This is a genomic window from Borborobacter arsenicus (assembly GCF_003934165.1).
Taxonomy (GTDB): Bacteria; Pseudomonadota; Alphaproteobacteria; order Rhizobiales; family Rhizobiaceae; genus Pseudaminobacter; species Pseudaminobacter arsenicus.
The window spans coordinates 1-55,664 of record NZ_RKST01000015.1 but is presented as its reverse complement, the minus strand read 5'-3'; the positions used below and the strand labels follow the sequence as shown (position 1 = coordinate 55,664).

The following is a 55,664-nucleotide window of genomic DNA, read 5'->3' as shown; positions in this document are numbered from 1 at the left end:
CCGCCCGTGTCTATGTCGACGACGACTATGCCGGTTCGCTCGAGCCGTGGACACCGGAATGGTATCGCTATTGCGAGAACCGCTACCGCTCCTTCGACCCGCGCAGCGGCACCTTCACCGGCTATGACGGTGTGCAGTATTTCTGCGCTGCCAACTGAGGTTGAGCTTGTTCGGCTGACACATCGGACCGCGAGGCGGGAACCCGCTTTCGGATAAATCCGATGCCCCTAACGAAGGGGGACCCGCTCAGTCATCCGCCTGGCTGTGCGGGTCGGCCAGCGCCGCATCAGGCCGGCTGACGGGAACTGCCGTCCGTGACGTCTTCTTGGCCAGAGCCTTCGCGCCACCGCTCTTGAGCATGGCGCGGAAGCTCGGATGCATGCCGCCATCCGAATAGGCGTGGGTGGTAAAGGCCGAACCGGATGCAATGGCCGCCTGCATGGCCCGGCTATCGGCCTCGCGCTTGGCGACCAGCGCCGGGGATGCCTGCGCAACCAGCGGCGGACAGGCAGCAAGCGGGTCGGCCGGCTCGCCGCCCTCGAACTCCGCATCGAACACATAACGACCGCCACAGGCGGAAATCTTCGGCTGGCGGCGCGTGACTTCGAATATGTCGTAGCCTTCCTTGAGGTTCTTCCAGAATTCGATGTTGGGATCGCTGCTATATCTGGCCATGTTCTGCGGCGTCATCCGGAAGGGCAAGGCCTGGACCTGGAATGACGTCTGCCCGCCTCTCAGCGCTTCGCGGACCACTGCATAGATTTCGGCGACGCCCTGGTCGGTCATGGCATAGCAGCCGGACGACGAGCAGGCACCATGCACCATCAGCGATTCGCCTGAATAGCCCAGCGCCTTCTCCAGCCTGTTCGGATAGCCGAGATCGAAGGACAGGTAATATTGCGATCTGGGGTTAAGCATCGACACCGAGACCTGGTAGAAGCCCTCCGGCGCCTGCCGGTCACCGGATTGCTTTTTCGGCCCGAGCTTTCCCGACCAGCGGCACATCGGATAGGTCTTGAGCAAGGCATAACGCCCGGAGGCGTTGCGCTTCCAGATCTCCAGCTCGCTTTCCTGCTTGAAAATCCTGACAAGGATGGGGGACGCCGGCGACATATGCTTGGCGCTCATCTCGCCGATCAGCTTGGCGGGAATGGGCTGCATCGCCTTTTGGTCGACGTCGAGCACGCTCGACACGCAGGCCGAGAGCAGCACCGAACATGCGGTTGCCAGCAGCGGAATCGCAAATCTACGCAGAAGATGACTCAACCAACCCGTCCCCGAAAATGGCGTGTGGCCTCGCAAATGCCATCGCTGTGTGGCTGAACTGCGGGCAATACACATATCAGCCCTGCCATTCTTCGTCAGCACGGTTAACGAAGAATTGATCCGAAGGCTGGAATCTCACCCGCCTTGATTGCATCAGGCATAGGCCATATCTCCAGAGACTGGAGCATTTGGAGCATAGAAATGCTGAGCATTGGCGATTTGTCGCGCAGGACCGGGGTGAAAATCCCGACGATCCGCTATTATGAGCAGATGGGGCTGATCGAGCCGCCCGAACGTTCTGAGGGCAATCAGCGCCGCTACAGCAGGCGGGAACTGGAGCGGCTGTCCTTCATCCGCCATGCGCGCGACCTCGGGCTGAATATCGAAGCAATTCGTGAGCTGATCGAGCTCAGCGCCCATCCCGAGCAGCCCTGCGCCCATGCGGACCGCATTGCAGCCGAGCAGCTACAGGCCGTGCGTGAGAAGATAGCGAAGCTGCAGCGGCTGGAAACCGAACTCGAACGTATCGCCACCCACTGCCATGGCGACCAGATCAAGGACTGCTATGTGATCCGCGCGCTTGCCAATCATGAGCTTTGCGACGGCGAGCACTGAGCGCTAGCCGCCGCAGGCGTTTCAGCGTCGATACAGGATCTCGCCTGTTCCGAACACCGCATTGTCGCCGCCGAACTTTCCGGGCGCTTGCCCCAGCAGCGGGCGCTTCAGGATGCCTTCGCTGACGAGGTAGCGGTCGATGACCGCCGCGAACGCGCTGTCGGGCGCGCCGCATTCGACAAAGCTCGGCGACAGGCCCTGCGGCTGGCGATCAAGCAGGATCGAGCCACGCCGCATAAGGTAGCCGGCAAATCGGCCGGTGCCGCCAACCACCGCCAGCGTGCCAGCGATCATGCGAGCACCCGCGTAGTCGCCGCACCCCTTGAGCACCACAGCCACGCCGCGCCGCATGCGGTCGCAGGCAAAAGCCCCTGCCCGCCCACGCACGATCACCATGCCGCCATTCATGCCTGCCAGTTCACCGGCAAGCGGACCGCCGAGATGATCACCGGCATTTCCGGCAATCTCCAGCCGTCCGCCGCGCATGCAGGAACCGGCATGAGGACCGACATTGCCCTCGATAGCAATGACACCGCCGCGCATTTTCCGGCCCGCCTGCGCACCGGCATCGCCGACGACCCGCACCGAACCGGCAGAAAGGCCTGCCCCAACGCAATCGAGGCGATTGCTGCCGCCTTCGAAGACAATAGTGTTTACATTCTCGCCTGAGACGCGAAAGGCGTCCCCGACCTTGAGGCCGCGCTTCGAGGTCCCGAGGCGAATGGCTTCGATGTCGCGGCGGGTCATGCCGGCCAGCCCTTCGGGGGTCAACGGTGACAGGTCGAGCCGTTCCGACGGCTCCGCCAGGAGAGTGAAGGCCAGCGCTTTCACGGCAGCAAATCCTTCAGATGATAGTGGAACTTGCCAAGCTTGCCGCCATAATTGCCGGCGCTGATTCGTGCCGCGCCCTTTTCCGGACCCAATTCGGTGACGGCGGCAATCCCCGCCTTCATGGCGGCGGCAACGGCGTCGCTGGTTTCGCCATCGATGACGATCTCCAGCACCGCATTGATGTCCGGGCCAAGCTCGCTCTTGACGACCCCGCGCAATGTCGGCGCGAAGGCATCATTGGTCGAGGCCATCATGCCCTTGTATTTGCCACCGACCTTGGAGCCCGAACGCACAACGCCGCCGGGAAACGGCATGATGGCGCCCGGCACCTTTTCGATTGCCCCAACCGCAGCCTCCGCAGCGACAAGCGCCTTGGCACTGGTCTGCGCCAGCAGAAGCAGGTTGCCGCCGCCAACCGCCGCCTTGGTCATTCCGGTCGTCGCCTCACACAGGAATTCGCCGTCCATCACCGGAACGCGCCAGTAATGCCGGCCACCGAACTTCTTGGAAACCTGCCAGCCATCGCCGAAATAGCGCAGCGCCGCGCCCATTTTCAGCTCGGTCTCGCCCTTGAGATCGGCAAAGCAGGCGCTGCCCGGCGAGGTCAGCACGCATTGGCCGAGCCGGTTCTGCAATTGCTTCTGCAACTCGTCGGTGCTCACGGCAAAGATCATGACGCGGCAGCCCGGCCGCCCGTCCGGCGTCTGGGAGGGCGACAATTCCACGTCGATTGCCGCCTCGCAGCCGCAGCCGATCACCGAAGTGGCGAAACCGGTCATGGTCACGACCGCCTGCCGCGCCCATTTGCGATTCGGCCCCGTGATGATGATGGCGGTCGCGCGCATGCCGAAGGCCTCGGCGAAGGTATCATCGATCGTCACGCCGTTAACGGTCAGGTGTTGCATGACACCTCTCCGAACGGCTGCTCGCGCTGGATTGCGGAATCGGGGAAATCGAACCAATCGAGCGACAGGCCATAGCGTTCCTGGTGATAGGCGTCGAGCCGCCGCACCATTGCCTTGTCCGGCGGCGGATTGAGCCGCAGCGCCTTGCCCCAGCGATAGTTCTCGATCTCGCCGTTCCGCACCACCAGATCGCCATTCTTGAACACAAAGGCGGCCGAACGGAACATCTGCGCGATATCCTCGCCTTTGCGATAGACGGCGACATCGGCAAGCGCGCCGGCGCCCAGATGGCCGCGATCCTTCAGCCCGAGCAATTTCGCCGGGGCAGCGCGCGTCATGATGGCGATTTCCTCGAATGTATATTCGCGCTCGATGGAGCCGAGCGTGGAGAAGGACAGGGCCTTTTGCGAAACGCCTGCGGCCGCCTCCTTGCGGGCGTCGCGGCTCATCAGCAGCGCGAAAAGGTCCGGATAGGCCGTGAACGGCGCGCCATTGGGATGGTCGGTGGTGAAGAAGACGCGCCAGGGATCGTTGATAAGCAGGAACAGCTCAAGCCCGATCGCCCATTGCAGCGAGCCATAGAAATCCTTGCCGTAGCGGTAAGGCACGACGCCGCCGCCATTGCCGTCGCCGTCGAAGATCACCGTCTTTTTCGGGTTGGCCGAGCCGCGCGCGGAAAACTGCCGCAACACATCGGACGAGATGGTGACGGTCTGGCCGAACATGACCTGGCCGATGTCTATGGTGATTTCAGGCGTCGAATTGACCAGCTCGGCAAGCCTTGCAGCTTCCGACGAGAACTTGCGCTTTCCTTCGGTGCCGTAGCTGTAGAACTGCAGATGCGCCAGATGCATCGGCACGCCTTCGGCCGCCGCAATGGTTTCGGCAGCGGTTTCCGCGGCCCCCGATGCGCCGAGATTGTTGCAATGGACGTGAAGCGGATGCGGCACGCCAAGCGAGGTGACGGCAGCTTGCAATGTCTTGACGATGCGGCGTGAACTGACGCCGTAAAAGGGCACGACATCGTCGAAGGAGAAAGTGCGGACATTTTCCTTGAAGGCGGCCGCGGCCCCGGCATTGATGACCTTGACGCCCAGAGCCCGGCTCGATCCGACCGTCCAGGCGACATAATCCTCGATCATCTGCGGCGAAGCATTGTCGCGGATCATCGACAACAGGAAATCGTCATTGCCGAGGATAGCCAGCGTCGCCTTGTCGATGATCGGGATGTCGGCGAGTTCCAGATGCGTGTGCAAGGCGCTGCCGGGTGACATAGCCGGCTCGACCACGGTCGTGAAGCCCATTTTGGCATAGAGGCAACCGGTTTCGAAAGTCGACCAGCCGGCATTGGAGAGCGGCGTATTGGCCGGGCGCGGCGCGTGGGCGGCGTGATGTTCAGGCAAGAGCAGCCTTGCAGTGTTCACGTTGCCGCCGCCGATATGGGAATGGATGTCTATGGCGCCGGCCATGACCACGCAGCCGGATGCGTCGATGGTTCTGTCGGCGCGGCCATCGACCGGGGCCGCGACGATCGTCTCATCCTCGATCCACAGATCGCCCTGTCCGATCCGCCCGTTGACCGGATCGACGATTTCACCCCCGGTTATTCTGGTCAGCATGGCAATGCCTTTCCGCCGGGCAATTGCCGTGCAATCGAGCGCAGCAGCGAGGCTGCATCGGGTAGATCATCGGCCCGTCTTTCCGCAGTCTTCGACACCAGAGTGCCGACGCGGCTGGAATAGACGACCGCATCATGGCTGACACCGGGTTGGCCGGCGGCGAGCGTTACGGCTGCACCGGCAATCGGCCTGTCCGTTGGCGTAATCGCGACAAGGGGCAGGTTCTTGCGCGACGAAGCGATCTGGTCCCCCGATGCAGCGATACAAAGATGCAGGTCCGCCTCGCCTTCCTCGATCATGCGCGAAACATCGTAGCGCCAGGGATCGAATTCCGGCTGGCCGCGACCGAATCCGGTGCGCAGTGGAAAGCCGGTCATCCAGGTCGAAGCCAGGCTGCTGCCCCAGCCGGCCTCGCTTGCCGGCAAATGAAGTGCCGAGGCGCGGGATTTGCGGTTGAGATCGCCAATCAGCCCCTGCAGCATTTCCAGCCCCGGCGCATCCAGCATCTCGCCGCAAAACAGGAAGACGGCAAAGCGGGCTTCAGCCATGGCCTGCGCGAAGCGGGCAAAATCCGACACCGGCTTGGTGACGGCTCGCCCAGCGCATTGCGCCCGCAATGCCGCCAGCGTGCCATTGAGGTCTGCCCCCGCGCAGGCAAGTCGCATTGTTTTGGCCTTGCGCAGATAGGCGGCCTGCGTTTCGGCACCGACGAGAAACACCTGCCGTGGCTTGGGTGCTTCACCGGCAAGGTCGGGTGGTGTGGCAGCAATTTCCGTGACGAGCGCATGGTGCGCGGCCGGCAGTTGGCCGGCGATGACGATGACATCGGCCCTTCGGCGCGCCTCGCCGGGTGCGACAAAAAATCCGCCTCTGTCGGTCAGCAACGCTGTTTCGCGCGCAACACCGTCGCCGCCAAGGCGGTCATAGGCTGCGCCGACCCGCTCGGCCAGCGCAATTGCCGCCCGCGTGCCATGCACATCCGTATCGAGGCTGAAAACGGGGCAGAGACTGGACACCAGAAGCTCGGCGATACGCTCGATCGCCTGCGTAATGGGTACGTCTCGGTCGCCGATCCATGCAACCGTCATTCCTACTCAAACTTTCTGGTGCCAACCCGACTCTAGACAAAAAAATATCCGGCGAAAACCCGTCGGCGCGGGATTTACCCGGATAATCCGTTCCGTCAATCGTATTTGATATAGGCGAAACGCTGGTCTGTCTGCGGCGTGCCCTCCAGCGAACCGCCCTCCTTGCCGGGCTGCCACTGGATCACGTCCTCGATCTTGCGGGCCAGTTCGAAATCCTTGTCGGTCACTCCCTTGGCCGCATGATTGACGAGCTTGACCTCGACGAAGGCGTAGGATGCGGCAATATCGGGATGATGCCACGCCGCTTCCGCCAGATGGCCGACGGTGTTGATGACCATCAGCGTCGATTTCCAACCATGCGTCTTGTATTTTCGCCTGATCCAGCCGTTTTCGTAACGCCAGCCCGGCAGGTCCCTGGCCAGTCTTTCAGTGATTTCTTCCTCCGAATAGACCCGCTCTTTCGGCCGTTTCTTGTCGTCATCGGTCATCGTCATCTCCATCCTTCGCGCAGAAGCGGCCCGAACTGCGGCCAAAGCGCCATTGAAATATTTTCGCCCGCTTGCCCCTTCCCCGAAACCGATTATCATGAGAATGGGCACCTAAACTTCTGTGATGCATATACGATGCACCTACATGGGGGCAGATGTCTAACTCTGTCACGATCAAAGTTCCAGCGCGGCTGCATCTGGGTTTTCTCAATCTCAGCGGCGGTGGCGTTCGACGCTTCGGCAGTCTGGGATTGCCGTTGAGCGAACCGGAAATGGTGGCGACGATCTCGCGCTCCAGGGAAACGCTCGTGGAAGGCGACGGCAATGCCCGTGCCGGCGAGCACTTAGCCACGCTGTCACGCCACCTCGGCATCACGTCCCGCCATCGGCTGGTGATCGAGCAGTCGATCCCTCGTCATGCCGGGCTCGGCTCGGGCACGCAGATCGCCATAGCCGTCTCTTCTGCGCTACGCACGCTGCACGGCCTGCCGCTCGATATCGGCAATGACGCCATTTTGCTGGGGCGCGGCGAGCGTTCGGGCATCGGCATCGCCAGCTTCAGCGAAGGCGGCCTGATCATCGATGCTGGCAAGGACGACAGCGGCAAGCAACCTCCCGTCATCGCAAGGCTGCCATTTCCGGAAGACTGGCGTGTGCTGCTGATTCTCGATTCGGCGCAGGGCGGTCTTCACGGTGCCGATGAGATCGAGGCGTTCCGCGCCCTGCCCCCCTTCCCGGTCGCAAGTTCCGGCGAGATTTGCCGCCAGGTCCTCATGGGCGTGATGCCTGCCCTGGTGGAACGGGACCTGCCGGCCTTCGGCGCCGCCATTTCTCACATACAGGCGCTTATCGGCGCCTATTTCGCTCCCGCGCAGGGCGGTATATTCACCAGCAAGCGTGTCGAAGCGGCGGCCGAACGCCTGGCGGCGGCCGGCGCAGTCGGCATCGGCCAAAGCTCCTGGGGGCCGACAGGCTTTGCCTTTGCCCCATCGGCGGAGGCAGCACGCAAGATGGTTCGTGCTGCCGCGACCGGCGACGACGGACTGGAGATCAGGATCGTGCGCGGGAGAAACACCGGCGCCGAGATAAGCTCCTCCGAGCTCGACCTCGTCGGAAGCTGAGCGCCTGGCACCTGCCGGGCGCATCGATGAACCATCGCACCAACTCCCCCCAAAGCCGGCACCAGCTTTGGATCACACTTCAAGACAAAGCCGGAAAGACAAGACCATGGCCCGCAAGAACATCCTTCACATGCTGACCCCCCTGCCGCAGATGAGTCCCTTCGACGTCAATATGGCGCTCGATGCCGGCTATGATGCCGTCGTGCCCTATGTCGGCGTCGGGCTCGCCGAAGTGACCGGACTGGTGCAGGACGCCATATTCTCGCGCCCGCCGGATGCGGGCGTGAATACCGGTATCTTCATTGCCGGCAAGGACGTGTCGCTCTCGCTCGACATGTTCGACGCGGCCCGGAAGGCTATGGTACCTCCCTTTGAAATTTCGGTCTTCGCCGATCCGGCGGGCTCCTTCACCACTGCGGCGGCCATGGTGGCCAAGGTGGAAAAGGCGCTCGACAAGAAGTTCAACTGTGCGCTCAAGGACACGCGCATTGCGATTTTCGGAGCGACCGGCGTCGTCGGCTTCTGCACCGCCGTCATCGCCGCTAAAGAAGGAGCCAAGGTCACCATTGCCGGCCATGACGGCACCGAGCGCGTCAAGAAGATCGCCGCCGAGATTGCCCGTCGCTTCAAGGTCGAGGTCGATGTCGCCGACGGCTCCTCGGATGCGAAGAAGGCTGCTCTGGTGGAAGCGACGGAAGTCGTCCTTTCCGCCGCCAAGGCCGGAGTGCAGGTGATCTCCTCGGCACAATTGAAGAAGGCGGATGCGCTGCTGATCGCGGCCGACGTCAATGCCGTGCCGCCTGCCGGCATTGAGGGGCTGACGGTGAACGCCGACAGCGTTGCCATCGAGGGAACCAAAATCCTCGGCATCGGTCCTCTTGCCATCGGCAATGTCAAATACAAGACCGAATTCGGCTTGTTCCAGCAGATGATCGGGGCGAAAAAAGCCGTCACGTTCGACTTCCAGGACGCATTCTCCCTTGCCCGCCAGATCGCGAAGTAACTCGAAAACCGTATTGATTGCGGCGATCTCCGGCCGTGCCCTTGCGGCATCGGCACGGCGCGCGGGCTACCGCGCGCTGGTGGCCGACATGTTTTGCGACACCGACACGGTGGCGTTGGCGCAGCGTACGGCAAAACTTCCCGGCGACCTCCATCGCGGCATCGACGGCGACCGCCTGATGCAGACGCTTGAAGATCTGGCGGAAGGCGAAGAACCGCTCGCGGTGGTCTGCGGCTCCGGTTTCGAGCGCAGGCCCGGGATCGTTGATGGCATCGCGCGGCGCTTCCATCTGGCCGGTAATGGCGCGGAGGCGATCCGGAGGGTCAAATCGCCGGAGCGTTTTGCCGCCGATTGCGCAGCCCTCGCCATACCGCATCCGGAAATAACACGGCTGCCGCCGCCCGATCCGGAAAACTGGCTGGCCAAGACGGAGGGTGCTGCCGGCGGCACGCATATCCACTGCGCAAACGGCATGGAAGCCGACCCGCACCGCTATTTCCAGCGGCTCGTCCGAGGCGACAATGTGTCGGCCCTGTTCATCGGCGACGGAAAGACCGCGCAAATCATCGGCTTCAGCCGGCAATTCGCTGCACCCAGACCCGACGCGCCCTATCGCTATGGCGGTGCGCTGCGGCTGCAACGCTTCGACCGCCGGCATGCGGCGATGATCGGCGGCTGGCTGGCCGGGCTCACGCGCCGTATCGGCCTCGTCGGCCTTTGCAGCGCCGATCTCATTCGCCAGAACGGCAGCTATCAGCTTCTCGAGATCAATCCGCGGCCTGGCGCAACACTCGACATTTTCGACAGCGACGAAGCGCCTCTCATGGAAGCGCATTTGCAAGCCTCGCGCGGCAAGCCTTTTGTGCTGCCCCGCTTCACCGACAATATGGCCTCGATGATCGCCTACACAAACCGGCCGGTAGATAGTTTCCCCTCCATCGCCTGGCCTGACTGGACCGCCGACCGCCAGTCAGCCGGGACAAGGCTCGACGCCGGAGACCCGGTCTGCACCGTCTTTGCCCGTGGCCCGAACGCCACCGCAACAAGGCGAAACCTGGACATTCAGCTTCGCAACCTGCAACGCCATTGGCAAGGAGTCCGGCCATGAAGAATGGCTCCGCTTTCCTCAACGACAACGCACAAAATATCGCCGAAACCATGGTGCGTGACGCCGAGCGTCTGCGCATCGGCGTCTCCACCGGCCCGCTCGGCGAACGCCTGATCGACGCCGGGGCCAAGGCGCAGGGCAGTGTGGAGGCAGGTTTGCGCATGGCCGAGGTCGCCACCGGTGGCCTTGCCAGCATTTCCACTGCGGTGGACCGCGGTTCGGGCAAATGGCCCTTCAATGTCGAAGTGCGGTCATCCCAGCCGGTTCTTGCCTGCCTGGCGAGCCAATATGCCGGCTGGAACCTGTCGAGCGGTGACTATTTCGCCATGGGCTCCGGCCCGGTGCGCGCTCTGGCACAGGTGGAGCCGCTGTTTTCGACACTGTCATATAAGGAAAAAGCCGAGGCTTCGGTCGTCATCCTGGAAACTTCCAAGGCCCCACCGCCTGCGATCGTGGAAAAGGTCGCCAAGGCAACCGGCCTCAAGCCTGAAAACCTCACCTTCATCTATGCGCCGACGCAAAGCATGGCCGCCACCGTCCAGATCGTCGGCCGCGTGCTCGAGGTTGCGCTGCACAAGGCGAATGATCTGAAATTCCCGCTCGACAACATCGTCGAGGGCATTGCCGCAGCCCCCATACCGGCACCGCATCCGGATTTTCTAACCGCCATGGGCCGCACCAATGACGCAATCATCTATGGCGGCATCGTGCAGCTTCTCGTCAGCGGACCGGCAAAGGAAGCCAGGGAACTGGCTGAAAAGCTGCCAAGCAGCACGTCACGCGACTATGGCCGGCCCTTCGCGGAAATCTTCAAGCATTTCAAGGGTGACTTCTATGCCATCGACCCACTGCTGTTCAGCCCGGCGGAAGTCATCGTGACAGCGCTGGAGACCGGCGAAACATTCCGGCATGGTGGCCGTGACGTGGCAATGCTGGAAAAGAGCCTGGGTTGAGGTCTGCCTCGTGAAGCCAAGGATATTCGTCGTCAACGACGCGTCTGGTACGCAATCCAGAAGCATTTCCGTAGCGCTTGAACGGCACGGTGCCAAAACCGTCACTGACTGCCTGGCCAATATCGCTTTCGACACGGAAAGTCCGACCGGCCTCAGGGTGTCGGGCTTCGCGCCCGGGGAACTGCCCGATGCCGTCCTGGTGCGCTCGATCTCCGCCGGCTCCTTCGAAGCGATCACCCGCCGCCTCGGCATATTGCATGCGCTGGGCAAACTCGGCGTGCCGGTGTGGAATTCGGCGCAGGCGATCGAACGTTGCGTCGACAAGTCGATGACGACATTCCTGATCCAGCAGGCGGGGCTGCCGACACCGCCCACCCATGTCGTGGAAGGGCGGGAGGCGGCCGAAGCTCTCGTGCGACAACACGGGTCCGGCCTGCTGGTGCTGAAACCTTTGTTCGGCGCGCAGGGGCGAGGCATAAGGATGATCAGAGCGATCGAAGACCTGCCGCCAGCCGAAGACGTGGACGACGTTTATTATCTCCAGCACTATGTCGCGCGTGCAGGCCCGCCCTTTCACGACTACCGTGTCTTCGTCTGTGCCGGCAGGGTGCTGGCGATGATGGCGCGGCGTGGCAACGGCTGGATCACCAATATCAACCGGGGAGCGGCCGCCGAGATCGTTTCAGACCGGATTCAAGGCGAACTCGAAGCCATGGCCTTGGCCGCCACGGGAGCCGTCGGTGCGGACTTTGCCGGCGTCGACATCGTTCCGGACGATCGGGGTCGGCTATTCGTATTGGAGGTCAACAGCATGCCGGCATGGTCCGGTTTGCAATCGGTGGTCCAGATCAACATCGCCGAGGCGATTGCTGAAGCTCTGCTGGCGTTCCTGCACCGGCGCACGGCGGCAGGTGCTGCCTTGGCCTCTGCTCTTGAACCTGCGGCCGCGTCAGTGGATTCGTAAGCCCATGCTTACACGAGACATGATTCGCGCGGCATTCGAGGCAGCCTGCCGGCAGGAGATCGAGGCGCTGAAGCCCGGCAATGTCCATCTGTTCGCCGATGGCCATTGCATGTCGGCCGAACAGTTCCTGACCAGCGCCAGGGTTTCCTCCGGCCCGCTCACCGATCCGTCGCTGCCGCTCGGCAAGCGGATCCATGAGGCTGTGCGCGCGACACGCGATGCCGTGGCCACCAACACCAATCTCGGCATCCTTCTCCTGTGCGGACCGCTGGCCTATGCAGCCGGCATGCCGGGCAAAGATTTCAGGGCGAATATACGGATGGTTCTGCAGGCAATCACGCTGCAGGATACCGAGGCGGTCTTCGAAGCGATCACGCTCGCGTCACCCGGAGGGCTCGGCGAGGCACCTGCTCATGACGTGCGCGAAAAGCCGAAGGTGACCCTGCTCGAAGCAATGCGCACGGCGGCAGACCGGGACATGATCGCGAAACAATATATTATTGACTTCGCTGATATTTTCGATGTCGGCCTGCCGACGATAGAGACCTCATTGGCGCGCGGGGAAAGCGGCATGTGGCCGGCCATTCGCGTCTATCTGAAGTTCCTGACAGCCTTTCCCGACAGCCATGTGCTGCGCAAGCATGGCGCAGACACCGCCGCCAGATTGCGCGAGGAGGCGATCGCCGTCGAAACGCAACTCGACAAAATCCCTGCCGAAACCGCGCGCATCGATAAGCTGCTGGATTTCGATCGCAACCTGAAAGCGCGCGGGATCAATCCCGGCACTTCGGCCGACCTGACGGTGGCTTGTCTTTTAGTCCACACCCTCGGGCGCGACCTTGCATAACGCACCGGATAATGGTTGAGTCCCGAGCGGCGGGGGCTACGGCTTCCGCTGGCTATCCAGCCAACCGGCCCGATCTTTTCGGGCGCTGCCAACAAGGATAGCTGTCCATCGAGCGCCCGCTCGGTAGCGGCGGCATCTTTGGACACCATAATTGTGTCTTGGAGGATATTTGGCATGGCTAAAATCAATAAAGTAATGGTCGGCGAATCGCTTGTTGGCGAAGGCAACGAAGTCGCCCATATCGATCTCCTGATCGGCCCACGCGGAAGCCCGGTCGAAACGGCTTTCTGCAACGCGCTCACCAACCAAAAGGACGGCTTCACCTCGCTGCTGGCGGTGATTTCTCCTAACCTTCCCTGCAAGCCCAACACCATCCTGTTCAACAAGGTGACGATCAAGGGTGCCAAGCAGGCGGTGCAGATGTTCGGCCCGGCACAGTTTGCCGTGGCAAAGGCAGTTCAGGACAGCGTCGCCGAAGGCGTCATTCCCGCCAATGAAGCCGACGACGTCTTCATCTGCGTTGGCGTGTTCATCCACTGGGAGGCGGACGACGACGCCAAGATCCAGGAATACAACTACAAGGCCACCAAGGAAGCCATCCAGCGCGCGGTGGACGGCAAGCCGACTGCCGCCGAAGCAACCGCACAGCGGGATTCGGTAAAGCATCCGTTCGGAGCCTAGACAAGAGACAGCCCCGCACAGGGAAAACCCTCTGCCGAGCCGGATGGTCTGTTGCGCCGGCTGAAACATTTCCTGGGCTTCTAACCCTCGTTGTCCGAAGGATTCAAACCGTCCTTCGGACAACAGTCACGCTCGTGCGAGCGCGGCAATCGTCTCGGCTGTCAGCGAGCCATTGTGCAGCGACGTCGAGACGAGCGCGGCGGCAATGCCAAGTGCCGCCAATTCCCGTATATCGGCTTCATCGCGTATTCCGCCAGCGGCAACCAACATGCGGCCCCCCGCTTTTGCCTTGATCTCGGCAAGCGTCGAGAAGTCAGGCCCGGAGGCCGCCCCCACCCTGGCGAGAGTCATGACGATCACCGTTTCGGGCCACAAATCCGGCTCTTCGAGCAGTGAGCGTGCCCCACGAAAGCCGTCCTGGAAAAAGTCGAGGGATAGGATGAGGCGGGGATGCCCCTTGAAGCGACAAAGAATGGCAGTATCACGCTGCGATTCGGAGCCGAGCACCGCATGGAAGGACGGCCTGGCAAGCATTGCGGCCAATTGGCTCTCATCGGAGAAACCGGCGTCAAGCCACAACTCGGGCGCCTCGGGCATTGCCGCAAGCAAGGCGACAGCCTCGTCATTCGGCGAACGCCCTTCGATGGCATCGATATCGGCGATATAGAAGGTGGAGAACGGATGAAGGACGCGCAAGCCTCGGGCGACGGCAACAGGATCGGCGCTGCCGCTGAGCGGTGTTTCGATCGGCCTGTAGCTGTCGCGCCTGCCCTGTTGCGCACGCACGACCTGTCCAGCCTTCAAGTCCAGAACCGGGATGATCCTCATATCCTACCTTTAGAGCTCTTCATGACCACTTCAAACGAATCCCATGCAAAAACAAAATGATAGAGACTGATTGGTGACACAAGAAAACATCATCGTCGGCTGCGACATAGGCGGCGCCCATCTCAAGGTCGCGCGCGCCGAAAACGGGCGGATCGTCAAGGCGATGACCGTGGCGACGCCAATCTGGCTCGGGCTCGACCGGCTGACCGCAGTCATTCCCGAGGTGATGCCGCTATTTGCCGGCAGCGGTCTCAACGCCTTCACCATGACCGGCGAGCTTTCCGATATCTTCCCCTCGCGCGAGGCCGGCATTGCGGAGTTGCTGAAGGTGATCGGGACGCATTTTCCCGGACGCTCCATGATCTACGCCGGAAGGTCGGGCTTCGTAACCGCGGATCAGGCGATCCAGCATGCGGCCGATGTCGCTTCCGCCAACTGGCATGCAACCGCCGCGCTGGTCGCCGAATTGGTAGGCGAGGCCTTGTTCATCGACATGGGCTCGACCACCACCGACATTCTGGCGACCCGCAAAGGCGCGGTCGAGCATCACGGCTATACCGATGCCGAACGCCTTGCGACGGGCGAACTCGTCTATACCGGCTTCACCCGCACCCCGCTGATGGGCGTCGCCTCGAATGCCCCGATCCGGGGCCGGCTGACGCCGCTGATGAACGAATATTTTGCCTCCATGGCCGATGTGCAGCGCATCCTTGGCGCGCTTGACGAAAGCGATGACAAACAATCGACAGCGGACGGCCAGGCAAAGACCGTCGATGCCTCGATTACCCGGCTTGCCCGTATGGTTGGGCGTGACAGTGCCAATCTCACCGCAGCCGAGTGGCGGGACCTGGCCAACTGGTTCAGTGAAAGGCAGCTTCGTACCATTCATGATGCCGCGCTGCTGGTCGCAGGCAAACACCAGCCGGGCAGCAGGGCACCCATGGTGGGCGCAGGAATAGGACGGGCCCAGTTAAAATGCCTGGCCGAGCGCATGCGGCGTCCGTTCCTGGATTTCGCCGACATCATCCCAGCCGACGATGCCGTTCGCGCGGAGGCAAGCGGTGCGGCGCCCGCCGCAGCCCTTGCCTTGCTTGCCGGGGCGGCGGATCACCGCCCTCCGGGGGAAAGATAACAGCAAGGGAGTCCGCGTCCCCTCAGGGGAGTATCTCGCTCCCTTTGAGATCGGTATTGGTAAAGTGGGTGGCCACGCGCTCCATGAGCCAGCCCCACGCCTCCCGTTCATCCGGCCCGGCGGTCTTGTCGATTGCGATCTCCAGATAGGCCAGTTCGGCCTCGATCTTCTCGCGCGGCAGCATACCGAGGCGGCTGACGAGGATGGCAAGCTCCAGCACCGCGGATTTGGCGCGGTTGAGCCCGGTGAAAGGCGCATGCATCTCTTCCGCGACTACGCGGCAGAAATGACGCGGGCGGGTGCTGTCATCGTCGACACTGACGACTTCCAGCACGGAATGCGCCAATGCGGCTTCCAACCGGGGAACCTTGGACCCCGCAACCGGCACCGTCGGCCAATCCTTGCGACCGGTCAGGCAGCCGGCGAATATGCGCGCATCGTCAGTGTAGTTCGCGACCGCAAACGGCACCTGCGAGAGATTGTCGAGCGTGGCCGAGGGCCGGAAGGGGGCGATCACCCAGCCGTCACGCTCCTGAATGATCCCGATCGGTGCGATATGCACCTGCCCCTCGGCATTGATCGTGGTGATGATGGATTCACGAATGTAAGGCATCACTTACCTTCCTTCTTTGCCCGAAGGGTATGCCCTGCTTCCGCCAGACGGGTGCGATCGGCCTCCGGTGCCGGTGCCGCGACACCCCAGGCAAGTGGTTCATCCTGCACGTAGCGCTTGCCCAACCGCCAGGCGATCTCCGCCTTCATCAATTCAGCTCCGAGATAGAAGGCGTGAGCGCCATCCTGCTCCACGCCAAGGCCGGGGAACAATTCAAACGCATCGGTCGCCACCGCATGTCCCTTGGCGTTGAAGATATGAATGCCGTCCGTTGAGGTCATGATGCGGAAATTGGCATCGCGCACCGCACCTGCCAGCGCGTCGATATCGTCGGCCGTGGCGGCATAGGGCTTGCGATCGTGAATTTGCAGGAGGCCGGCATGATAGTCGCGCGGCAGTGAGCCGTCCTCACGGGCGGCAAAGAGGATGCGCCTTGCGATGTCGTGCTCTTCGACGGTGCGCACGGTGTGCGGACTGACATGCACCGTCAGCACGTTACGGATTGCAAGCTCCGAGCACAGTCCCGCAAGCAGGGCAGTCACGCCGGATGAATCGGCATCGGTCAGTTCGGTGAGGTTCCCGGTGCCCATCAGAAGCTCGATGTCGGGCCAGCGGCGGCGAGTCTCGATGAACCGGCTGATCGATTCCGCAAAGCCGAAATGGATCGGATCGAGCACCGCATCGGCGATGAAGGTAATTCCGGCCTTCCGTGCGGCCTCGATGGCACGTCCCAGTGAATCGAGATCGCCGGGAATGGACGGGATGAGGATCGGAACAGCTCCGCAGTCAAAAGCCAGCGGCAGCGTTTCCTCGTTCAGGCTCAGCAGATAGTCGGCACCGGCGCGCGCGCCGATACGCAACTCATCGATATTGGCCGAATCGACGCTGACAGCATAGCCTTCGCCCTTCAGCGTCCGGACGGTATCTTCCAGATGCGGAAACGGCGTTTCGGGCAGGCAGCCAATGTCGATGACATCGGCGCCGGCCGCCATCAGCTTCCGTGCCCGATCGACCACGCCCGCCACCGACAGCATCGGCGCATCGACGATCTCGGAGAATATGCACATATCGTGCCGGGAAAGGTCGGGCGGCTCCCCTGCCCTGCCAAGAAAGGCCGGCAAGTCGGCCACCTCGTCAGGCCCGCGCACGAAGCGAACATCGAAATGCGCAGCCAGCCGCTCCAGATCGCCCCGATAGCGCCCCGGAAGAATGACGCGGCTTGCCCCATCCGGCAGCGTCACGCGGCGCTTGACAATTTCTTCCGTCATCAGCGCGGCGACCTTGACGCCGACATTGACGATCGACCACTCGAAGTCCGTCTGGCCGAGGCTGGCCAGCTGCTTTTCCAGCCGCGCCTTGGCCAGATGGCCGGTCAGGAATACGAGATGCTCAGCCATGGCATGCCAGCTCGGCGCGGCGCGCCTTGACGGCGGCGGTGAGATCGGCCAGCGATTCCACAACAGTCGTGTGCTCGAAACTCTTCAGCGTTTCGGTATGTTGCAGGTCGATCTTGCGCGGATAGACCTTGACCATGCCGTCCGGTGCCATCGTCTCCAGTTCCGGCGCGGTATCGCAGGCAAAGACGATGGAGGGCACGCGGCATTTGCCGGCTTGTGCATAGACGTTCGTCGCGATCGTGTCGGAAATGCCGAGCACGCATTTGGCGACCGTGTTCGATGTGGCGGGCGCGATGACCACCGTGTGATAGACACTGTGATAAAAACCGCCGACCGGAACGGAACTTGCCGTCTTGTCTTGCAGGACCCGCATCGTGTCGGGGAAATCCAGCTTCAGCTTGTACATGCGCAACACCTCATTGGCCGCGCGCGTAACGAATATATCGCAATGCTCCAACTCATGGATCAGGCCGAAGCTTTCGGTGAAAAAATGCCCGGAACCGGTCAGAACCCAGGCCCAGCGCGGCGTCTGCAACTTGGCCGCCATGTCAGGCGGCTCCCTTGGTCAGATTTCGGGACTGCGGAATCCTGGTTCCCGGTATCCGGCCGGCAGCAAGGGTCGGCGCGGCGTCCTGCAAGGAACGCGGCCCGGCGATATAAAGGTCTGTCCCACCGCCAAGCATATCAGGCAGCAGAGCATCGACGATGCCCCGTTCGGCCAGATGCTCGACGCTATCGGCACAGGCATCGGTCTGCTTGATCAGAAGCAGGGACCGGGCACCGATCCGGCCCGCAAGCCACGCGCCGAGCGAATCCGACGTCATATCCCAGCTTTCAGGAATGTCGCCGGCCCCACGGCACAATTCATATGGCAGCCAGACGGGAATTTTCCCGGCCGACAGGGCCGACCCCATATCTGCAAGACTGCGCGCCGGCACAAGGCGCGGATGCATCTCGGCCAACGCAAACCCCATCTGTTCCATCGCCAATATGGCCATGAAATGGGCTGCCCGATCCGAAAACCGCATCCTTGCCTGCGCATTGCGGACCTGATCGGCAAAGGGACCGCCGCCCGGCACCACCACCAGCGGCATCGCCGCTTGTGCGATGGCCCCTATCCAGCTCTTCATTTCGACATGATAGGCCGTGCTGCCGCCAAGCTTGACGACAAGAGGCTTCATGAAGCCTGCCCTTTCTGGACGCGCACCGGGATTGCAGCGTCGCCCGCCGCCTTGGCCGGTAAGGCTCGCGACTGCTCCTTCGCCCGCCGGCGCTCGATCTCGACACCGACGCCGCCGGGGCCAAGCTCGAGCTTTTCCACCCGCACGGTGACACGCATCACGCGCGGGTCCTCCAGCACATGCGCCGCCACATGCTCGGCCAGTGCTTCGCTCAACTGCACATGTCCATGCGCGACGATTGTGCGGATCCCGTCCATGATCACGTCGTAGGAAAACACATGGCGCATGTCTTCGGGCGTATTCGTCACCCGCAACACGTCCGCGGTAACGTCGAAGCGGACCTTCTGAGTGTGGCCATGTTCGAAACTATAGGCACCGATCTCGACCGGCAGCACGAAATCGCGCACGAAAATCTTGTCGGTGCCATGGGTGGCATCGGCCGCACCGGGCGAGTAGCCGCGCGCCGCCAGGAGCCGATAGTCCACGCTGGACCGGCCCTCGGCCTGTCGCTCTTCCGGAATGAGGGCACGTATCTGCCGCACCGCCTCGGCATCGATGCCGTCCGTGCGGCCCGTCTCCCCGCAGAGCGCACCGCGAAACCCGAGAAAATCGGGTTTCAACGGCAACAGCCGCGGAACGTCGGGGGCTTCCAACGACCCGCTCAGGCCCGACATCAGCCCCAGTTCCCGGCAGATTTTGGTGAAGTCCGGAATGCCGGCCGGCGGCATATGGTCGAGCAGGCGGCTGCCGTTCTTTACCGCAGTGTCGAGCATCGCACCGTGGAAACCACATTCGGCGAAAACCGGGAGCAGTCCGAAATCCGGCTCCTTGTCGGCAAACAGAACACCGACAAGCTTTACCTGCCGCGCAAGCGGCGAAAGCGCCCTGGCGCAGTCCGCCGCCTTCCCGGACGGAAAGAAGCCGACCTTTACATAGTCGACGCCCGCGGCAGCGACCTCCTCGACCTTCGCTCGAATGAGGTCGGGTTCCATCGGCAGGTCGCCACATACGGCGCTTATCGGCAAGCGGCCGGCGACAGCCGCCACCAATGCGCGGACGTCAGCGGTGGGAAGCGCTCCCAACGCCCCGCTCTTAGGGTCCTTCAGATCGATGATATCGACATTGCACGCGATCGCGATTTCCGCTTCCTCGGTGCCCGTCACACTGGCCAGCATCTTGGTCATTTACTCGTTATCCTCCGGCACGCCGCCAGATATATAGGGAGTGAGGCTCCGCACGAAAGCCGATCGCGCCTCATCGGCAAGATTGGTTACGGAGCCTTACGCAGATAGACGATTTATACGCGGGATCAATTCGGAAATCTCGCAACCATAGCAATAACAACGTCAAAGCAGCCCGCGGCTGCAGTCAACCCCGAGGGGGTTGATAAAAATGTTCCGTTGGTTAAGGTCATGAAGGCACCGGAAACTCCCATCCTCCCGACCAGTCTCGGGCGGGGGGATTTCGTTAGACAACAAAGATCGAGAGCAAGGTGCCAAACACTCTCAAGCTTTTCATCGTTCTTTTTCTCGCAAGCGTCAATGCCATCGGCGCCCTTGCGCAAGAGGCCGCCCCCGCGGCAAATGCGAATGCAACCAAGCCGGTTACCGAAATCAGCGTCGGCTATCTGCGGGCCTATGCGCCGCAACTGGCGCTGTCGGTGCTTGACATTGCCCCGCGCGACGAGGGCGTGGCAGGGGCCGAGGTGGCAATCGGCGACAACAACACCACCGGCACCTTTCTGGGCCAGAAGTTCAGCCTGGACATAACCGAGGTCAAGCCGGACGCGGATGTCGTCGCCGCCTTCGAGGCGATGGCGGCAAAGGGCGAGCGCTATGTGCTGACCGACATCTCCGCCCGGCAACTTTTGTCGATCGCCGACATCGCCCGCGACAAGGGCATATTTCTGTTCAATGTCGGCGCCACCGACGACAGTCTGCGCGAGGAAGAATGCCGCGCCAACGTCTTCCACATCGCGCCCACGCGCAGCATGCTGGCCGATGGGCTGGCGCAATATCTGGTCTGGAAACAATGGCGCAAATGGGTGCTGCTCTACGGCTCGCATGAAGGGGACCACCTGTTTGCCGATGCGCTGCGGCGTGCCGCCACCCGCTTCGGCGGCGAGATTCTGACCGAGAAGGAATTCAAGGACACCGGCACGGCGCGGCGCACCGATTCAGGCGTCGTCCAGATCCAGAAGCAGATGCCGGTGTTCACTCAAGGCCTGCCCGAACATGACGTCGTGCTGGTCGCCGACGAAAGCGAGGTCTTCGGCACTTACGTCCCGTTCCGCACCTGGACACCACGACCGGTGGCCGGCAGTGCGGGGCTGATTCCGTCCGCCTGGCATCCGGCGAGCGAGCAATGGGGCGGCTCGCAAATACAGAACCGCTTCGCCAAGGCGAATGGACGGCGCATGCTGTCAAAGGACATGGCGGCCTGGACGGCGGTGCGCATCATCGGCGATGCCGCCACCCGCACCCAAAGTGCGGAGCCGGAAAAGATTGCCGCCTTCATCAAAGCCGACGATTTTTCGATTGCCGCCTTCAAGGGACAGAAGCTGACATTCCGCAAATGGAACTGGCAGTTGCGCCAGCCGATCTTCCTGGGCGATGCCAAATCGGTGGTGACGACCTCGCCGCAGGAGGGTTTCCTGCACCAGGTTTCCGAACTTGACACACTCGGCATCGACCAGCCGGAGACAAAGTGCGTTTTCCGATAAGCAAACAGCAGCGGGAGGAACCATGACAGGAAAAGGCAGATTTCTGGCCGCAGGCGTGATGGCGGCCTCGATGGCAGGCCTCCTGCCGATGCCGGCCTTCGCCTACAAGGTCTATGTCTCCAATGAAAAGGACAACACCGTCAGCGTTGTGGATTCGACCACCATGGAAGTGGTCAATACGATCCAGGTCGGCCAGCGTCCGCGCGGCATCACCATCTCGCATGACGGCAAGTTCATCTATCTGTGCGCCAGCGACGACGACACCATCGAGATCATCGACACCGCCACCGACCAGATCGTCGGCTCGCTGCCTTCGGGCCCCGATCCGGAACTGTTCGTGCTGTCGCCTGACGGCAAGCGTCTCTATGTCGCCAATGAGGACGACAATCTTGTCACCGTGATCGACCTGGAGACGAAAAAGGTGATCGCCGAAGTGCCCGTCGGCGTCGAGCCGGAAGGCATGGGCGTCAGTCCAGATGGTTCGGTCATGGTGAACACGTCCGAAACCACCAACATGGCGCATTTCATCGACACCGAGACGCATGAGATCTCCGACAATGTGCTGGTCGATTCCCGGCCGCGCTTTGCCGAGTTCACGCCCGACGGCAGCCAGGTGTGGGTCAGTGCCGAAATCGGCGGCACCGTCTCGGTCATCGACAATGCCAGCCGCGAGGTCATCCACAAGATCACCTTCGAGATTCCCGGGCTGCGCTCGGAATCTATCCAGCCGGTGGGCGTGCGCATCACCGCGGATGGCACGAAGGCCTATGTCGCACTCGGGCCGGCCAACCGCGTGGCCGTCGTCGACACCAAGACCTACGAGGTGCTGAAATATATCCTGGTCGGGCAGCGCGTGTGGCAGCTTGCCTTCACGCCTGACCAGAAGACCGTCATCAGCACCAATGGAGTGTCCAACGACATCACCTTCATCGATGTCGCAACCGACGAGCCGGTCCAGTCGGTCACGGTCGGCGCCCTGCCCTGGGGGGTGGTCGTCTCGCCGAATTGACCGTCGAGAACTCAGGCAATCAAAGGGAGAGAGAGCATGAGAAACTATCGGGTTATCGCCTTTGCCACATTGATCGGTGCGGCACTTGCGGCCTCGCATGGCTGGGCCCAGGATACAGATGATGACGATGACGGCCCCAAGGTCACCCGCGCCAGCCAGGACGTGCCCGAACTGATCCTCGGCTCGGCCGAAGACAGCTTCACCGTCAACCAGAAGGATTTCGAGCTGATCGCAGGCCAGGGCTATCGCTGGAAGATCACCTCGGCGGCGGGATTGGAGTATAAGTTCCAGACGGACCTGTTCCGCAATGTCTGGATGAACCAGATCGTCATCAACGATCTCGAGGTTCATATGAACGGCGCGCCGGCATGGCTCGAATTCGATTCGGAAGGCACCATGCAAGTGCAATTCACCACGGTGCGCCCAGGCATCTACACCTGGTCGGTTCCTGACCTTGCCGAAAAGGGCATGAAAGGAACGATCACGATCAAGTAGAAGGGTTGTTGCCGCCGCAACGGCGTGCAGAGAAAGGCTGGACGTGCAGCACGTGAAGACGGGCGAAATGAATGGGCCGGCGGCGCTTGAAGTCGCCGCCGTCAGCTATTCCTATGGCACGAAGCGCGCTCTTTCCGACGTCTCCTTCGCAATTGCGCCGGGAACCTTCACCGTCTTGCTTGGCCTCAATGGCGCGGGCAAGACCACGCTGTTTTCGCTGATCAGCCATCTCTACAACACCCGCCACGGCTCGATCAGCATCTTCGGGCACGACATCGGCCGCGCTTCCGGCGAGGCACTGCGGCGCGTCGGCATCGTCTTCCAGGCACGCACGCTCGATCTCGATCTCAGCGTCTACCAGAACCTTTCCTACCACGCCTCCCTGCACGGCATTGGCGGCCGGGAGGCAAGGCAGCGAATCGAGGCGCTGCTCCAGTCGGTAGACATGAGCGACCGGATCAACGACAAGGCGCGCAGCCTGTCGGGCGGCCAGATGCGGCGCATCGAGATTGCCCGTGCATTGCTCCATCGCCCGACCCTGCTTTTGCTTGATGAGGCGACCGTCGGGCTCGACATCCAGTCGCGAGCCGACATCCTCGCCATGATCCGCAAGCTTGTCGAAACTGACGGGATCGGCGTTTTCTGGGCAACCCATCTGATCGATGAAGTCGATGACGGCGATCATGTGGTGGTGCTGCACAAGGGCAGCCTGCTTGCCAATGGCGGAGTGACCGAGATCGTCAGCGCAACCGGCAGCAGCTCGATCCGCGAGGCCTTCACCAGGCTGGCCGGCCTCGACGCGGCAACTGCCGCAGGAGCGGCATCATGAATACGCAGCCGGCGACAGGGGCGACAACCACACGTCCCGTGAATGCGGCGTCGAAACCCTTCGGTCTGCGCAGCTATCTGGTCTGCCTGAAGGGCATTCTGGTGCGCGAAGGCTTGCGCTTCCTCAACCAGCGCGAACGCTTCATCTCCTCGCTGGTGCGGCCACTGCTATGGCTGTTCATTTTTGCCGCCGGCTTTCGCCAGGTGCTCGGCGTTTCCATCATCCCGCCATACAAAACCTACGTTCTCTACGAGGTCTATATCTCGCCCGGCCTGTGCGGCATGATCCTCTTGTTCAGCGGCATGCAGTCGTCGCTGTCGATGGTCTACGACCGCGAAATGGGCAATATGCGAACCCTACTCGTCAGCCCATTTCCGCGCTGGTATCTGCTGGTGTCGAAGCTGCTCGCGGGCGTCACCGTTTCCATCGCGCAGGTCTACGTCTTCCTCGCGGTCGCCTGGTTCTGGGGCGTGAAGGCGCCGCCGATCGGCTATGTATTCGTGCTGCCGGCCCTGTTCCTTTCAGGCCTGATGCTGTGCGGGCTCGGCATGTTCCTGTCCTCTATGATCAAGCAACTCGAGAATTTCTCCGGCGTGATGAATTTCGTGATCTTCCCGATGTATTTCGCCTCGCCGGCGCTCTACCCGCTCTGGCGCATCCAGGAATCGAGCCCGCTTCTCTACCAGATCTGCCTTGCCAACCCGTTCACCTATGCCGTCGAACTCATCCGCTTTGCCTTTTACGGCCAGGTGGACTGGATTTCCCTGGTCGTGGTTGCGGCTTGCACGGCGGTGTTTCTGGCCGGCGCCATCATTGCCTACGACCCTTCACGCGGTCTGATGAACCGCAAACAGGACACAGGAGGAAATGCCTGATGAGGCAGCAATACCGCATGATCGCCGGATTGGGCGCCATCCTGCTGCTTGCCGGCATCGCTTCACCGGTAAGCGCGGCCTCCGGCAAGGACCCAGATTGGCCGTGCATCCAGCGCAAGGTGCCGCAACTGTCGCTCGGTCAGGTGTGGACCGGCCCTGAGTTGCCCGGGTCCGCAAAGGACTGGTCAAAGGATGCCGACATTGCCGCACTGGTCGAGGAAGTCGCTGCACGGCGCATGCCGCTTGCAGAGGCACAGCAAGAGATCAAGGATTTCGCAGCCACCTTGCCGCCGGAGCAGGCCAGCCCTCGCCTGGCCATGCTGGTTCAGGGCCTGTTCGACCACATGGACGCCGAGCGCTCGCATGTAATGTCGGGCATTGCGCGTTATGCCCACAAGCAGATCCAGTTCGCGGCGGAACTGCGCAAGGAAGCATCAGCCGTGGATGCGCTGCGGGCCAAGGCGGACGCCGATCAGAGCGCACTCGCGCAGCGCGCCGACCGGCTGACCTTCAGCACCCGCCTTTTCGAAGAGCGCGCGCAGTCGCTGAGTTTCGTCTGCGAGGTGCCGACACTGATCGAGCAAAGGCTTTATCAACTGACCAAGACCGTGGCAGGCCTGTTTCCCGAGCAAAAATAGCTAGTGGTTCGTTTCCAACATTTGCATCCCATTTGTATCAGGCGCGAGGGCAAATGTTGGAAACAAAAGAACCACTAGCAAGCTTATGATTCTAGTGGAATTTTCGAATTTGCCATTCGATCTCGCAGCCGACATCGATCGGGTATCGAATGTCAAATTCATTCCACTAGGGTCAGGGCATTCATGATCCGCTGTCGGGATAGAGTTTGCCGAACAGCGGCAGGTACATTGCTCCCTTGCGCATGAGGAAATTGTGGAACGTCGCCATGGCCGGCGAAAGGGCGTGGTCGCTGCGCGTAACCGCAAACCACTGTCGCCGGATCGGCATGCCGGTCACATCGAGAATGACCAGCCGGCCCGCCTCCACCTCCGAGGCGATCGTATGCGCCGATATGAAGGCTATGCCGAGCCCGGCCATGACCGCCTGCTTGATCGTCTCGTTCGAACCCATCTCCACCCCCAGATCGTCGAGGCGGCCCGGCACTTCGCCGAGAAATATCTCAAGCGAGATTCGCGTACCCGATCCCGGCTCGCGGATCAGGAAGTTCTCCTGTGCGATCCGCTCCTTCGAGATATCGCGCATATGCGCCAGCGGATGCTCGGGCGGTGCAATGATCACCAGGGGATGGTCACCGAAAGCCGACGCACGAACCGGAATATCCTTGGCCGGCCTTCCCATCAGCGCAATGTCGACATCGTGATTCTTCAGGCTGGCAATGGTCTCGGCGCGATTGCCGATCGACAGCCGCATCTCGATATCGGGATGCTCTTTCATGAACGCCGCCATCAGGCGCGGCGCGAAATATTTGGCGGTGGAAACCACGCCGAGCTTGAGCGTGCCGGTGCGCACCCCTTTGATCGCGTCGATCTGGTCTTCAAGCAGGCGCAAGCGCTCCTCGATCATCTGCGCGGCATCGACAAACACCAACCCTGCGGCAGTCGGACGCATACCCTCCGCAGTGCGGTCGAAAAGCTCGATGCCGGCCTCTTCCTCGACCTGCCGCAACTGGATCGTGACCGCTGGAGGCGAAAGGCCCAACATTCTGGCGGCGTTGACTATTTTTCCGTTCGTCGCGATCGCTTGGATGGCACGAAGCTGCCGTAGGGTAAGATTGCGCATACAAGACAGTAAATATTTTTTAGCACGAAAGTAAAGTTATTAAAATTTACTTATCCTGGAGGCTTTGGTTTCATCCGTTCCAGGCCCAGTCGACCCATGAGGAGGTGGAGATGGGCTTGGGAGACGACAATGAGCACTGCTACGCTTGACGCTTTGCTGAATTCCTACGCCCGAACAGGCGATCCGGTCCGCGAAGCCGTGGCCGCGACGGTCCATCAACTCGCTTTGGCTGCCGTGAAGGTCCGCAACGTCATCAACCAGGGCGCTCTCGGCAAGGCATTTGCCGGAACGCGGGGCGCGAACACCGACGGCGACATCCAGAAGGATCTCGATGTCTATGCCGACGACATTTTTCTCGACGCCGTGCGCCAGGCGCCGGTTGCGCTCTATGCGTCCGAGGAATTGGAACAGCCGGTTCTTCTGAACGCGGACGCCCCCATCGCCATCGCGATCGACCCGCTGGATGGCTCCTCCAACATCGACACCAACGTGTCGATCGGAACGATTTTCTCCCTCCTCCCTGCAACTGGCGCGCCGGACAAAAACCCGGCCGCCGCTTTTTTTCAGCCGGGAGTGAACCAATTGGCGGCCGGCTTCTTCATCTACGGACCGCAACTGGCCCTGGTCCTGTCGCTTGGCAGCGGCACGCATGTCTTTGTCCAGTCCGCACGGCTCGGCACCTTCATCCAGGCCTATGAGAGCCGGATCATCCCCGACCGCGCGCATGAATTCGCCATCAACGCCGCCAATTATCGCCACTGGGACGAAGCCGTCCGGCTTTATGTGGATGACTGCATGAAGGGCAGCGAGGGCCCACGCGAACGCGACTTCAACATGCGCTGGATCGCCTCGCTGGTCGCCGATTGCTACCGCATCCTGGTGCGCGGCGGCGTCTTCCTCTATCCCGGCGACAAGCGGCGCGGCTATGCGCAAGGCCGCCTTCGCCTCGTCTATGAGGCCAACCCGATCGCCTATCTGATCGAGCAGGCCGGCGGTTCGGCTACCGACACGATCGGCCGCATCCTCGAAATCGAGCCGCAAAGCCTGCACCAGCGCACGCCGCTCGTCTTCGGCTCATCGCGGGAGGTCGCCCGCATCGCGCGCTATCACACCGAACCGAGCGGCATCGGCGAACGCTCGCCGCTCTTTGGCAATCGCGGCCTTTTCCGCGCCTGATCGGGAACCAGCATCCATGTCCGCCAAGCATCCGATCATATCGATCACCGGCTCCTCGGGAGCAGGCACCACATCCGTCAAGCGTATCTTCGAACAGATATTCCGGCGTGAGAACATCGACGCCGCCTTCATCGAGGGCGATGCATTCCATCGCTATGACCGCACCGCGATGAAGGAGAAGGTCGCCGAGGAGGAAAGGAAGGGCAATCCGAACTTCACGCATTTCAATGCCGAAGCCAATGAGTTGGAAATCCTGCAATCGGTATTCGAGGAATATAGCCGCCGGGGCTCGGGCAGAACCCGCACCTATGTTCATGACGAGGAAGAAGCAAAACTCTACGGCCAGCAGCCGGGCACTTTCACCGAATGGCGTGAGTTCGAGCCGAGCAAGCTGCTTTTCTACGAAGGCCTGCATGGCTGCGCCAGGACCGACACGGTCGACCTCGCCCGCTTCGGCGACCTCAAGATCGGCGTGGTGCCGGTCATCAATCTGGAATGGATTCAGAAGATCCATCGCGACCGGGCAACGCGCGGCTATTCCACCGAAGCGGTGATGGACGCGATCCTGCGGCGTATGCCGGATTATGTCCGCTATATCACGCCACAATTTGCGCTGACCGACATCAACTTCCAGCGCGTGCCGATCGTCGATACGTCCAATCCCTTCATCGCCCGCTGGATACCGACACCGGACGAATCGATGCTGGTCATTCGTTTCGCCAGGCCGCGCGGCATCGACTTCCCCTATCTGCTGTCGATGATCCACGACAGCTTCATGTCGCGCGCGAACTCGATCGTGGTGCCGGGCAACAAGCTCGACCTTGCGATGCAACTGATCCTGACCCCGCTGATCCTGCAATTGATCGAGCGCCAGAACCGCGCATCGTGAGGAGATCATCATGAACAGCCAGACTGCCATCAGGGCCGTGCCCGAAGTAGCCGCGTCCGAAAAGGACATGGCCAATGCCATCCGCGCTTTGGCAATGGATGCGGTGCAGAAGGCCAATTCCGGCCATCCCGGCATGCCGATGGGCATGGCCGATGTCGCAACCGTGCTGTTCAGCCGCTTCATCAATATCGATCCGGGCAAATCCGACTGGCCCGACCGCGACCGCTTCGTGCTGTCGGCGGGCCACGGCTCCATGCTGCAATATGCGCTGCACTATCTGCTCGGCTATGCCGACATGCCGATAGATCAGCTCAAGGCCTTCCGGCAATTGGGCAGCCGCACGGCAGGCCACCCCGAACATGGCCATGCACTTGGCATCGAAACCACGACCGGGCCGCTGGGCCAGGGCATTTCCACCGCCGTCGGCATGGCGCTGGCCGAGCGGATGCTGGCCGCCCGCCACGGCGCCGACATCGTCGATCACTACACTTACGTGATTGCCGGCGACGGCTGCCTGCAGGAAGGCATCAGCCACGAGGCGATCGACCTTGCCGGCCACTTGAAGCTGAACAGACTCATCGTTTTCTGGGACGACAATTCGATCTCGATCGACGGCCCAACCTCGCTGTCGACCTCGATGGACCAGCTCGCCCGGTTCAAGGCAGCCGGATGGAACGTGCAAAAAGTCGATGGCCACGACATGGAAGCCGTCGCAGCCGCAATCGAGACGGCGCGCCAGTCCGACCGTCCGTCGCTGATCGCCTGCCGCACGCTGATCGGCAAGGGCGCACCCAATCTCCAGGGATCCGAAAAGACGCATGGCGCACCGCTGGGGGACGCCGAAATCGCGGCGACCCGTGACAATATCGGCTGGCCGCATGCATCCTTCGAAATTCCGGATGCCGTGCTTTCGGCATGGCGCGAGGTGGCCGTTCGTGGGCAGGCAGCACGCCAGGCCTGGGAACGGCGGCTGGCGAGTTCGCCGCAACGCCTCGCGTTCGAACAGGCGATCGGCGCAGAGCTTCCCGGCACCGTATTCGACGCGCTGGCGGCCTTTCGCAAGACCCATGTCGAGCAGGCAACCAAGGTGGCGACCCGCAAAGCCTCGGAAATGGCGCTCGGCGTCATCAATGATGCGACCGACCTCACCGTTGGCGGTTCGGCCGACCTGACCGGTTCGAACCTGACCATCACCAAGGGAATGGGAACGGTGGCGCCCGGCGACTATGCCGGCCGCTACATCCACTACGGCATTCGCGAGCACGGCATGGCGGCTGCCATGAACGGCATTGCGCTCCATGGCGGTTTCATTCCCTATGGCGGCACGTTCCTGTGTTTTGCCGATTATGCGCGGGGCGCCATGCGGCTGTCAGCGCTGATGGGTCAGCGCGTCATCTATGTCATGACGCATGACTCGATCGGACTCGGCGAGGATGGCCCGACCCATCAGCCGATCGAACATCTGGCGATGCTGAGGGCGACGCCAAATCTCAATGTGTTCCGCCCCGCCGATATCGTCGAAACGGCCGAATGCTGGGAACTGGCGCTGAAGAGCGCCGACCGCCCAAGCGTACTGGTGCTGTCGCGCCAAAACCTGCCGATGCTGAGCCAAGCCCATGAAGACGCGCTGCCTTCGGGCTGCGGCGCCTATGTGCTGCGCGAGCCGGAAGGCCCAAGGCAGGTGACGCTGATCGCCACCGGCTCCGAGGTCGAGATCGCGGTCGCCGCGGCCGAGCGGCTGCACGCCGAGCATGGCATTGCCGCCGCAGTCGTTTCGATGCCGTGCTGGGAATTGTTCGAGGAGCAGAGCCCGGCCTATCGCAAGGAAGTGCTGGGCACCGCCCCACGCATCGCCGTCGAAGCCGCTGCACGCCACGGCTGGGATCGCTGGATCGGCGACAATGGCACGTTCATCGGCATGACCGGCTTTGGCGCGAGCGCCCCTGCCCCGGACCTTTACCGGCATTTCAACATCACGCCCGAAGCGGTTGTCGAAGCCGCACGCAAGCTCATCTGAAGGGAGGAACCATGGCAGTCCGAGTTGCAATCAACGGGTTCGGCCGCATTGGCCGCAACATCCTGCGCGCCATTCTGGAATCGGGCCGTACCGACATCGTCGTCGTGGCGGTGAACGACCTCGGTCCGATCGAGACCAATGCGCATCTCTTACGCTATGACAGCGTGCATGGCCGCTTCCCCGGAAAAGTGACGGTAAAGGGCAATACGCTCGAAATCGACGATCTGCCGCCGATCCGCGTGACCGCGCTGCGCAACCCGACCGAACTGCCGCATGCCGAACTCAATGTCGATATCGCGCTCGAATGCACCGGCATCTTTACCTCGAAGGAAAAGGCCCTGGCGCATGTGGCGGCCGGCGCCAAGCGGGTTCTGGTGTCGGCTCCGGCCGATGGCGCGGATCTGACAGTCGTCTACGGCGTCAATGAAGACAAGATCAGCAAGGACCACATCGTCGTTTCCAACGCCTCCTGCACCACCAACTGTCTCGGCCCCGTCGCCAAGGTGCTGAACGACGCCATCGGCATCGAGCGCGGTTTCATGACGACGATCCATTCCTACACCGGCGACCAGCCAACGCTGGATACGATGCACAAGGATCACTACCGCGCCCGTGCCGCAGCCCTTTCGCAGATTCCTACCTCGACGGGTGCTGCCAAGGCCGTCGGCCTGGTGCTGCCCGAACTGAAGGGCAAGCTCGACGGTGTGGCGATCCGCGTGCCGACGCCCAATGTCTCGGTGGTGGATTTCAAATTCGTGCCTTCGCGCCCGACCACCGTCGAAGAGGTCAACGAGGCGATGAAAGCCGCCGCCAAGGGGCGCTTGAAGAACATCCTTTCCATCGTCGACGAGCCGCTGGTTTCCACGGACTTCAACCACAATCCGGCGTCGTCCTCCTTTGCGCTCGACCAGACCAAGGTCATCGAGGGAAGCCTCGTGCGGGTGATGTCCTGGTACGACAATGAATGGGGCTTTTCCAACCGCATGGCCGACACGGCTGCCGCGATCGGCCGCACGCTCACCGGCAATGCCGCGTCCGCCAAGATCAAAGAGGAGGTCTGACCATGGCTCGCATCACCCTTCGCCAATTGCTCGACCATGCCGCCGAGAACAGCTACGGCGTGCCGGCCTTCAACATCAACAATATGGAACAGGGCCTGGCGATCATGGAGGCGGCCGCCGCCTGCGACGCGCCGGTCATCCTCCAGGCTTCACGCGGCGCGCGCTCCTATGCCGGCGACATCATGCTGTCGAAGATGATGGACGCGCTTGCCGAGATGTATCCGCAAATCCCGCTTTGCGTGCATCAGGACCACGGCAATGACGAGGCCACCTGCCTGTCCGCGATCCGCCACGGCTTTACGTCGGTGATGATGGACGGTTCGCTGGAGGCTGACGCCAAGACACCCGCCGACTATGACTACAATGTCGCCATCACGGCGCGGGTGGCCAAGATGGCCCATGCCGTCGGCGCTTCGGTCGAAGGCGAACTCGGCGTGCTCGGCTCTCTGGAGACGGGCCAGGGCGAGGCCGAGGACGGTCATGGCGCGGAAGGCACGCTCAGTCACGACCAGTTGCTGACCGATCCCGACCAGGCTGTCGATTTCGTGGCCGCAACCCAGGTCGATGCACTGGCGATCGCCTGCGGCACCTCGCATGGCGCCTACAAATTCACGCGCAAGCCGGACGGCGACATCCTGGCCATGCATGTGATCGAAGCGATCCACGCCAAGCTGCCGGGCACGCATCTGGTCATGCATGGCTCCTCATCGGTGCCGCAGGAACTGCAGGACGTGATCAACAAATATGGCGGCCAGATGCCCCAGACCTATGGCGTGCCGGTAGAAGAGATCGAGCGCGGCATCCGCCACGGCGTGCGCAAGGTCAATATCGATACCGATTGCCGCATGGCGATCACCGGCCAGTTCCGCAAGATCGCGGCCGAGAACCCGACCGAATTTGACCCGCGCAAATTCCTGAAACCATCAATGGACGCAATGCGCGTGCTGTGCCGCGACCGCTTCGAGCGCTTCGGCACGGCCGGCAATGCTTCGAAAATCAGGGTGATCTCGATGGACGACATGGCCAAGCGCTATGCCGCTGGCAAGCTCGCTCCCCAGATCGCAACCGCCAGGGCCGCCTGACGAACGGACGACCCCGAAAACCGAAAGGAAAAACTGCCATGGCTAACAAGTCTCAGACCGTGACCGGCGCCGATCGCTACAAGTCAGGCGTCATGGAATACAAGAAGATGGGCTATTGGGAGCCCGACTACGAACCGAAGGATACCGACGTCATCGCGGTGTTCCGCATCACCCCGCAGGATGGCGTCGATCCGATCGAGGCGGCAGCCGCTGTCGCAGGCGAATCCTCGACAGCAACCTGGACCGTGGTCTGGACCGATCGGCTGACGGCGAAGGAAAAGTATCGGGCCAAGGCCTATCGCGTCGATCCGGTGCCCAATGGGCCGGGCCAGTTCTTCGCTTATATCGCCTACGACCTCGACCTGTTCGAGCCCGGTTCGATCGCCAACCTGACGGCCTCGATCATCGGCAACGTGTTCGGCTTCAAGCCGCTGAAGGCGCTTCGCCTTGAGGACATGCGGCTGCCCGTCGCCTATGTGAAGACCTTCCAGGGCCCCGCTACCGGCATCGTGGTCGAGCGCGAGCGCCTTGACAAGTTCGGCCGTCCGCTGCTCGGCGCCACCGTCAAGCCCAAGCTCGGCCTTTCCGGGCGCAATTACGGCCGCGTCGTCTATGAAGCACTGAAGGGTGGTCTCGACTTCACCAAGGACGACGAGAACATCAACTCGCAGCCCTTCATGCATTGGCGCGAACGCTTCCTCTACTGCATGGAGGCGGTCAACAAGGCGCAGGCAGAAACCGGCGAGATCAAGGGCACCTATCTCAACGTTACCGCCGCCACCATGGAAGACATGTATGAGCGCGCCGAGTTCGCCAGGGACCTCGGCTCCAACATCGTCATGATCGACCTGGTCATCGGCTATACGGCGATCCAGTCCATGGCCAAATGGGCGCGCAAGAACGACATGATCCTGCATCTGCATCGCGCCGGCCACTCGACCTATACGCGCCAGAAGAGCCACGGCGTCTCCTTCCGCGTCATCGCCAAGTGGATGCGGCTTGCCGGTGTCGACCACATCCATGCCGGCACGGTGGTGGGCAAGCTGGAAGGCGATCCGGCCACGACCAAGGGCTATTACGACATCTGCCGCGAAGACTATAATCCGATGCAGCTGGAGAACGGCATCTTCTTCGACCAGAATTGGGCTTCGCTCAACAAGATGATGCCCGTTGCCTCGGGCGGCATTCACGCCGGCCAGATGCACCAGCTTCTCCACCTGCTCGGCGAAGACACCGTGTTGCAATTCGGCGGCGGCACGATCGGCCACCCGATGGGGATCGCCGCCGGCGCCACGGCCAACCGCGTTGCGCTCGAAGCAATGGTTCTGGCCCGCAATGAAGGCCGCGACTACCTGCATGAGGGGCCGGAAATCCTCGAACAGGCTGCCAGGTCCTGCCTGCCGCTGAAGCAGGCGCTCGAAGTCTGGAAGGACGTCACCTTCAACTACGCCTCCACCGACTCGCCGGACTTCGTGCCGGTGGCGACGGCGGCGGAGTAAGACCACCTTACCCTCCCCCTTGTGGGGAGGGTCGACCGCGCAGCGGTCGGGGTGGGGGTCACCATGTGAGTCGAATTACCCCCACCCCGTCTCCTGAATTTCGCTGCGCTCAATTCATTCGCCGACCCTCCCCACAAGGGGGAGGGTAAATCGGCGCCACCGATAGGAGCCAATTCCAATGCGCATCACCCAAGGAGCCTTTTCCTTCCTGCCGGACCTGACCGACGACCAGATCCGCAAGCAGGTCCAGTACTGCATCGACAATGACTGGGCCGTCAGCCTGGAATTCACCGACGACCCGCATCCGCGCAACACCTATTGGGACATGTGGGGCCACCCGATGTTCGACAATCCGGACGCGGCCGCGCTGATGCTGGAACTCAAGGAATGCCGGAAAGCCTATGGCGACCGCTACATCCGCGTCGTCGCCTTCGATGCCAGCCATGGCTGGGAATCGGTCAAGCTGACCTTCATCGTCAACCGGCCGGCCGACGAGCCGGGCTACAGGCTGGAGCGGCAGGAAACCACCGGGCGCAATATCCGTTATACGACCAAGCCCTATGCCGCCGACCGCCCGGCAGGTAACCGATACGGATGAGGTAACCCCCCTCTCCGCCTCGCTTCGCTCGGCACCTCTCCCCCACTTCGTGAGGGGAGAGGTGTCGAGGCAAGGCCGAGACGGAGAGGGGGATAGAAATTGAACTGAACCAACAGATCGAGAATTCCCATGTCCGCAACCGCAACAGCCGAATCCGATACTCCTATTGCCGAAATCCCCACGGCGATCGATCTGCGCGAGGAATTCGAAAGCTCGGGCGTAAAAGACGTCCTGGCGGAACTCGATCGTGATCTGGTCGGGCTGGCGCCGGTCAAGAAGCGCATTCGCGAGACGGCCGCCCTGCTGTTGGTCGAGCGTGCCCGCAAGCGCATGGGCCTCGCCCACGAAACGCCGACTTTGCATATGAGCTTCACCGGCAATCCAGGTACCGGCAAGACCACGGTTGCCATGCGCATGGCCGACCTGCTGCACCGGCTTGGCTATATCCGCAAGGGCCATCTCGTATCGGTTACACGCGACGATCTCGTCGGCCAATATATCGGCCATACCGCACCGAAGACCAAGGAGATCCTGAAGCGCGCCATGGGCGGCGTCCTGTTCATCGACGAAGCCTACTACCTCTACCGGCCGGAAAATGAACGCGACTACGGCCAGGAGGCGATCGAGATCCTGCTTCAGGTCATGGAGAACCAGCGCGACGACCTCGTCGTCATCCTCGCCGGCTATACGCAGCGCATGGACCGCTTCTTCGAAAGCAATCCGGGCTTCCGCTCACGCATCGCCCATCATATCGACTTCCCCGATTATGCGGACGACGAATTGCTGCAGATCGCGACCAAGATGCTCGAGCACCAGAACTACAAGCTCGATGCGAAGGCGGTGGCTGCCCTTACCGATTACATCGCCAAGCGGCGCGCCCAGCCGCATTTCGCCAATGCGCGCTCGATCCGCAATGCGCTTGACCGCGCCAGGCTGCGTCAGGCCAATCGGCTGTTCGAGACCTCAAAAGGGCCTTTGAACGCCGATGCCCTATCGACAATCTCGGCTGCGGACATTACGGCAAGCCGGGTATTTTCGATGCCCTCCAGGGCGGGCTAAAACAATTCGGCAAAACTGCGCAGCGGTTGCGATCCAAGGAGCCGTCACGATGACGAACAAGACCATCATTGCCCCATCGGTGCTTTCCGCCGATTTCTCGCGGCTGGGCGACGAAGTCGAATCCGTGGTGCGCGCCGGCGCCGACTGGATCCATCTCGACGTCATGGACGGCCATTTCGTGCCCAATATCACCTTCGGCCCCCCGGTCATCAAGGCGATCCGCGACCGCACCGACAAGATCTTCGACTGCCATCTGATGATCGCGCCCGCCGATCCTTATCTGGCAGCCTTTGCCGATGCCGGGTGCGACATCATCACCGTTCATGCCGAGGCCGGCCCGCATCTCGACCGGTCGCTGCAGGCGATCCGGAACCTCGGCAAGAAGGCCGGCGTCTCGCTCAATCCCTCGACGCCTGAAAGCGTAATCGAATATGTGCTCGACCGGCTCGACCTGGTGCTTTTGATGACTGTCAATCCGGGCTTCGGCGGCCAGGCCTTCATTCCGGCGGTCGTGGAAAAGGTAAAGCGCGTGAAGGCGCTGATTGGCAACCGGCCGATCGACATCGAGATCGATGGCGGCGTGACGCCTGAGACGGCCCCGCTGGTCACCGCTGCCGGCGCGAATGTCCTGGTTGCGGGTTCTGCCGTGTTCAAGGGCGGCGCCGAGGCGGCCTATCGCGCCAATATCACCGCCATTCGCCAGGCTGCTGACGGAGCGGTCTCCAAAGCCGCCTGACCGGCACGTTTCAACCCGGAAATCGTACCATGGCCGCAATTCCCCCTGTCTGCGATTTCGGATGGCCTGCGGTCGACGCCACCCTGCCCGGCGTGGATGGCAAAAGCCATGCGCTGTTCGATATGGCCGGGCCCAACGGCCTGGTCGTCGCCTTCATCTGCAACCATTGCCCCTATGTGAAATCGGTCATCGGCCGCATCGTGCGCGACGCAAACGACCTGAAGACGGAAGGGATCGGCTTTGTGGCAATCAATTCCAACGACGCCGACGCCTATCCGGAAGATTCCTTCGACAAGATGAAGCTGTTTGCCACCACGCATCAGTTTCCCTTCCCCTATCTTCAGGATGAGGACCAGTCAGTCGCACGTGCCTATGGCGCCGCCTGCACGCCGGATTTCTTCGGCTTCAACGGTGAACTCACACTGCAATATCGCGGCAGGCTCGATGCCTCGCGCAAGGAAGCCGACATGCCCGGCCTGCGCCGCGATCTCTACGAGGCGATGAAGCATGTTGCCCGCACCGGCAACGGCCCCGTCGACCAGATCGCCTCCATCGGCTGTTCCATCAAATGGAAGGAAAGCGCATGAGCGCCGACACTAACAAGCTTCCCGACGCGCCACGCGCCATCCTGTTCGATCTCGACGGGACTTTGGTTGACTCGGCGCCGGATATAGCAGCATCCGTCAACGAGCTTCTTGCCGGGCGTGACCTGCCGCCGCTTTCCTTGGCGCAGGTCAAATCGATGATCGGCAACGGGCTGAAGAAACTCGTCGAGCGGGCTTTCGCAGCTTCGCAAACACCGCTCACCAAAGCCGAACTGGAAGATGCCAGCGCGGAAATGGCGGCGATCTATCGCAACCATCTGACCGAACTGACCGAACTGATGCCGGGTGCGCAGGAAACGATCGCACAGCTTCACGTCGCAGGCTTCGCGCTCGGTGTGGTCACCAACAAGCCGCAGGTGGCAACGCGCCAGATCCTGCTGCATTTCGGCCTGACCGACCGGCTTGGCGTGATTGTCGGTGGCGATGCCGTAAGCCACATGAAACCGGCACCGGACTCACTGCTGCTGGCTTTGGAACGCCTTGGAGTCGAGCCCGCAATGGCGCTGATGGTCGGAGACAGCGTAACCGACTTCGAGGCTGCCCGTGCAGCCGGAGTGCCGGTTGCGCTGGTGCGCGGCGGCTACAGCAAGGTCCCGATCGACGATCTCGGCGCGGACCTGGTTTGCGAGAGCCTTCTGGATCTGCCCGCAATATTGCGCCAGCGAGAGAACGCCGCCTGAAACGGGACAGGCCGAGCGCCTTGGCGCTCAGCCCATAGGTCGCGGATTGTTACTGCGAAAACTGCTTCAGATAGGCGATGACATTGGCGATCTCGTCGTCCTTCTTCAGGCCGGCAAACGCCATCTTGGTGCCCTTCACCATCGCCTTGGGGCTGTGAAGATATTCGGTAAGGGTTTGCTCGTTCCATACAAGGCCGCCCTCGCCTGCTTTCACCATCGCGGGGGAATATTTGTACCCTTCATGGGTGCCGGCGGTCTTGCCGAGGACGCCCTTGAGCGACGGACCCACCTTGTTCGTATCGTCTTCCGCCGTGTGGCAGGCCTTGCACCTGGCAAAGACCTTTTCGCCGGCGGCGGCATCCTGCGCCTGGGACTGGCCGGTGGCCAGAAACGCAACGGAGATGGCAGCTAGAAATACAGTAGAGCGCATGGTTTCCTCATTAAATGTCAGGGTGCCCTGAACAACGGATACAACACCGTTCCCGCTGCTGTTGGATATGCTGTGCGGGAGCGCTAATTTTCAGGTCATATGCGGCGAAGTTGCGACACCGCTTAGACGCGACAAGCTAGGCCTGGGCGGGCGGAAGTCAATCGTACCAAGGTGCAGACAGCCGCGGCAGGGGGTCGCGCCAGGTTGTCGGACCAGCCGTTTTTAGTGTCTTCATTGACGCAACTGCACCGAACGCGTAGCTTCGAGAGTTCTTCCGGCGGCACCCCGGAGAATGAATGCTGGCCTGCCACATTCCGTGCGCTCGTGTTTCCACATTGGTCGCAACGAAAGGTGCTGAAGATGCTTATGGTCGATCTGATATTGACGGTCTGCCTCGCTTCGAACCCGAGCCAGTGCCGGGACGAACATCTTTATTTCGAAAGCCGCGGCTCGCTCACCCAATGCATGTTCCTGGCGCCGGGCGAAATCGCAAAATGGTCGATGGAACATCCAAAGCACAAGGTCACACGCTGGAAATGTGCATATCCGGACAGGGGACGGACCATCTGACCGTCGCAGAGGAGTCTCGCTTGTCTCGGAACCAGGTGCACACACCATGATGTTTTCCCGGCGCAGTGCTCTTCGATTGGCTGGACTTGGGGCCGCAACCCTTTTTGCACCCGAATCCGGTCTGGCCGCAGACAAGGTCCGGGTCGGCGTGCTGAAATTCGGCACCGTCAGCTGGGAACTTGACACGCTGAAGCATCACCGCCTCGACGCCGCAAACGGGATCGACCTGGAAGTCGTCTATTTCGCCGGCGAGGATGCAACCAATGTGGCGATGCTTGCCGGCGCCATAGATGTCATCGTTTCGGACTGGATTTGGGTGTCGCAGCAACGCTCGGCGGGCAGCGACGTAACCCTCGTCCCGTTTTCTTCCGCCGTCGGCGCAATCATGGTGAAGGGCTCCTCGCCGATCAAATCCCTCGCCGACCTGAAGGCACGCAAGATCGGTGTCACTGGCGGACCGCTCGACAAAAGCTGGCTTCTCATCCAGGCAGTTGCCAAACGCGACCACAATCTCGACCTGACGGCAAACAACGAGATCGTCTTCGGCGCCCCGCCCCTTCTGTCCGAGAAGGCACTGGAGGGCGAACTCGATGCGGTGCTGAATTTCTGGCATTTTTGCGCGCGCTTGGAGGCAAACGGCTTCCGCCGCCTCTTCGGTGCCGACGATGCGGCACGGATGCTTGGCGCGACAGGGTCAGTCTCGGCACTGGGATATGTCTTCCATGACGGATGGGCTCGCGAAAATCCGTCCGCCGCCATGGGTCTGGTCAAGGCATCGCGCGCGGCCAAGCATATCCTGGCGACGTCTGATGAAGAATGGCTGCGCCTGAAGCCGCTTATTCGTGCGGACGGCGCGGAACTTGAAAAACTGCGCGACCGCTATCGCGAGGGAATTCCCACACGCCCGATCGCTGAAGAGCAGGCCGATGCCGCCCTGCTCTACCGGGTGCTGGCCCAGATCGGCGGAGAAAAGCTTGTCGGCCAGACGCCAGAAATGGCGCCCGGCACCTTCTGGCCGGAATTGATCGAATGAGGCAGGAAACCACTGGCGAGGGCGAGCATGCCGGCCGAACCACGTCGTTCAGTCCGTTGCTTCGCGCACTGACACCGGGACTGACCATCGCGGTGTCGCTCCTGGTTTTATATCTCTCGTGGAGCTTCGCGGCCGCCGCCTGGCCAAGCCGGGCGTTCCCGCCACCAGATCGGGTCTGGCAGACCCTCCTCAACGAGGCCGCCAGTGGCGAACTTGCCTATCATCTGGGCGCGACACTTGCCCGCGTGGCCGCTTCCTTCATTCTGGCGATGGCCATCGGCTCTGCCATCGGTATCCTGCTCGGCACCTATCGCCGTGCTGACCAGTTCTTCAATGCCTGGGTCATCCTCTTCCTCAATATTCCAGCCTTGGTCATCATCGTGCTTGCCTATATCTGGTTCGGCCTCAACGAGGTTGCGGCGATCGGCGCGGTGGCGGTCAACAAGATCCCCAACGTCATCGTCACCATGCGGGAAGGTGCTCGCGCCCTTGACCGGCGCTACGGGGAAATGGCCTTCGTCTACCGCTTCAGCCGGCTCGACCGCTTCCGCCATATCCTTCTGCCGCAGTTGCAGCCCTACTTTGCCGCGGCATCCCGCTCGGGCATTGCGCTGATCTGGAAGATCGTGCTCGTCGTCGAATTGCTCGGCCGCTCGAACGGCGTCGGCTTCCAGATCTACCTCTATTTCCAGCTTTTCGACGTCGCCGCGATCCTTGCCTATACGCTGGCCTTCGTGGCCATCATGCTCCTGATCGAACTTCTTCTGGTGCAGCCCTTTGAACGACATGCAACCCGTTGGCGCGGCCGCCCCGCTTAGGGTCGACATCGCCGAAAAGACCTTTCGCTCGGCGGAGGGCATTGCCGTGAAGGCGCTCGAAAATCTGTCCTTCGAGGTCCGGCAGGGCGAGTTCGCCTGCCTGCTCGGGCCATCGGGCTGCGGTAAGACCACGACGCTGCGCATCCTGCTGGGACTGGATCAGGATTTCAAAGGCTCGTTCGAACTGCCTACTAGCGAAACAGGCCGCATTGCAGCGGTCTTTCAGGAACCCACACTGCTGCCCTGGAGGACGCTGGAGCAGAATGTCAGGCTTGGCTTGCCAAAGGCGCGCAGGAACATCGATCTGGACTGGCTGTTCAAGGCGCTTGGCCTTGTCTCGGTTCGCTCTCTCTTTCCAGCCGAACTGTCACTTGGCCTTGCCCGGCGGGCAGCGCTCGCTCGGGCTTTCGCGACCGAACCCGCCATTCTGCTTCTCGATGAGCCCTTTGTCTCGCTGGATGAGCAGACCGCCTCGCGGCTGCGCTATCTGCTGCTCGACATCTGGTCCGCCCGGCCAACGACGGCGCTGATGGTCACCCACAATGTGCGCGAGGCGCTGATGCTGTCCGACCGGATCATCGTCCTGTCGGCACGGCCGGCGCATGTTCTGGGCTATTTTGACGTCAGGCTGCCGCGCCAAAGCCGCAACCCGCAGGTCATGAGCGATCTGGCGCGCTCGTTCAGCCAGAAATTTCCGGACGTGATGTGATGGTGCGAGGAATGGCATTCGATACGTCACGAAGACAGGTCGTGAAGGGGTTTGCCTGTCTCGGTATCGGCGCAACGCTGCCTTTGTGCTGCGGTGGAACCTGGATACAGGCGGTGGCTGCCGAATCCTTCACGCTGACCGAAATTGTCGACGGCGTTCATGTCTTTACCGGCGCAAACGAATTGATGAACGAGGCCAATCATGGCGCAATCTGCAATCTCGGCATCGTCATCGGCGACGATGCGGTGGCCGTCATCGACAGCGGCGGCAGCATCGTCGAGGCTGGCGCTTTCCTCGCCGCAATCCGTGGAATAACCGACAAGCCGATCCGGTATCTGGTCAACACCCATATGCATCCCGACCACATTTTCGGCAATGCGGTATTCCGCGATGCCGGCGCGACCCTGATCGGACATCGCAACCTGCCGCGTGCGCTGGCCGCGCGTGGAGAATTCTATTTGCGCAGCTATCGCAACCAGATTGGCGCGACGCTGATGAAGGGCGTGGAGATTATCGCCCCGACCATGCTGATCACGGACCGGCAGGAACTCGACCTCGGCGGCCGCAAGATCGAGTTGCGAGCGTGGAAGCCTGCCCACACCGACAATGACCTGACGGTGTTCGACCCGGCGACGCAGACGCTTTTTGCCGGCGATCTGGTGTTTCTGGAGCATCTGCCCACTCTCGACGGCTCGCTGCTCGGCTGGCTTGGGCAAATGGATGAACTGGCGGCGATCAAGGCTGCGCACGTCGTACCCGGGCACGGCACGGCACCTGCCTCTTGGCCGCAGGCGCTGCAGCCGCAGCGCCACTATTTCGAGGCGTTGGCACGGGACCTGCGCAAAGCGATAGAAGATGGCACGCCCCTGGCGGAAGCGGTTGGAACCGCCGCATCGAGCGCGCGAAGCGATTGGCAACTGTTCGATGAATACAATGAACGCAACGCCACCGCAGCCTATGCCGAACTCGAATGGGAATGATGGCGAAGGCTCAGGCGCCGGTTTGCCAATCCGGCGGCCAGGAGCTATGATTTACATGCCAGGGCGCCACCTTTTCACTCGGTGGAGGCATGAAATGAAAGCTGTTCGGCAGGACCGGCGGCCTATGGCCGGCACGGCATCCAAGATGGCTGCGGCGCTTGCTCTTGCAGCGTGCATATGCGCGATGCCGAGCTTGGCTTATTCGCAGGCGGCGAACGCACCCTCCGAAAAGATCTGGAACGAATTGAAGACGGACGTCTTCGAAGACCGCACGATCCAGTCGGACACCGGTCTGATACGCATAGAGGCACCCAAGCGCGCGCAGGATGCAGCCCTTGTCCCGGTCGATATCTTTATCGACCCGGCAAAATTTCCCGGTGGGATAAAATCCCTGACATTGATCGTCGACGTCAATCCGTCCCCGGTTGCCGCGACATTCCAGTTTGGCGAAAATTCGGGCGTGACGCATCTGTCGACCCGCCTGCGTGTCGACGACTATTCCTATCTGCGCGCCATCGCCGAGACCGCGAATGGCGAGCTTCACATGGCGCAAACCTACGTCAAGGCCTCGGGCGGATGTTCGGCGCCGGCGGTGAAGAACCAGGATGAGGCAAACAGAACCATGGGGCAGATGAAACTGCGCCAGTTTGCCGAGCAGGATTCACAGACCGGCAAGGGCCGGGAACTGCAGTTGATGATCCGTCACCCCAACAATTCGGGCCTGCAGAAGGATCCGCTGACGCAATACTTCATCCCGCCGCACTTCATTCATAAATTGTCCGTGTCGCAGGACGACCGGCCAATCCTCAGCATGGAAGGTGGAATTTCGATTTCGGAAGACCCGAATTTCCGGTTCGACTACACGCCCGACGGCAACGGCGAAATCCGGGTCGAGGCGGTCGATACCGATGGCAAGGTATTTCGCGATCAATGGCCGCTGGAGGCAGCCGGCCTCTGATTTTTGCAGACAGTTGTTAAGCCGGCTTCTGGCTTGCTCTAAAAGCAGCGGACATCGGCTTCCGCCTGCGCGCGCTTCAATTCGGTGGTGGCGGCTTTTGCCGGGGCGCTCTCGCGAAACAGCCCGCTCGCTTCGCCCGACATCTGCGCCATCCGCTTGAATGTCTCGGCCCGGACGTAATGGTCATAGGGAACGATCGAGGCAATCACGTCGATCGAACAGGAACAGCGTTCGAGCATGTCCCGTGTCTCGCCGTTGGACTTCATGCAACCATAGACGTAATCGGCAAGAGCCGAAGTGGGGTAGTCGCTGGCAGCAAGGGACGAGGACCCCGCTGCCGCCACCATGCCGGCGGCCAGAACAATTCTCAATGCTGAAACCATGGTCTTGATCCTCCGAAGTGCTCCAGTTGGCAACAAGCCGACGGGCTGGTCAACCTGCCATATAGGACCAAAGGAGGAAGGGGCCGCGCTCTTTCAAGGCGACGCGTGACAAGCGTGCGAACGGCAGTGGATCATGATGTTGCTTGGCTGTCACCCACTAACAGTGACTCTGAAGGCAATGTCGAAAACAGGTCGCGGTGGAGGCGCATAAATAAAATAAAGATATGTAACAGTTAGAATAACTTAAAATCCCCTCCCTAATAGCTATTATCGTGAGTTTACTCGCCTAAACTCAAAACACAAATCCCTGTTTATACATGAAATTTTCTCAACTAAGTAAAGCTCAACTTATATTGCAGCGCAACATGGTGAAAGCCGTTTCTGCTTGCCTTACAAAAATTTATGACATAGCCTTCCCTTGTTTCCGGCTTCAAGGGCGTCACCGTCACTAGGGAGCGGCGACTGTCTTTCGTAGGCCAAGCGAGTTGGGCAGTAACGGTGCCCTCTGCCCGTCTGGCTTAGGTCGTGACACGCTGCCGGAAATACTTCCCACACATGAATCGCATGGGCGAGCCCTATGGGCTCACCCCAAGCTTCGTGAATGTGAACCCCGGGAGGATTTCAATGCGTGTACTCAGGAAAACTGCCTATCTTCTGACGACCGCTGCATTCTTGACATGCGGCGCAGTATATACAGCGTCGGCCAATGAGGACTTGGCCAAACTTGCGGCGGATGCCAAGAACTGGGCGATGCCAACGGGTGATTACGCCAACACCCGCTTCTCAAAACTGAACCAGATCACCAAGGACAATGTGAAGGATCTGCAGGTCAAGTGGACATTCTCCACCGGCGTGCTGCGGGGCCATGAAGGCGGGCCGCTCATCATCGACGACGTCATGTATGTCCATACGCCGTTCCCAAACATCGTCTATGCGCTCGATCTCAATAATGACGGCAAGATTCTGTGGAAATACGAGCCCAAGCAGGATCCGAACGTTATCCCCATAATGTGCTGCGACACGGTCAATCGCGGCGTGGCTTATGGCGACGGCAAGATCATCCTGAACCAGGCGGACACCACGGTTGTGGCGCTTGATGCAAAGACCGGCAAGGTTGCATGGTCGGTCAAGAACGGCGACCAGATCGACGGCAGCAAGGGCGAATCCGGAACGGCCGCGCCGATGGTCGTCAAGGACAAGGTCATCATCGGCGTGTCGGGTGCCGAGTTCGGCGTTCGCGGCTGGACCGCAGCCTACAATCTCAAGGATGGCTCTCTGGCATGGAAGGCCTACTCCACCGGACCGGATGCGGAAATGCTGGTGGACCCCGAAAAGACCACTCACCTCGGCAAGCCGATCGGCGCGGATTCCAGTCTGAAGTCCTGGGAAGGCGAGCAGTGGAAGACCGGTGGCGGCACGACCTGGGGCTGGTTCTCCTATGATCCGGAACTCAACCTGATCTATTACGGAACCGGCAACCCATCGACCTGGAATCCGGTGCAGCGCCCTGGCGACAATCGCTGGTCGATGACGATCATGGCCCGCGACGCCGATACCGGCATGGCCAAATGGCTCTACCAGATGACCCCCCACGACGAGTGGGACTATGACGGCATCAATGAGAGCATTCTGGTCGACGACATGGAGGTAAACGGCGCCAAGCACGACGTTCTGGTTCACTTCGACCGTAACGGCTTTGCCTATACGCTGGATCGGGCCACTGGCGAGCTTCTCGTCGCCAAGAAGTACGACCCAGTCGTGAACTGGGCTACCGAAGTCGTCATGGACAAGGACAGCGACCAGTACGGCCGTCCGCAGGTCGTGGCGCAATACTCGACCCAGCAGAACGGTGAAGACACCAACACCACGGGCGTATGCCCGGCGGCGCTCGGCACCAAGGACCAGCAGCCGGCTACCTATTCGCCAAAGACCGGTCTGTTCTACGTTCCGACCAACCATGTCTGCATGGACTACGAGCCCTACCGGGTGAGCTACACCGCCGGACAGCCCTATGTGGGCGCCACGGTGTCGATGTATCCGGCGCCCAACAGCCACGGCGGAATGGGTAACTTCATCGCCTGGGATGCGGCAAAGGGTGAGATCGTCTGGTCCGTTCCCGAGCAGTTCTCGGTGTGGTCGGGCGCGCTTGCGACAGACGGCGATGTCGTCTTCTACGGCACGCTGGAAGGCTACATCAAGGCGATCGATACCGACGGCAAGGAACTCTACAAGTTCAAGACCCCGTCGGGCATCATCGGCAACATCACGACCTACGAGCATGGCGGCAAGCAATATATTGCCGTTCTGTCGGGTGTCGGTGGTTGGGCCGGCATCGGCCTTGCCGGTGGTCTATTGTCGCCCGACAATGCAGCGGCGTGGCACGGCGCGGTCGATCAGGGCCGTGAACAGGGCGACGAGTCGCAGGTTGTCGGAACGGCCGGCCTCGGTGCCGTTGGTGGTTACGCCGGCCTTGCCGACTACACCACGCTTGGTGGCCAGTTGACCGTCTTCGGGCTTCCGGACTGATCTGGAAGTGAGTTGGCAGGTGCCTGCCCAGGCAGGCACCGATACGAGAACCCGGATCCGGGAACTTCTTCCGGGTTCTCGCATTCGCATCCTTATATCTCGCTACGGGCGCCCTCAGAGGCGTGGCGTTCCTTTGTGGCACGTTCAACTACGAGGTTTTGAATGACAGTTCGCATCGCACTTCCGGCTCTCGCCCTGCTCCTGCTTGCCACCGGCGGCCTTGGCATGGCCCAGGCAGACAACAAGGAGGCTGCAGCCATCGCCTCTGACGAGGACGGAAAATATTTCGATGCCGAAGGCAATCCGACCTTCAAATTCGAGAATGGCACCGTCGATTGGTACACGTTCAGCGGCTACCGCCGCTATCACTCCGATTGCCATGTCTGCCACGGCCCGGATGGGGTTGGCTCCAGCTACGCGCCGGCCCTGGCCGAGTCCTTGAAAACCATGGATTACGGGACCTTCATTTCCATCGTCGCCGAGGGCCGCAAGAATATCGGCGCCGGCAAGGAAAGCGTCATGCCGGCCTTCGGCGACAACAAGAACGTCTATTGCTACATGGACGATCTCTATATCTATCTGCGCGCCCGTGCCGTCGGCGACCTGCCGCGAGGCCGTCCGCCCAAGAAGGAGGACAAGCCCGAAAGCGCCAAGGAACACGAAGCGTCCTGCATGGGTGGATGAAGATGTCACCTCGAAAAGCCAACGCATTCAAACGGATAGCAACCGCGGCCATATTCTCTGCAACCTTGCCCGGCCTGGCTCTTGCTCAGGGCGCAGGGCTCGGGGCGGCAGGAGAACTGGTGGATCCGGATGTGCTGCGTGTTTGTGCCGATCCGTCCAACATGCCGTTCACCGACAAGAACGGCCAGGGTTTCGAAAACAAGCTGGCAGAAATGGTCGCCGCCAAACTCGGCCGCAAGTCGGTTTCCTACACCTGGTTTCCGATGGTGATGGGTTTTGTGCGCCAAACGCTGAGGGCAAATCGCTGCGATATCATCATGGGCTACGCCCAGGGCGATGAGCTGGTGCAGAATACCAATGCCTATTATCGCTCGTCCTATGTCCTGGTCTATCCGAAGGGTGGCGGGTTGGATGGGGTCGAAACGATCGAGGACTCCCGACTGGCGGGCAAGAAGATCGGCGTCGTCGAGGCCACGCCGCCAACCGCGAACCTGGCCGCCGCCAAGCTCATGGGCAATGCGAAAGTCTATCCGCTCACGGTCGATACCCGCATTGCGCCTTCGATGGCCGAACTGATGGTCAAGGACATGCTCAAGGGCGTCATCGATGCGGCTTTGGTCTGGGGACCGATGGCCGGATACTACGTCAAGGATGCGAAAGCGGATCTGGTGATCGTGCCGCTGGTCAAGGAGAAGACCGGATCGCGGATGTCTTATCGCATCACCATGGGCGTTCGCCCTTCCGATCAGGAATGGAAACGCACGCTCAACGATTTCATCCGCGAGAACCAGGACGAGATCAACAAGCTGCTGCTCGAATACAATGTGCCGCTGCTGGATGAGCAGGACAAAGTCATAACGCAATAGAGGTCAATGCCGGCGGGGGACGCCGGCTTCCGGGGCGAAACGCCTGAACCATGACGAGAAAGGGAGCGATCGTGCTGTTCGTTGCGGGCCTTCTAAGCTCGATGCCGCCATTGGCTTTCGCCGGTGGTCCGGCTGAGCCGGAAAGCTTTCGGATGGACGAATACCGTGCCCCGGTGCCCACCACCCTTGAGGGCGCGCGCGTCGTGACAACGGCGCAAGCCGAAAGTCTGTGGCGCGAGAGGAAGGCGATGTTCTTCGACGTCATGCCGCATACGCCCAAACCGGCCGATCTGCCGGCCGGCACGATCTGGCGCGACAAGGTCAGGAAGGACATTCCGAGAAGCGTCTGGCTGGCCAATGTCGGTTACGGCGCGCTTACCAAAGAGCAGACCGAGTATTTCCGCGACAGCCTAGCGACCCACACCGGCTCCGACAAGTCGCGCGCCATAGTGTTTTATTGCATGGCTGACTGCTGGATGTCGTGGAACGCCGCCAAGCGGGCAGTGGAATGGGGTTACAGTTCGGTGATCTGGTACCCGTCAGGCGCGGATGGATGGGAGGAGGCCGGCCTGCCGTTGGAGGAAATCAAGCCTTACACCGCCACCAAATAGTCACTTCCTTGTGTAATATTGATAGTTTGAGTCAGGTTAGGTTTCGAAGTATAGTTTACGCGTTTTCAGGACCTGTTTTTTCGTTTGTCCATTTGGACGAGCCCTGCCGCAATCGCGGCACGGGTTGACGGACGACGGAATCGGCCTCGGCAACGGGCCGGTAGCTAGGAGGAAGACATGAAGAAAAGCTGGACTAAGCCTGCAATGTGCCAAGTAGCGGCGGGCATGGAAATTTCCCGGTATCTGCCGGCTGAAATTACTCCCAAGAAGTAGGCCGCAAGGCGCGTGCTGCCGCTCGCGGCGGCGCGCGCCACTTCGCCAACACCATGCACATCAAGATCATCGGATCGGCAGCCGGCGGCGGCTTCCCACAGTGGAACTGTAATTATCGGCTGAGCCGCGCTGCGCGTGACGGCGTGGCTGGCGTGCAACCCCGTACCCAATCCAGTCTGGCCGCATCCGCCGACGGACATGGGTGGGTTTTGTTCAACGCTTCGCCCGACATCCGCCAACAGATCGCAGCCACTGCGCAATTACAGCCTCAGACCGGCTCACCCCTGCGCTCGACCCCGATCCGGGCAATCGTATTGACCAATGGCGATGTCGACCACATCGCCGGCCTGCTCAGCCTGCGCGAACGCCAGCCTTTTGCCATCTATGCGACCAGCCAGGTGCTGGCCGCGCTCGACGCCAATTCGATCTTCAACGTGCTGGATCCGGAAATCGTGCCCCGCCGCACCCTGGATATTCCGGGTGAAACCGACATAGAGGACGCGGAAGGAAACGCGACCGGCATTCGCGTCGAGGCCTTTGCCGTGCCGGGAAAGATCGCGCTCTATCTGGAGGATGCGCGGCGGCCGGATGCCAATTTCGGCTCGGACGAGGGCGACACCATTGCCGTGCGGCTGGTCGGCGACACGCCGGAGAATTCGGCCTTCTACATTCCGGGCTGCGCCCGCATCGACAACGCCCTGCGCAATCGGCTGGCCGGTGCCGCATGCCTGCTGTTTGATGGCACCCTTTATACCGACGACGAAATGATCACATCAGGCGTCGGCACCAAGACCGGCGCACGCATGGGCCATATCGCCATGTCGGGCAAGACGGGTTCGATTGCCGGGCTGGAAGGCGTGCCGATCTCGCGGCGCATCTTTGTCCACATCAACAACACCAATCCGGTGCTCGACGAAAGCTCGGCCGAGCATGCGGCTGTCCAGGCGGCCGGATGGGAAATAGGCTTTGACGGCATGGAGGTTGAACTGTGAGCGATTTCCATGACGCGGCAAAAGGCGGGCTTTCGGCAGCGCAACTCGAAGCCGTTTTGCGGCAGGTCGGTGCCGAGCGCTATCATAATCTGCATCCCTTCCATCACCTGATGGTGAGCGGCGCGCTGTCAAAAGGACAGATGCAGGCCTGGGCGCTCAACCGCTATTGCTATCAGGCGGTGATCCCGCGCAAGGACGCCATGATCCTGGCGCGCGCCGAAGACCCCGCCTTCCGTGCGGAATGGCGCAAGCGCATCGAAGACCACGACGGCGAGGACGGCTGGAGCGGCGGCATCGCCAAGTGGCTCAAGCTAGCGACAGGACTCGGCCTTGACGCCAATGACGTCATCGGCGAGCGGCTGGCGCTGCCTGCCACCCGCTTTGCCGTCGGCGCCTATCTCGCCTTCTGCACCAACCGCACATTGCTGGAGGCCGTCGCCTCCTCGCTGACTGAACTGTTCTCGCCCGTCATCATCGGCGAGCGCGTTCCCGCAATGCTGGCCAAATATGACTATGTCACCGAGGACACGCTTGCCTATTTCAAGGCCAGACCCGAACAGGCTTCACGTGACGCCCAGTTCGCACTTTCCTATGCGCTGAAACATGCCGACACGCCCGAGCGGCAGCAGGCAGTAATCGATGCATTGGTTTTCAAATGCGATATATTATGGGCGATGCTCGATGCGCTGATGCAGGCCTATGGCGAAGCGGGGCACATCCCGCCCGGCGCATTCCGTCCGGAGGACAGAAAGTGAGCACGCCGCGCACAAGGGCGATCGTCTCGCAGGATGCACGCCCGACGCTGCCGCACCATATCCGCATCCAGTTCGATCCGGTGCGCCAGGCTTGGGCCGTGCTTTCGCCGGAGCGCGTGTTTTGGCCGAACGATGTCAGCCTCGACATATTGCGTCTGTGTGACGGTCGCTCGACCGTTGCGGCGATCACGGACCGCCTCGCAGCGGAATATGACGCCGATGCAAAGGATGTCGCCGCCGATGTCCATGACTTCCTGCAGGAATGGACCGACAAACTGCTGGTGAAGCTATGAGCGAACCTCTCCTGCCCCCGATCGGCATGCTGGCCGAACTGACACATCGCTGCCCGCTGCAATGCCCCTATTGCTCGAACCCGACCGAGCTTCTGAAAGCCAATCGCGAACTCGATACGCAAAGCTGGCTCGATCTGTTCGATCAGGCCGCTGACCTCGGCGTGCTGCAGGTGCATCTTTCCGGCGGAGAGCCGACGCTGCGCCGCGATCTCGAGCAAATGGTGGCAGGGCTTTCCGCACGCGGCGTCTACACCAATCTGATCACTGCCGGTGTCGGCATAGCCGAGGGGCGGATCCGCGCGCTTGCCGAAGCCGGGCTCGACCATGTGCAGCTCAGCATCCAAGGCGCGCGTGCGGCCACCACGGAGCGCATCGGTCATTATCGCGGCGGCCATGAAAAGAAGCTGGAAACGGCCAGAAGGGTACGGGTTGCCGGCCTGCCCCTCACCATCAACGCGCCGATCCACCGCCACAATATTGAGGAAGTGCCCGAATTCATCGAACTTGCGCTCTCGCTTGGTGCCGAGCGGCTTGAAATCGCCAATGTGCAATATTCCGGCTGGGCGCTGGTCAATCGCGATGCGCTGATGCCCGACCGCGCCTCGGTCGAGCGGCAGATCGAGGTCGTGGCGCAAGCGCAGGAGAGGCTGCGCGGCATCATGAATATCGATTTCGTCACGCCCGACTATTTCGCCACCTATCCCAAGCCCTGCATGGGCGGATGGGCACGCGATGCCTTCATGGTGGCGCCGGACGGAACTGTCCTGCCATGCCATGCCGCGCACACGATCCGGACGCTGACATTCGAACGTTTCGGCGAGCGCTCGCTTGCCGACATCTGGACGAACTCGCCCGCCTTCAACGCCTTCCGCGGCACCGACTGGATGCAGGAGCCCTGCCGCAGTTGCGAGCGCCGCGAGATCGACTGGGGCGGCTGCCGCTGCCAGGCCATGGCAATTGCCGGCGACCCGGCGGCAACCGATCCGGCTTGCATAAAGTCTCCGATCCACGCGCGCATGGGGATGCTTGTTGCCGATGCGATGGCGGCGGCCAAGGCCGAAACGGCGGGCAATGCGACCGCCGAACCCTTCGTCTACCGCCGCATCACCACGGTTTCGGAACCTGCCTCATAGTCAGGTTCCTACTATGGATTTCGACCCCCTCACCGGTTTGCTTCGCAAACCACCTCTCCCCCGCTCGACGGGGGAGAGGATACGCCGTCCGCAACGCTGGCACTCATCCTCTCCCCTTTTGAGGGGGAGAGGTGCCGAGCAAAGCGAGGCGGTGAGGGGGTCGGTCAACGCCATATGCAATTGACCTCCCGCTGCCGAGCAACGCTCACAGCAGAAACGGATTGCTGCGCCGCTCTTCGCCGAAGCGCCCGCCGGGGCCATGGCCGCAGATGAAGCCGATCTCGTCACCGAGCGGCAGCAGCTTTTCCTTGATGGAACGGATCAGCGCCGCATGGTCGCCGCCGGGCAAATCGGTTCGCCCGATCGAGCCGCGGAAGAGCACATCGCCGACATGGGCGAATTTCGCGGTCCGGTTATAATAGACGACGTGGCCGGGGGCGTGGCCGGGGCAATGCAGCACCTCGAAGACATGATCCCCGAAGGAGACCGCTTCCCCCTCGGTGAGAAAGCGGTCGGGGCTGCAATTGCGCACACCGTCGGGCAAGCCGAAACGTACCGCCTGATTTTCCAGATTGTCGAGCAGGGGCCGGTCGTCCTCATGCGGGCCGATGATCTCGACGCCAAGCCTGTCCTTCAAATCCATGGCGCCGCCGGCATGGTCTATATGGCCATGCGTCAGCCAGATGGCGGATATCCGGATTCCCTTGGCCTCGATCGCGGCAAGAATCTGGTCGATATCCCCACCCGGATCGACGACCACGCCCGACAGATCGGTCGCGTCGAACAGGATTGTGCAGTTTTGCTGGAAGGGAGTAACCGGCACGATCACCGCATTGAGCTGGCCCATTGTTTTCCTTTCGTCTCAAGCTGCTGCTCATTTAGAGGCTTTCGCAGCTGTAAGGAAGCATCCGCAAAAGCAAACGGGCGACCCATTGGCCGCCCGTTGAAATTTCAAGAAAATCTATCAGCGCTTGTTCATCGCGCCCATGACCGCGCCGACGATCGCGGTCAGCACACCGCCACCCACCACGCCGCCGGCCGCGTCACCGAGCACTCCCGAGAGTGCCCCCGCGACATTGGGATCGCTCAAAACATTCGTCAAAATCTGGCCGCCGGCAACACCGCCGATGACGCCGGATATAACTTTGACTGCCGCACTCATCGCCGCCTGCTTGAGTGCCGCACCCACTCCAAGGCCGCCGATGGCGCCGGTCACAGCTTGTATGATGATAGGGAGAAGCGCTTCCATTTTACTATCCCTCCAACAGTAAGGCCGACTCGCGCCGAGCCGACCTGCTCATCAGAAACCGAACTGTCGGAAAGTCAAATGCAATAGCGCTAAAATGCCGCAGGCAGATCGCGTTCTACCTGCGGCAGCAAGCTTCAGATCAATCGGCTGTGCGTCCAGTCGGACGCACAAAGATCTTATTCCGCCGCGATGGCGTGCTTGGGCTGAACGGCAGCGGTGTAATCGTTCATCAGTGTCTTGGAGACCTCGCCGACCTCGAAACGATACGGCCCGATCTCGGACACAGGCGTCACCTCCGCAGCCGTACCGGTCAGGAAGCACTGCTCCAGCCCGTCCAACTCTTCCGGCATGATCGTCCGCTCGATGACCTCCAGGCCGCGCTTGCGGGCAAGCTCGATCACGGTCTGGCGGGTGATGCCATTGAGGAAGCAGTCGGCCTCCGGCGTGTGGATCTTGCCGTCCTTGACGAAGAAGATGTTGGCGCCGGTGGCTTCCGCGACGCGACCGCGCCAGTCGAGCATCATCGCATCGGCATAGCCCTTGGCTTCGGCGGCATGCTTGGAGAGCGTGCAGATCATGTAGAGGCCGGCAGCCTTGGCGCGCGACGGCGCCGTGCGCGGATCGGGCCGACGATACTCGGCCATGTCGAGGCGGATGCCCTTGAGCTTCTGTGCCGGGTCGAAATAGCTCGGCCACTGCCAGATGGCGATGGCGCAGTTGATGCGGCTGTTCTGGGCCGACACGCCCATCTGCTCACTGCCGCGCCAGGCGATCGGGCGCACATAGGCGTCCTGGAAGCCTTGCTTCTTGAGCAATTGGCGGCAGGCCTCGTCGATTTCGGCAACCGAATAGGGAATCTTGAAGCCGAGTATATTGGCCGATTCATGCAGGCGCTCGGTATGTTCGGTCAGCTTGAAGATTTCGCCGCCATAGGCCCGCTCGCCTTCGAACACCGCGCTCGCATAGTGCAGGCCATGGGTGAGCACATGAATCTTGGCGTCGGCCCATTTGACAAATTCGCCATTCATCCAGATGAAGCCATCCATCTGATCAAAAGGAACGGATGCCATGAAATCCTCCTGCGGGTCTTGCCCGCGCATATTAAAGTCAGGGTGCAAAGTCGCGCAGGGCGGCTCTTGGATTGAAATTTAGGCCTATGAGGGTGGAATGGCAAACTCAGGAAATTCCGTGAAAACCGCTTGGAATTTACCTTTTCGTTCGCAATCCGCCGAAAACCTTGCCAAAAGTTACCAATGCCCCCAAAATATGTCAACATGGCTGACATAAATTTACGAGTTCGCTAAACGTGATGTCGAAACACAATGGCGCCAGCGCCGAACCTATCCGCACGGCGATAACCAATGATGACGGCATCGACCTGTCGATCATCGAGCTGTTGTTCTTCGCCTACCGGGATTTCACTTCCGACCCGGACCACATCCTGGCCGGCTACGGGTTCGGGCGCGCGCATCATCGTGTGCTGCACTTTGTAAATCGCATGCCAGGACTGACGGTTGCCGAACTGCTGGACGTGCTCCAGATAACCAAGCAAAGTCTGGCGCGCGTTCTCAAGCAGCTCATCGACACAGGCCACATCGTGCAGCTCCAGGGCCCACGAGATCGGCGGCAGCGCGAGCTTTACCCGACCGCAAAAGGACGTGAGCTGGCGCTGGCATTGGCGCGGCCACAGTCGCGCCGCATCCATGCTGCATTGGAAAATGCCCAACCTGCCGAACGCCAGGGGATCGAGAGCTTCCTGAAAGCGATGGTCAACCCCGAATGGAGAGTGCAGATTGATAATCTGCCCGCAAACACGCGAGGGAAAAGCCATGGAGACGAATGACGTCATTGACAATCCTACCGCTCCGGACGACGACGCTCCGCATCTGCTTGTCGTCGATGACGATACGCGGATCCGCAATCTTCTGAAGCAGTATCTGAGCGAGAACGGCTTTCGCATCACCGTTGCCGGAACGGCGGCGGAAGCCCGCCGCAAGCTTGCGGGACTGGATTTCGATCTGCTGATCCTGGACGTGATGATGCCGGGCGAAAGCGGCGTCGACCTGACGAAGTCGCTGCGCACCGAAAAGGAAGTGCCGATCCTGATGCTGACTGCGCTGTCCGAGACCGACAGCCGCATCACCGGACTGGAAGCTGGGGCTGACGACTATCTGCCCAAGCCCTTCGATCCGCGCGAACTGATCTTGCGCATCAACAACATATTGCGTCGCGGCGGCCCGGCCACGACACCGAAAGTCGAGCAGCTGGTCTTCGGGCCCTATACCTTCCAGATCGCGCGGCGGGAGCTGAAGAAGGGCGGCGAAACGCTGAAGCTCACGGATCGCGAGCAGGAAATCCTGGCGATCTTTGCCGAACGCGCCGGCGAAACCATACCGCGCCATGAACTGGTCGCCGGCGAATCCGATGTCGGCGAGCGTACCATCGACGTGCAGATCAACCGGCTGCGCCGCAAGATCGAGCGCGACCCGTCCAATCCTATCTGGTTGCAGACTGTCCGTGGCATCGGCTATCGCCTCAGCATCGAATAGACAGGCTAGGTGACCGACTCATAAGTTCGCAGCCATATGCGGATTGACGCGAGCTGGACGGATGCGAGGAAATTGTCGTCACGCTTGTCGTATCTTGTGGCCACCGCCCTGAAGTGTTTGAG

The 55,664-nt window shown here is 61.5% G+C and carries 61 protein-coding genes and 1 pseudogene (1 of these 62 running past the window's edge); 43 read left to right on the top strand and 19 right to left on the bottom strand.

Features of this window, described 5'->3' with window-relative positions; translation table 11 throughout:
• On the top strand, nt 1–158 hold the end of the coding sequence (locus EET67_RS17045; RefSeq protein WP_128627403.1) for a BA14K family protein. It extends 274 nt beyond the left edge of the window; the window shows 158 of its 432 coding nt (coding positions 275–432); the start codon falls outside the window, past its left edge; its stop codon occupies nt 156–158.
• An 88-nt stretch (nt 159–246) separates the two neighbouring features.
• Here the strand turns inward: EET67_RS17045 and EET67_RS17040 are convergent, their stop codons facing one another.
• Nucleotides 247–1,266 (bottom strand): murein L,D-transpeptidase, encoded by a 1,020-nt coding sequence (locus tag EET67_RS17040; protein ID WP_245450981.1) that lies wholly within the window; start codon nt 1,264–1,266, stop codon nt 247–249.
• A 201-nt stretch (nt 1,267–1,467) separates the two neighbouring features.
• Here EET67_RS17040 and EET67_RS17035 point away from each other — a divergent pair, with 201 nt between their 5' ends.
• Complete coding sequence (locus EET67_RS17035; protein ID WP_128627402.1) at nt 1,468–1,881, top strand: MerR family transcriptional regulator; 414 nt, start codon at nt 1,468–1,470, stop codon at nt 1,879–1,881.
• A gap of 21 nt (nt 1,882–1,902) precedes the next feature.
• Here EET67_RS17035 and EET67_RS17030 read toward each other — a convergent pair whose 3' ends face one another.
• From EET67_RS17030 to EET67_RS17010, 5 genes are all read right to left on the bottom strand, one after another.
• Complete coding sequence (locus tag EET67_RS17030) at nt 1,903–2,712, bottom strand: formylmethanofuran dehydrogenase subunit C (protein WP_128627401.1); 810 nt, start codon at nt 2,710–2,712, stop codon at nt 1,903–1,905.
• Nucleotides 2,709–3,617 (bottom strand): formylmethanofuran--tetrahydromethanopterin N-formyltransferase, encoded by a 909-nt coding sequence (fhcD, locus tag EET67_RS17025; RefSeq protein ID WP_128627400.1) that lies wholly within the window; start codon nt 3,615–3,617, stop codon nt 2,709–2,711. The genes EET67_RS17030 and fhcD overlap by 4 nt, the downstream gene beginning before the upstream one ends.
• Complete coding sequence (locus tag EET67_RS17020) at nt 3,605–5,236, bottom strand: formylmethanofuran dehydrogenase subunit A (RefSeq protein ID WP_128627399.1); 1,632 nt, start codon at nt 5,234–5,236, stop codon at nt 3,605–3,607. Before EET67_RS17020 ends, fhcD begins: the two co-directional genes overlap by 13 nt.
• Nucleotides 5,230–6,324 carry a molybdopterin-binding domain-containing protein gene (locus EET67_RS17015; RefSeq protein ID WP_128627398.1) on the bottom strand — a complete coding sequence of 365 codons (1,095 nt, stop codon included), beginning with the start codon at nt 6,322–6,324 and terminating at the stop codon, nt 5,230–5,232. The genes EET67_RS17020 and EET67_RS17015 overlap by 7 nt, the downstream gene beginning before the upstream one ends.
• Before the next feature lie 95 nt (nt 6,325–6,419).
• On the bottom strand, nt 6,420–6,812 hold the full coding sequence (locus tag EET67_RS17010; RefSeq protein ID WP_128627397.1) for a 4a-hydroxytetrahydrobiopterin dehydratase: 393 nt from the start codon (nt 6,810–6,812) through the stop codon (nt 6,420–6,422).
• Between the two features lie 155 nt (nt 6,813–6,967).
• On the opposite strand from EET67_RS17010, the gene EET67_RS17005 reads away from it, so the two are divergent.
• From EET67_RS17005 to fae, 7 genes are all read left to right on the top strand, one after another.
• On the top strand, nt 6,968–7,933 hold the full coding sequence (locus EET67_RS17005; protein WP_128627396.1) for a beta-ribofuranosylaminobenzene 5'-phosphate synthase family protein: 966 nt from the start codon (nt 6,968–6,970) through the stop codon (nt 7,931–7,933).
• Between the two features lie 106 nt (nt 7,934–8,039).
• Nucleotides 8,040–8,936: an NAD(P)-dependent methylenetetrahydromethanopterin dehydrogenase gene (locus EET67_RS17000; protein WP_128627395.1), complete on the top strand. Its 897-nt coding sequence runs from the start codon at nt 8,040–8,042 to the stop codon at nt 8,934–8,936.
• Nucleotides 8,937–8,949: 13 nt separating this feature from the next.
• Nucleotides 8,950–10,044: an ATP-grasp domain-containing protein gene (locus tag EET67_RS16995; RefSeq protein WP_128627394.1), complete on the top strand. Its 1,095-nt coding sequence runs from the start codon at nt 8,950–8,952 to the stop codon at nt 10,042–10,044.
• Entirely contained in the window at nt 10,041–10,997 is a 957-nt protein-coding gene (gene mch / locus EET67_RS16990) for a methenyltetrahydromethanopterin cyclohydrolase (protein WP_128627393.1), read from the top strand. The genes EET67_RS16995 and mch overlap by 4 nt, the downstream gene beginning before the upstream one ends.
• A gap of 10 nt (nt 10,998–11,007) precedes the next feature.
• Entirely contained in the window at nt 11,008–11,961 is a 954-nt protein-coding gene (locus EET67_RS16985; RefSeq protein ID WP_245450979.1) for an ATP-grasp domain-containing protein, read from the top strand.
• A gap of 4 nt (nt 11,962–11,965) precedes the next feature.
• The gene (locus tag EET67_RS16980) at nt 11,966–12,808 is read left to right on the top strand and encodes a triphosphoribosyl-dephospho-CoA synthase (protein WP_128627391.1); all 843 of its coding nucleotides are present in this window, start codon (nt 11,966–11,968) and stop codon (nt 12,806–12,808) included.
• A 174-nt stretch (nt 12,809–12,982) separates the two neighbouring features.
• On the top strand, nt 12,983–13,489 hold the full coding sequence (fae, locus tag EET67_RS16975; RefSeq protein WP_128627390.1) for a formaldehyde-activating enzyme: 507 nt from the start codon (nt 12,983–12,985) through the stop codon (nt 13,487–13,489).
• 126 nt (nt 13,490–13,615) lie between these two features.
• On the opposite strand, the gene EET67_RS16970 is transcribed toward fae, so the two are convergent.
• The gene (locus tag EET67_RS16970; RefSeq protein WP_128627389.1) at nt 13,616–14,317 is read right to left on the bottom strand and encodes a HisA/HisF-related TIM barrel protein; all 702 of its coding nucleotides are present in this window, start codon (nt 14,315–14,317) and stop codon (nt 13,616–13,618) included.
• A gap of 73 nt (nt 14,318–14,390) precedes the next feature.
• Between EET67_RS16970 and EET67_RS16965 the strand changes: the two genes are divergently transcribed.
• Nucleotides 14,391–15,449 carry a hydantoinase/oxoprolinase family protein gene (locus EET67_RS16965; protein WP_245450977.1) on the top strand — a complete coding sequence of 353 codons (1,059 nt, stop codon included), beginning with the start codon at nt 14,391–14,393 and terminating at the stop codon, nt 15,447–15,449.
• A gap of 22 nt (nt 15,450–15,471) precedes the next feature.
• On the opposite strand, the gene EET67_RS16960 is transcribed toward EET67_RS16965, so the two are convergent.
• Genes EET67_RS16960 through EET67_RS16940 form a run of 5 tightly spaced genes read right to left on the bottom strand, consistent with a single transcriptional unit; the run spans nt 15,472 to nt 19,824 of the window.
• On the bottom strand, nt 15,472–16,062 hold the full coding sequence (locus EET67_RS16960; protein WP_128627387.1) for a DUF447 domain-containing protein: 591 nt from the start codon (nt 16,060–16,062) through the stop codon (nt 15,472–15,474).
• The gene (locus tag EET67_RS16955) at nt 16,062–17,459 is read right to left on the bottom strand and encodes a DUF6513 domain-containing protein (protein ID WP_128627386.1); all 1,398 of its coding nucleotides are present in this window, start codon (nt 17,457–17,459) and stop codon (nt 16,062–16,064) included. The genes EET67_RS16960 and EET67_RS16955 overlap by 1 nt, the downstream gene beginning before the upstream one ends.
• Nucleotides 17,452–18,006, bottom strand: coding sequence for a flavoprotein (locus tag EET67_RS16950; RefSeq protein WP_128627385.1), 555 nt, complete (start codon nt 18,004–18,006; stop codon nt 17,452–17,454). The genes EET67_RS16955 and EET67_RS16950 overlap by 8 nt, the downstream gene beginning before the upstream one ends.
• Before the next feature lies 1 nt (nt 18,007).
• Nucleotides 18,008–18,640, bottom strand: coding sequence for an amino acid kinase family protein (locus EET67_RS16945; protein WP_128627384.1), 633 nt, complete (start codon nt 18,638–18,640; stop codon nt 18,008–18,010).
• Nucleotides 18,637–19,824: a (5-formylfuran-3-yl)methyl phosphate synthase gene (locus EET67_RS16940; protein ID WP_128627383.1), complete on the bottom strand. Its 1,188-nt coding sequence runs from the start codon at nt 19,822–19,824 to the stop codon at nt 18,637–18,639. The genes EET67_RS16945 and EET67_RS16940 overlap by 4 nt, the downstream gene beginning before the upstream one ends.
• Nucleotides 19,825–20,156: 332 nt before the next feature.
• Between EET67_RS16940 and EET67_RS16935 the strand changes: the two genes are divergently transcribed.
• Genes EET67_RS16935 through EET67_RS16910 form a run of 6 tightly spaced genes read left to right on the top strand, consistent with a single transcriptional unit; the run spans nt 20,157 to nt 25,208 of the window.
• On the top strand, nt 20,157–21,362 hold the full coding sequence (locus tag EET67_RS16935) for an ABC transporter substrate-binding protein (RefSeq protein ID WP_425359531.1): 1,206 nt from the start codon (nt 20,157–20,159) through the stop codon (nt 21,360–21,362).
• A 58-nt stretch (nt 21,363–21,420) separates the two neighbouring features.
• Nucleotides 21,421–22,371, top strand: coding sequence for a YVTN family beta-propeller repeat protein (locus tag EET67_RS16930; protein WP_128627505.1), 951 nt, complete (start codon nt 21,421–21,423; stop codon nt 22,369–22,371).
• A 36-nt stretch (nt 22,372–22,407) separates the two neighbouring features.
• Nucleotides 22,408–22,866, top strand: a complete 459-nt coding sequence (locus EET67_RS16925) for a cupredoxin domain-containing protein (protein WP_128627381.1) — start codon at nt 22,408–22,410, stop codon at nt 22,864–22,866.
• Nucleotides 22,867–22,909: 43 nt separating this feature from the next.
• Nucleotides 22,910–23,695, top strand: coding sequence for an ABC transporter ATP-binding protein (locus EET67_RS16920; RefSeq protein WP_128627380.1), 786 nt, complete (start codon nt 22,910–22,912; stop codon nt 23,693–23,695).
• Nucleotides 23,692–24,570: an ABC transporter permease gene (locus EET67_RS16915; protein ID WP_128627379.1), complete on the top strand. Its 879-nt coding sequence runs from the start codon at nt 23,692–23,694 to the stop codon at nt 24,568–24,570. Before EET67_RS16920 ends, EET67_RS16915 begins: the two co-directional genes overlap by 4 nt.
• Complete coding sequence (locus EET67_RS16910) at nt 24,570–25,208, top strand: hypothetical protein (protein WP_245450975.1); 639 nt, start codon at nt 24,570–24,572, stop codon at nt 25,206–25,208. Before EET67_RS16915 ends, EET67_RS16910 begins: the two co-directional genes overlap by 1 nt.
• A 181-nt stretch (nt 25,209–25,389) precedes the next feature.
• Here the strand turns inward: EET67_RS16910 and EET67_RS16905 are convergent, their stop codons facing one another.
• Nucleotides 25,390–26,328: a LysR family transcriptional regulator gene (locus tag EET67_RS16905; RefSeq protein WP_128627378.1), complete on the bottom strand. Its 939-nt coding sequence runs from the start codon at nt 26,326–26,328 to the stop codon at nt 25,390–25,392.
• A 129-nt stretch (nt 26,329–26,457) separates the two neighbouring features.
• On the opposite strand from EET67_RS16905, the gene EET67_RS16900 reads away from it, so the two are divergent.
• The 11 genes from EET67_RS16900 (at nt 26,458) to gph (ending at nt 37,730) form a co-directional block, all read left to right on the top strand.
• A complete protein-coding gene (locus EET67_RS16900) occupies nt 26,458–27,504 on the top strand; it encodes a class 1 fructose-bisphosphatase (RefSeq protein ID WP_128627377.1) in 1,047 nt (348 codons plus the stop codon).
• Between the two features lie 16 nt (nt 27,505–27,520).
• On the top strand, nt 27,521–28,393 hold the full coding sequence (locus tag EET67_RS16895) for a phosphoribulokinase (RefSeq protein WP_128627376.1): 873 nt from the start codon (nt 27,521–27,523) through the stop codon (nt 28,391–28,393).
• Nucleotides 28,394–28,403: 10 nt separating this feature from the next.
• A complete protein-coding gene (tkt, locus tag EET67_RS16890) occupies nt 28,404–30,410 on the top strand; it encodes a transketolase (protein WP_128627375.1) in 2,007 nt (668 codons plus the stop codon).
• An 11-nt stretch (nt 30,411–30,421) separates the two neighbouring features.
• Nucleotides 30,422–31,471 carry a type I glyceraldehyde-3-phosphate dehydrogenase gene (gap, locus tag EET67_RS16885; RefSeq protein ID WP_128627374.1) on the top strand — a complete coding sequence of 350 codons (1,050 nt, stop codon included), beginning with the start codon at nt 30,422–30,424 and terminating at the stop codon, nt 31,469–31,471.
• 2 nt (nt 31,472–31,473) lie between these two features.
• Nucleotides 31,474–32,553 carry a class II fructose-bisphosphate aldolase gene (gene fba / locus EET67_RS16880; protein WP_128627373.1) on the top strand — a complete coding sequence of 360 codons (1,080 nt, stop codon included), beginning with the start codon at nt 31,474–31,476 and terminating at the stop codon, nt 32,551–32,553.
• 38 nt (nt 32,554–32,591) lie between these two features.
• Nucleotides 32,592–34,052 (top strand): form I ribulose bisphosphate carboxylase large subunit, encoded by a 1,461-nt coding sequence (locus tag EET67_RS16875; protein WP_128627372.1) that lies wholly within the window; start codon nt 32,592–32,594, stop codon nt 34,050–34,052.
• A 178-nt stretch (nt 34,053–34,230) separates the two neighbouring features.
• Nucleotides 34,231–34,650 carry a ribulose bisphosphate carboxylase small subunit gene (locus EET67_RS16870; RefSeq protein ID WP_128627371.1) on the top strand — a complete coding sequence of 140 codons (420 nt, stop codon included), beginning with the start codon at nt 34,231–34,233 and terminating at the stop codon, nt 34,648–34,650.
• A 129-nt stretch (nt 34,651–34,779) separates the two neighbouring features.
• Nucleotides 34,780–35,709: a CbbX protein gene (cbbX, locus tag EET67_RS16865; protein ID WP_128627370.1), complete on the top strand. Its 930-nt coding sequence runs from the start codon at nt 34,780–34,782 to the stop codon at nt 35,707–35,709.
• Nucleotides 35,710–35,758: 49 nt separating this feature from the next.
• On the top strand, nt 35,759–36,445 hold the full coding sequence (gene rpe, locus EET67_RS16860; protein ID WP_128627369.1) for a ribulose-phosphate 3-epimerase: 687 nt from the start codon (nt 35,759–35,761) through the stop codon (nt 36,443–36,445).
• Between the two features lie 29 nt (nt 36,446–36,474).
• Nucleotides 36,475–37,032, top strand: a complete 558-nt coding sequence (locus EET67_RS16855) for a thioredoxin family protein (RefSeq protein WP_128627368.1) — start codon at nt 36,475–36,477, stop codon at nt 37,030–37,032.
• Nucleotides 37,029–37,730 (top strand): phosphoglycolate phosphatase, encoded by a 702-nt coding sequence (gph, locus tag EET67_RS16850; RefSeq protein WP_128627367.1) that lies wholly within the window; start codon nt 37,029–37,031, stop codon nt 37,728–37,730. The genes EET67_RS16855 and gph overlap by 4 nt, the downstream gene beginning before the upstream one ends.
• 49 nt (nt 37,731–37,779) lie before the next feature.
• Here gph and EET67_RS16845 read toward each other — a convergent pair whose 3' ends face one another.
• Nucleotides 37,780–38,160 carry a c-type cytochrome gene (locus EET67_RS16845; protein ID WP_128627366.1) on the bottom strand — a complete coding sequence of 127 codons (381 nt, stop codon included), beginning with the start codon at nt 38,158–38,160 and terminating at the stop codon, nt 37,780–37,782.
• Between the two features lie 204 nt (nt 38,161–38,364).
• Between EET67_RS16845 and EET67_RS26110 the strand changes: the two genes are divergently transcribed.
• The 6 genes from EET67_RS26110 to EET67_RS16815 all read left to right on the top strand — a co-directional run bounded on the left by EET67_RS26110 (nt 38,365) and on the right by EET67_RS16815 (nt 43,228).
• Nucleotides 38,365–38,730, top strand: a complete 366-nt coding sequence (locus EET67_RS26110) for a hypothetical protein (RefSeq protein WP_245450973.1) — start codon at nt 38,365–38,367, stop codon at nt 38,728–38,730.
• Nucleotides 38,731–38,776: 46 nt separating this feature from the next.
• On the top strand, nt 38,777–39,763 hold the full coding sequence (locus EET67_RS16835; protein WP_128627365.1) for an ABC transporter substrate-binding protein: 987 nt from the start codon (nt 38,777–38,779) through the stop codon (nt 39,761–39,763).
• Nucleotides 39,760–40,581, top strand: coding sequence for an ABC transporter permease (locus EET67_RS16830; RefSeq protein WP_128627364.1), 822 nt, complete (start codon nt 39,760–39,762; stop codon nt 40,579–40,581). The genes EET67_RS16835 and EET67_RS16830 overlap by 4 nt, the downstream gene beginning before the upstream one ends.
• Complete coding sequence (locus EET67_RS16825) at nt 40,550–41,290, top strand: ABC transporter ATP-binding protein (protein WP_128627502.1); 741 nt, start codon at nt 40,550–40,552, stop codon at nt 41,288–41,290. Before EET67_RS16830 ends, EET67_RS16825 begins: the two co-directional genes overlap by 32 nt.
• Before the next feature lie 11 nt (nt 41,291–41,301).
• Nucleotides 41,302–42,270: a quinoprotein relay system zinc metallohydrolase 2 gene (locus EET67_RS16820; RefSeq protein WP_128627363.1), complete on the top strand. Its 969-nt coding sequence runs from the start codon at nt 41,302–41,304 to the stop codon at nt 42,268–42,270.
• A 94-nt stretch (nt 42,271–42,364) separates the two neighbouring features.
• The gene (locus tag EET67_RS16815) at nt 42,365–43,228 is read left to right on the top strand and encodes a quinoprotein dehydrogenase-associated SoxYZ-like carrier (RefSeq protein WP_128627362.1); all 864 of its coding nucleotides are present in this window, start codon (nt 42,365–42,367) and stop codon (nt 43,226–43,228) included.
• Between the two features lie 38 nt (nt 43,229–43,266).
• Here EET67_RS16815 and EET67_RS16810 read toward each other — a convergent pair whose 3' ends face one another.
• Nucleotides 43,267–43,611: a hypothetical protein gene (locus EET67_RS16810; RefSeq protein WP_128627361.1), complete on the bottom strand. Its 345-nt coding sequence runs from the start codon at nt 43,609–43,611 to the stop codon at nt 43,267–43,269.
• Between the two features lie 624 nt (nt 43,612–44,235).
• Between EET67_RS16810 and EET67_RS16805 the strand changes: the two genes are divergently transcribed.
• From EET67_RS16805 to pqqE, 8 genes are all read left to right on the top strand, one after another.
• A complete protein-coding gene (locus EET67_RS16805) occupies nt 44,236–46,137 on the top strand; it encodes a methanol/ethanol family PQQ-dependent dehydrogenase (protein WP_128627360.1) in 1,902 nt (633 codons plus the stop codon).
• 162 nt (nt 46,138–46,299) lie between these two features.
• Entirely contained in the window at nt 46,300–46,821 is a 522-nt protein-coding gene (locus tag EET67_RS16800) for a c-type cytochrome, methanol metabolism-related (RefSeq protein WP_128627359.1), read from the top strand.
• 119 nt (nt 46,822–46,940) lie between these two features.
• A complete protein-coding gene (locus EET67_RS16795) occupies nt 46,941–47,687 on the top strand; it encodes a substrate-binding domain-containing protein (protein ID WP_342634670.1) in 747 nt (248 codons plus the stop codon).
• Nucleotides 47,688–47,737: 50 nt separating this feature from the next.
• Nucleotides 47,738–48,298, top strand: coding sequence for a PQQ-dependent catabolism-associated CXXCW motif protein (locus EET67_RS16790; protein ID WP_128627357.1), 561 nt, complete (start codon nt 47,738–47,740; stop codon nt 48,296–48,298).
• Between the two features lie 326 nt (nt 48,299–48,624).
• Nucleotides 48,625–49,563, top strand: a complete 939-nt coding sequence (gene pqqB, locus EET67_RS16780; protein ID WP_128627355.1) for a pyrroloquinoline quinone biosynthesis protein PqqB — start codon at nt 48,625–48,627, stop codon at nt 49,561–49,563.
• Nucleotides 49,560–50,318: a pyrroloquinoline-quinone synthase PqqC gene (pqqC, locus tag EET67_RS16775; protein ID WP_128627354.1), complete on the top strand. Its 759-nt coding sequence runs from the start codon at nt 49,560–49,562 to the stop codon at nt 50,316–50,318. Before pqqB ends, pqqC begins: the two co-directional genes overlap by 4 nt.
• Nucleotides 50,315–50,611: a pyrroloquinoline quinone biosynthesis peptide chaperone PqqD gene (gene pqqD / locus EET67_RS16770; RefSeq protein ID WP_245450971.1), complete on the top strand. Its 297-nt coding sequence runs from the start codon at nt 50,315–50,317 to the stop codon at nt 50,609–50,611. The genes pqqC and pqqD overlap by 4 nt, the downstream gene beginning before the upstream one ends.
• Nucleotides 50,608–51,744: a pyrroloquinoline quinone biosynthesis protein PqqE gene (gene pqqE, locus EET67_RS16765; protein ID WP_128627352.1), complete on the top strand. Its 1,137-nt coding sequence runs from the start codon at nt 50,608–50,610 to the stop codon at nt 51,742–51,744. The genes pqqD and pqqE overlap by 4 nt, the downstream gene beginning before the upstream one ends.
• Nucleotides 51,745–51,949: 205 nt before the next feature.
• Here the strand turns inward: pqqE and EET67_RS16760 are convergent, their stop codons facing one another.
• From EET67_RS16760 to EET67_RS16750, 3 genes are all read right to left on the bottom strand, one after another.
• Nucleotides 51,950–52,591, bottom strand: coding sequence for an MBL fold metallo-hydrolase (locus tag EET67_RS16760; RefSeq protein WP_128627351.1), 642 nt, complete (start codon nt 52,589–52,591; stop codon nt 51,950–51,952).
• Nucleotides 52,592–52,708: 117 nt separating this feature from the next.
• Nucleotides 52,709–52,993, bottom strand: coding sequence for a hypothetical protein (locus EET67_RS16755; protein WP_128627350.1), 285 nt, complete (start codon nt 52,991–52,993; stop codon nt 52,709–52,711).
• 176 nt (nt 52,994–53,169) lie between these two features.
• Nucleotides 53,170–54,063 (bottom strand): branched-chain amino acid aminotransferase, encoded by an 894-nt coding sequence (locus EET67_RS16750; protein WP_128627349.1) that lies wholly within the window; start codon nt 54,061–54,063, stop codon nt 53,170–53,172.
• Between the two features lie 239 nt (nt 54,064–54,302).
• Here EET67_RS16750 and EET67_RS16745 point away from each other — a divergent pair, with 239 nt between their 5' ends.
• Nucleotides 54,303–54,836, top strand: coding sequence for a MarR family winged helix-turn-helix transcriptional regulator (locus tag EET67_RS16745; protein ID WP_128627348.1), 534 nt, complete (start codon nt 54,303–54,305; stop codon nt 54,834–54,836).
• Nucleotides 54,823–55,542 carry a response regulator gene (locus tag EET67_RS16740; RefSeq protein ID WP_128627347.1) on the top strand — a complete coding sequence of 240 codons (720 nt, stop codon included), beginning with the start codon at nt 54,823–54,825 and terminating at the stop codon, nt 55,540–55,542. Before EET67_RS16745 ends, EET67_RS16740 begins: the two co-directional genes overlap by 14 nt.
• 5 nt (nt 55,543–55,547) lie before the next feature.
• On the opposite strand, the pseudogene EET67_RS16735 reads toward EET67_RS16740, so the two are convergent.
• Nucleotides 55,548–55,664, bottom strand: a pseudogene (locus tag EET67_RS16735) (IS5/IS1182 family transposase); the annotation flags it as partial.

Bases quoted from the DNA above. Each gene is read 5' to 3' on its own strand.
- EET67_RS17035 (WP_128627402.1), top strand. From the start codon at position 1,468: ATGCTGAGCATTGGCGATTTGTCGCGCAGGACCGGGGTGAAAATCCCG.
- fhcD (WP_128627400.1), bottom strand. From the start codon at position 3,617: ATGCAACACCTGACCGTTAACGGCGTGACGATCGATGATACCTTCGCC.
- EET67_RS17020 (WP_128627399.1), bottom strand. From the start codon at position 5,236: ATGCTGACCAGAATAACCGGGGGTGAAATCGTCGATCCGGTCAACGGG.
- EET67_RS17015 (WP_128627398.1), bottom strand. From the start codon at position 6,324: ATGACGGTTGCATGGATCGGCGACCGAGACGTACCCATTACGCAGGCG.
- EET67_RS17010 (WP_128627397.1), bottom strand. From the start codon at position 6,812: ATGACCGATGACGACAAGAAACGGCCGAAAGAGCGGGTCTATTCGGAG.
- EET67_RS17005 (WP_128627396.1), top strand. From the start codon at position 6,968: ATGTCTAACTCTGTCACGATCAAAGTTCCAGCGCGGCTGCATCTGGGT.
- EET67_RS17000 (WP_128627395.1), top strand. From the start codon at position 8,040: ATGGCCCGCAAGAACATCCTTCACATGCTGACCCCCCTGCCGCAGATG.
- mch (WP_128627393.1), top strand. From the start codon at position 10,041: ATGAAGAATGGCTCCGCTTTCCTCAACGACAACGCACAAAATATCGCC.
- EET67_RS16980 (WP_128627391.1), top strand. From the start codon at position 11,966: ATGCTTACACGAGACATGATTCGCGCGGCATTCGAGGCAGCCTGCCGG.
- fae (WP_128627390.1), top strand. From the start codon at position 12,983: ATGGCTAAAATCAATAAAGTAATGGTCGGCGAATCGCTTGTTGGCGAA.
- EET67_RS16970 (WP_128627389.1), bottom strand. From the start codon at position 14,317: ATGAGGATCATCCCGGTTCTGGACTTGAAGGCTGGACAGGTCGTGCGT.
- EET67_RS16960 (WP_128627387.1), bottom strand. From the start codon at position 16,062: ATGCCTTACATTCGTGAATCCATCATCACCACGATCAATGCCGAGGGG.
- EET67_RS16955 (WP_128627386.1), bottom strand. From the start codon at position 17,459: ATGGCTGAGCATCTCGTATTCCTGACCGGCCATCTGGCCAAGGCGCGG.
- EET67_RS16950 (WP_128627385.1), bottom strand. From the start codon at position 18,006: ATGGCGGCCAAGTTGCAGACGCCGCGCTGGGCCTGGGTTCTGACCGGT.
- EET67_RS16945 (WP_128627384.1), bottom strand. From the start codon at position 18,640: ATGAAGCCTCTTGTCGTCAAGCTTGGCGGCAGCACGGCCTATCATGTC.
- EET67_RS16940 (WP_128627383.1), bottom strand. From the start codon at position 19,824: ATGACCAAGATGCTGGCCAGTGTGACGGGCACCGAGGAAGCGGAAATC.
- EET67_RS16930 (WP_128627505.1), top strand. From the start codon at position 21,421: ATGGCGGCCTCGATGGCAGGCCTCCTGCCGATGCCGGCCTTCGCCTAC.
- EET67_RS16925 (WP_128627381.1), top strand. From the start codon at position 22,408: ATGAGAAACTATCGGGTTATCGCCTTTGCCACATTGATCGGTGCGGCA.
- EET67_RS16915 (WP_128627379.1), top strand. From the start codon at position 23,692: ATGAATACGCAGCCGGCGACAGGGGCGACAACCACACGTCCCGTGAAT.
- EET67_RS16910 (WP_245450975.1), top strand. From the start codon at position 24,570: ATGAGGCAGCAATACCGCATGATCGCCGGATTGGGCGCCATCCTGCTG.
- EET67_RS16905 (WP_128627378.1), bottom strand. From the start codon at position 26,328: ATGCGCAATCTTACCCTACGGCAGCTTCGTGCCATCCAAGCGATCGCG.
- EET67_RS16900 (WP_128627377.1), top strand. From the start codon at position 26,458: ATGAGCACTGCTACGCTTGACGCTTTGCTGAATTCCTACGCCCGAACA.
- EET67_RS16895 (WP_128627376.1), top strand. From the start codon at position 27,521: ATGTCCGCCAAGCATCCGATCATATCGATCACCGGCTCCTCGGGAGCA.
- tkt (WP_128627375.1), top strand. From the start codon at position 28,404: ATGAACAGCCAGACTGCCATCAGGGCCGTGCCCGAAGTAGCCGCGTCC.
- gap (WP_128627374.1), top strand. From the start codon at position 30,422: ATGGCAGTCCGAGTTGCAATCAACGGGTTCGGCCGCATTGGCCGCAAC.
- fba (WP_128627373.1), top strand. From the start codon at position 31,474: ATGGCTCGCATCACCCTTCGCCAATTGCTCGACCATGCCGCCGAGAAC.
- EET67_RS16875 (WP_128627372.1), top strand. From the start codon at position 32,592: ATGGCTAACAAGTCTCAGACCGTGACCGGCGCCGATCGCTACAAGTCA.
- EET67_RS16870 (WP_128627371.1), top strand. From the start codon at position 34,231: ATGCGCATCACCCAAGGAGCCTTTTCCTTCCTGCCGGACCTGACCGAC.
- cbbX (WP_128627370.1), top strand. From the start codon at position 34,780: ATGTCCGCAACCGCAACAGCCGAATCCGATACTCCTATTGCCGAAATC.
- rpe (WP_128627369.1), top strand. From the start codon at position 35,759: ATGACGAACAAGACCATCATTGCCCCATCGGTGCTTTCCGCCGATTTC.
- EET67_RS16855 (WP_128627368.1), top strand. From the start codon at position 36,475: ATGGCCGCAATTCCCCCTGTCTGCGATTTCGGATGGCCTGCGGTCGAC.
- gph (WP_128627367.1), top strand. From the start codon at position 37,029: ATGAGCGCCGACACTAACAAGCTTCCCGACGCGCCACGCGCCATCCTG.
- EET67_RS16845 (WP_128627366.1), bottom strand. From the start codon at position 38,160: ATGCGCTCTACTGTATTTCTAGCTGCCATCTCCGTTGCGTTTCTGGCC.
- EET67_RS16835 (WP_128627365.1), top strand. From the start codon at position 38,777: ATGATGTTTTCCCGGCGCAGTGCTCTTCGATTGGCTGGACTTGGGGCC.
- EET67_RS16830 (WP_128627364.1), top strand. From the start codon at position 39,760: ATGAGGCAGGAAACCACTGGCGAGGGCGAGCATGCCGGCCGAACCACG.
- EET67_RS16825 (WP_128627502.1), top strand. From the start codon at position 40,550: ATGCAACCCGTTGGCGCGGCCGCCCCGCTTAGGGTCGACATCGCCGAA.
- EET67_RS16820 (WP_128627363.1), top strand. From the start codon at position 41,302: ATGGCATTCGATACGTCACGAAGACAGGTCGTGAAGGGGTTTGCCTGT.
- EET67_RS16815 (WP_128627362.1), top strand. From the start codon at position 42,365: ATGAAAGCTGTTCGGCAGGACCGGCGGCCTATGGCCGGCACGGCATCC.
- EET67_RS16810 (WP_128627361.1), bottom strand. From the start codon at position 43,611: ATGGTTTCAGCATTGAGAATTGTTCTGGCCGCCGGCATGGTGGCGGCA.
- EET67_RS16805 (WP_128627360.1), top strand. From the start codon at position 44,236: ATGCGTGTACTCAGGAAAACTGCCTATCTTCTGACGACCGCTGCATTC.
- EET67_RS16800 (WP_128627359.1), top strand. From the start codon at position 46,300: ATGACAGTTCGCATCGCACTTCCGGCTCTCGCCCTGCTCCTGCTTGCC.
- EET67_RS16790 (WP_128627357.1), top strand. From the start codon at position 47,738: ATGACGAGAAAGGGAGCGATCGTGCTGTTCGTTGCGGGCCTTCTAAGC.
- pqqB (WP_128627355.1), top strand. From the start codon at position 48,625: ATGCACATCAAGATCATCGGATCGGCAGCCGGCGGCGGCTTCCCACAG.
- pqqE (WP_128627352.1), top strand. From the start codon at position 50,608: ATGAGCGAACCTCTCCTGCCCCCGATCGGCATGCTGGCCGAACTGACA.
- EET67_RS16760 (WP_128627351.1), bottom strand. From the start codon at position 52,591: ATGGGCCAGCTCAATGCGGTGATCGTGCCGGTTACTCCCTTCCAGCAA.
- EET67_RS16755 (WP_128627350.1), bottom strand. From the start codon at position 52,993: ATGGAAGCGCTTCTCCCTATCATCATACAAGCTGTGACCGGCGCCATC.
- EET67_RS16750 (WP_128627349.1), bottom strand. From the start codon at position 54,063: ATGGCATCCGTTCCTTTTGATCAGATGGATGGCTTCATCTGGATGAAT.
- EET67_RS16745 (WP_128627348.1), top strand. From the start codon at position 54,303: ATGTCGAAACACAATGGCGCCAGCGCCGAACCTATCCGCACGGCGATA.
- EET67_RS16740 (WP_128627347.1), top strand. From the start codon at position 54,823: ATGGAGACGAATGACGTCATTGACAATCCTACCGCTCCGGACGACGAC.